This is a genomic window from Adhaeribacter sp. (assembly GCF_057359045.1).
This window is the reverse complement of record NZ_JBMQUD010000113.1, coordinates 1-57,671: the sequence shown is the minus strand read 5'-3', so window position 1 is coordinate 57,671 and position 57,671 is coordinate 1. Positions and strand designations below refer to the sequence as shown.

The window sequence follows — 57,671 nt, the reverse complement described above, 5'->3', positions numbered from 1 at the left end:
ATTTGCGGGTGGTGTTATTTAGGTTTTGAGTCATTTCGGCAGCCGCTACCGAGGTTTTTTCCAGTTGGGCCATAGAAGAACGCAATTGGGCAAAAACGGCAGTATCGGTTAAAAGCTGGTTAGCCAGGCCCTCCTGGTTGTTTAATTTAGACGTAAACTGGGCCAGGGCGCGGGTGGCTTGCACCGTTGTTGCCGATGCCTGCTGTAAACTACGTACAATAGACCGGAAATTATCGGCCATGGTAGAATCGGTCATGACGGCACCCAAAGTGCCTTGGCCTTGCACTAACCGGTGGCTCATGGTTTTAAAATCCTGGGTTATGCTCAACAGGTTTTTATTGTTTTCCTGCAGGGTTTCCATCATTACATCGGTATCCAGGGCTTCTTCCGAGGCCAGTAAATCGTTGTTTTCTACAGTGGCGGCCTGGCGGCTACCACCATATATTTCAATTATTTTATTCCCGATTAAGCTTTCGGAACCCAGGCGGGCTTTGGCATCCTTGCGAATATATCGCTGCGATTCTTCTTCAATATTCATGGTAATTTGCACCTGCGATTCGCCGTAGAATTTAATATCTTTTACGGTGCCAATTTTAACCCCCGAAAACCAGACGTTATTGCCGGTTTTTAAACCAGCTACATCGTTAAACACGGCTTTTACCTTAATGCTTTTTACAAATCTTTTTTGCTGACCGCCTAGGGTAAAAATGCCCAAAATTAAAATTGCCAGGCCCAGTAAAATAAAGATGCCTACTATAACTATACGTCTACTTTCTGCTGCTTTCATTTAGTCTATAAAATTGTAATCGTAAAAAGATTTAACCCGCGCATCGTCTGTGGCAAATACTTCTTCAAAAGAGCCTTGTCTTTGAAACTGGCCATCCAGGAGCATTACAATGCGGTCGCCGGTGGCCCGGGCACAGGTCAGGTCGTGGGTAATAATTATAGAAGAAGTATTAAATCTTTTTTGTACCTGGTTTATCAGGTTATTAATTTCTTCGCTGGTAATCGGGTCGAGGCCGGCTGTTGGCTCATCGTACAACATGATTTCGGGTCTGAGGATAAGGGTACGGGCAATGCCAATCCGCTTGCGCTGCCCACCCGATAACTCCGAGGGCATTTGATTTATGGTTTGCGCTAAGCCTACCGCCTCTAATACGGTTTCAATCAGATTATCTATTTCGGTTTGGCTTAGCTCGCGCGAATGCCGGAGCAACGGAAATTCCAGGTTTTCCCGCACGGTCATACTGTCGTAAAGGGCGCTGTTCTGGAAAGAAAAACCAATTTTAAGCCGCAGCTGATCCAGTTGTTTGGGACTTAACGTATTTAAATCGTTGCCCAACACATTTATGTATCCTTTATCGGCTTTTAATAAACCCGAAATAATTTTAATAAGCACCGATTTACCGGTACCCGAGCGGCCCAGTACCACCAGGTTTTCGCCCTGGTATAGGTCCAGGTCTACGCCCCGCAGCACTTTGTAGTCTTCAAAGGCTTTTTTTAGTCCCTGAATGGTAATTACTTTATTGTTGTAGTTGATGTTAGGATTTACTTTTTTCATTACCTGTTTAATTACATAGCCCGGAATGCATTAATTACCTGCAGGGCCAGCAACTCCTCGATAAATATGAGAAACATGGCCGTTACCACCGAGGAGTTGGCCGCTTTGCCCACGCCTTCGGTACCTTTTGATGAATGATAACCTTTGTAACAACCTACCATACCAATGGTAAAACCAAACAAAAACGATTTTATTAAAGATGAGAATACGTCCAGGAAGGTAATGGCATCGAATACATCTACAATAAAGGTGGCAAAACTGGTTTGCTCGTGCTGGTGCACATTTACATAAGCGCCCATTAAAGCCACAAAGATAGTGTACATCATTAAAACCGGAACCATAAATGTAGTGGCCAGTACCCGCGAGACCACTAAAAATTTATAAGGGTTGGTGGCCGATACTTCCATGGCATCTATTTGTTCGGTTACTTTCATGGAGCCCAATTCGGCGCCAATGCTGGAACCTACCCGGCCGGCGGCAATAATGGCTGTTACCAAAGGGGCCAAAGCTCTTACAATGGCAATGGCAATTAAGGCTGGTAACCACGACGAAGCCCCAAATTCAGCGAGGGAAGGCCGCGACTGGTTCGTAAATACAATACCAATAATAAAACCGGTAAGTGAGATAAGAGGCAACGACCGCACCCCCACTTCATAAAATTGCTTAATTATTTCTTTAAACTCGTACGGCGGCAGAAATACTTCTTTAAAAAACCGCATTATAAAAACATGAATGTCGTAGAGGTTAATAAATATCCGGTCTAGTTTTCTGGAAAGAAAATATTTGCGTTTAACCGGTTTATTTAATGGTTCGTTGTCGTTCATTCGGTTTTGATGTTCCTGATAGTTGGTGATTTTTCAGGCTGTGTTGCTCTAAAAAGAATTTTACTTTTCTGTTACTGGTATTCCAGCCTATTCTGGCGTTTTCCGGAAAAGGAATTGCAAAGGTTTAAAAGTACTCAGATAAATGGGAACCAAAGCTAAGTCCTAAATTATTACTTTTGCAAATTGGGCCGCTAAAATCTGGTAATGTTACAAACCTATACTACTTCCGGTAAAAATCAGTTTAACCTTTAACGAAATATTTAAAATATTGGCGAAAGCTATCTGAAAAACATTACCCATGTTTTCTGACCCCAAAGGTATAAAAAAAGAAGCGGCTGTTCCATATCTGAAACAGCCGCTTCTTTTTAATATTTAAAGGCTAATAATTAAACCGCAAAGTGGTTAATTATTCTTCTTCACGTTTTTCGTAACGTTTACGGTCGTTCTCATCAAGGTAGATTTTGCGCATCCGGATGCTCTTAGGCGTAACTTCCAGTAATTCATCTTTTTGGATGTATTCCATGGCTTCTTCTAACGAAAACTGCTTTTTAGGGACAATTTTTACGTTGTTATCAGAACCAGAAGCCCGCATGTTGGTTAACTGCTTGCCTTTCTGGATGTTTACGGTAATATCGTTGCCGCGGCTGTGCTCGCCAATTACCATACCAGCGTACACTTCTTCACCCGGATCTACGAAAAACACCCCACGATCCTGCAGTTTATCAATAGAATAAGCGGTGCCCGGACCCGTTTCTAACGAAATAAGTGAACCATTAATCCGGCCCGGAATCGGACCTTTGTGTGGCTCGTAGCTTATAAACCGGTGGTTCATGATGGCCTCGCCAGCTGTAGCGGTTAAAACGTTGTTACGCAAACCAATTAGGCCCCGTGCCGGAATGTTAAACTCTATGTGTTGCAAATCGCCTTTAGGTTCCATAATGGTTAACTCGCCTTTGCGGGCAGTTACCAGTTCTATTACCTTACCGGCACTTTCTTCGGGCACATCAACCACCAAATGCTCAATGGGCTCGTGGCGCTGGCCATCAATATCTTTAAATATTACTTGCGGCTGACCAACTTGTAATTCATAGCCTTCGCGGCGCATGGTTTCAATTAGTACTGATAAGTGTAGAATGCCCCGGCCATATACCAAAAAGGTATCTTCTTTGTCGGTTTCTTCTACGCGTAGAGCCAGGTTTTTCTCAATTTCTTTGTACAGACGGTCGCGTAAGTGGCGTGAGGTTACAAATTTACCTTCGCGGCCGTAAAACGGCGAGTTGTTGATGGTAAACATCATGTTCATGGTTGGCTCGTCTATAGAAATACGGGCCAAAGCTTCGGGCATTTCGGCATCGGCAATGGTATCGCCAATATCAAAGCCTTCTATACCGGTAAGGGCACAAATTTCGCCAGACGATACGCTGGGAACTCTGCTTTTTCCTAAACCTTCGAATACCTGAATTTCTTTAATGCGCATTTTTTTAATAGTACCGTCGCGCTTACAAAGGCTAATTAGTTCACCTTCGGTTAAAGTACCACGGTGTACCCGGCCAATGGCAATCCGGCCCACAAAAGAAGAGTAATCAAGGGAGGTAATTTGCATTTGCGGCGTACCTTCTAAAACCGGAGCGGCCGGAATTACTTCTACAATGGCATCCAGCAAAGGAGTAATATCTTCGGTTTTTTGTTTCCAGTCGGTGCTCATCCAGCCTTGCTTGCTGGAACCGTACAAGGTTACAAAGTCTAACTGGTCTTCGGTAGCGCCCAGGTTAAACATTAAATCAAATACTTGTTCGTGTACTTCGTCGGGGCGGCAGTTTTCTTTATCAACTTTGTTTATAACCACAATTGGTTTTAAACCCAGAGAGATGGCTTTGCTTAGTACAAAACGGGTTTGGGGCATAGCGCCTTCAAAAGCATCAACCAACAATAAAACACCGTCGGCCATTTTTAATACCCGTTCTACTTCTCCGCCAAAGTCGGCGTGGCCCGGAGTATCAATAATATTAATTTTTACATCTTTATAACGAACCGAAACATTTTTGGAAACAATGGTAATACCTCGTTCCCGCTCCAGGTCGTTGTTATCCAGGATGAGGTCGTCAAAGTGCTGGTGCTCGGCAAAAATTTTAGAAGCGTGTATAATTTTATCTACCAAGGTAGTTTTACCGTGGTCGACGTGAGCGATAATCGCAATGTTTCGAATATTCTGATTCATTTATTATTTTATTTCAGGCCGCAAAGGTACAAAATGTTACGCAGAATAAGAACACTTGCTAACTGTTTGGCTTATAGTTTATATTAAGGATTTTAGGGCTTAAAAAGTTTCGGGGACATAAATTCTTTTAAAAGGCCTTAAAAAACTGCTTTGGGTTATTTTAGCGTAAGTTAAATGGGGTAAGCAAATTTAAGGTAATAAGTCAGTTTTAAGGAGGTTTAAGGCTGTTTCTTGTATTTATTATAGCGTAATGAATCACAAACGCATCTTTCAAAAATATTTATGAATCGTACTAACCAGAATTACCCCTGCCTAAAAAATTTAAATACATTTTTTTTAAACCTTAATCAATTACTACAATGAAAACACTATTTAATGTTCTGTTGGCGTGTATAATGGCCTTAACCGCTTGTGCCCAGCAGAAAAAAAATAAAGAAGGAACTGCGGCAACGGGTCAGGCGCCATTGCCTAACCAGGCGGTAAATAAACTTAATGCTAACCAGGCGGGCTTTACGGTAAATAAAACTGATGCCGAATGGCGTCAGCAGCTTACCCCCGAACAGTACTATGTTACCCGCCAAAAAGGCACTGAGCCGCCTTTTAAAAATAAGTACAACAGCAACAAAGCCAAGGGTATTTACAAATGCATTGGTTGCAGCCAAGAATTATTTAGTTCGGTTACCAAATTCGATTCGGGTACCGGCTGGCCCAGTTTTTATAAACCCCTGAACAGCCAGGCTGTAAAAGAAGTACAAGACCTAAGCGATGGCATGGTACGTACCGAAGTTGTATGCGGCCGCTGTGGTAATCACTTGGGCCATGTGTTCGATGATGGGCCAAAACCCACCGGACTACGGTACTGCCTAAATTCGGTTGCACTTAACTTCGAAAAGAAATAATACAATTTTTAAATCTTTTGCCGGCAAACCACCGTACTAGGGAAGGAAATGAATAAACAAAGCGAAAATATGGATCTGAGTTCAACGAGCAATGTTATACAAAACACCGCTCAACTGATTATGGACGCTTTCCGGCAGTTTAATGTACAGGCCGACGAGGTTTTATCCTATGACCAGTTGTACAGTTACCTGGATGAGCACAGCGAGCACCAGCATTATAAAGATGCCATGGTAGAAGCCGAGTATCATTTAAGTAAAGAAGCTTACGCCACACCAGACCCCAGCGGATTAAGACTAAGCCAGGTGGGCTATAAAGCTTTGCAAAACCATGAACCAGCATAAAAAATTGTAAAATATTTTTATATAAATGGTAAACTCATTAGAAAGCACAAGAGCGAAGGAAAAAGATGGTAGGAAAACGAAAGCAGGCCTGGACGATAATGGCAGGAGTTGGTATGTTGCTGATGGCCTGTACTTCGGCGAGGGAAACTAATGAGTACAATGCGGCGGTCCCCGGCACCATAAAAAGTGATGCGGACCGTCGCGCCATTTATAATAATGCGGCGAGTACAAATCCTATTTCCCGGCCACCAAATTTAAACGACCGCGCCAGCGAAATTAACCGCCGTAAAAATATTGAAGACCGCCACGAAAACGACCCGAATAACAAACCACCGGAGGTCAGAACCATGCAGTTAAACCGTACCTTACCCGATACGACTCAATAATATATTTTAGGATTTTACCCGAAAATATCATTTCTCATTCCGCATACGTATTCTTTTACTTTTAATACCTGTGAATTTATTTGCCAGGTAAATTTGCGAGCCACTTTTTCCTTTTCTATAATATCTATAAGTAAAGAGTAGCCTACCCATCGGCAGGCTACTAAACCAAAATCTAAATTCTTTTTCTTTAAAGCAATTAGGTATTAAATATCGGTTGTTGCAATTTCTTCAGTAGTTGTTTCAGCAGGAGTAGCAACTGGTGTTTTGTGGGCCCGCGCCGCCGGTTTTGGTTTGCTTGTATTGGTGTTTTCCGGTGTTGTTGTCTTTTTCTTCGTCGATTTTAGAACCGGTATCGGGTTTTCTGTTTCGGTAAATTCTGTCGTATTTTCTTTTGCTAAGTCTGTGGCCGGTTCCTCGGCTTTATCAGATCCTTTTTTGCTTTTCTTCTTTTTATCTTTTTTACTAGTGTCTCCGGTTGGTTCATTTTCTTCCGAATCGCCGATGGGTATTAGGTTCTCAAATTGAGCTTTGGCCGATTGTAGCACATCCTGCAGCACAAATTCCTGGCCATCGGCTATTTTTTGCTTGGCTTCTCTAAGCACCTTTTTTATGGTTTTTTGGGTATCTTTCTGAATCTCCCGCACCATTTCTTTAAGTTTTTTATTAAACTCCCGTTGCAGTTGCTTGGTAGCTAATTTTAAAGAAACATCTTTAGTCGATTTTTTTTTCGACGAGGCTTTTTTACCTTTTTTGTCTTTGGTATCTTTTTTCTTCTCCGTATTTTTCATAATCAGTCGGGGTTTAAATGAGCGATATTACCTGTACGCTTTATTAAAATGCAACGTAAATAAATGGTATTAAGGTTATTTAAACTTATTAATTTATTCTTTATACCGGGTTAATATAGTAAAAGCTGGTTTTAGAATCTTTAAATTTTACTGCGACCAATTGCGTATATTTGCGACCTTAAATTTGCATGATGACAGAAGCATATAAACGTTATACCATTACGGCGGCTTTGCCGTATGCCAATGGTCCGGTACATATTGGGCACCTGGCAGGAGTATATTTACCAGCCGATATTTACGTACGATATTTGCGTTTGCAAGGCCGCGATGTAAAATTTATTTGCGGTTCCGATGAGCACGGCGTACCCATTACCATCCGGGCTCAGAAAGAAGGCAGCACCCCACAGCAGGTAGTTGATAAATACCACCAGATAATAAAAGAATCGTTCCGGGAGTTTAATATTTCGTTCGATATTTATTCCCGCACCTCAAATAAAACCCACGCCGAAACCGCTTCAGGCTTTTTTACCAATCTTTACGAAAAAGGCATTTTTGAAGAGAAAACCTCGCAGCAATATTACGACGAGAAAAACCAGCAGTTTCTGGCCGACCGCTACATTGTGGGTACCTGCCCCCGGTGCGGCAACGAAAATGCTTACGGCGACCAATGTGAAAACTGCGGAACCAGCCTGAACGCTACGGATCTGATTAATCCCAAGAGCATGCTCAGCGGCGAAAAGCCCGTGATGAAAGAAACCAAGCACTGGTACTTGCCGCTGGATAAATACGAAAACTGGCTACGCGAATGGATTATAGAAGGCCACCAGGAATGGAAAGCCAACGTATACGGCCAGTGTAAATCCTGGATAGATGGTGGTTTACAACCCCGCGCCGTAACCCGCGATTTAGATTGGGGGGTGCCCGTGCCTTTAGACGAGGCCAAAGGCAAAGTGCTGTACGTTTGGTTCGATGCCCCCATTGGCTATATATCGGCTACCAAAGATTTAACCCCCGATTGGCAAACGTACTGGCAAGACAAAGAAACCAAACTGGTACATTTTATCGGCAAGGATAATATTGTTTTCCATTGCATTATTTTCCCGGTAATGCTAAAAGCCCACGGCGATTATATTTTACCCGATAACGTACCGGCCAATGAGTTCTTAAACCTGGAAGGTGATAAAATATCTACCTCGCGCAACTGGGCCGTTTGGCTGCACGAATATTTAGCTGATTTTCCGGGTAAAGCCGATGTGCTACGCTACGTATTGTGCGCCAACGCGCCGGAAACCAAAGACAATGATTTTACCTGGAAAGATTACCAGGCCCGCAACAACAACGAGTTACTGGCTGTTTTCGGTAACTTTATAAACCGGGCGGTGGTGCTTACCCATAAATATTTTGATGGGAAAATACCGGCCAAAACCGAGTTGCAAACCGTTGACGTAATGGTACTGGACGAATTAAAAACGTACCCCGGCATTATTGGCGATTTAATTGAACGTTACCGTTTTCGGGAAGCCTTAAGTGAACTCATGAACCTGGCCCGCCTGGGCAATAAATACCTGGCTGATACCGAACCCTGGAAAATAATTAAAACCGACGAAGACAGGGTAAAAACCATTTTAAATATTGCCCTGCAAATTGCCGCCAGTTTAAGTATTTTGTCGGAGCCTTTTTTACCCGAAACCGCCGAAAAGCTAAAGCGCATGTTGCAGATACAGCCTGATAATTGGGCTGGAGCCGGCGCGCCGGATTACCTGATACCGGACCACCAGTTGGGCGAAGCCGCTTTGCTGTTCCAGAAGGTTGAAGACGAAACCGTACAAGCGCAGGTACAAAAGTTACTTGATACCAAAAAAGCAAATCAGATGGCCAATGCGGCGGTAACGCCGGCCAAAGAAAATATTACCTTCGATGAGTTTTCCCGCATGGATATTCGGGTAGGTACTATTCTGGAAGCTGAGAAAGTAGCTAAAACCAAAAAACTGCTTAAACTGAAAATAGATACCGGCCTGGACCAGCGCACCATTGTAAGCGGTATTGCCGAATATTTTCAGCCGCAGGATATTATCGGGCAGCAGGTATCAGTGCTGGTAAACCTGGCACCCCGCGAAATAAAAGGCATTCAGAGCCAGGGTATGATTTTGATGGCCGAAAATGCCGATGGTAGCCTGGCTTTTGTGCAACCCGGCCAGCCTGTTAAAAACGGCAGCGGTATTTCTTAATACAACTTTCTGTGTGCAAAAAAAGCTGCTACGGGCGCATTGCCCATAGCAGCTTTTTTTTCACTTTATTAAATCAAATCTAACGGTAATAATTTAGAGGAGGATTAAATAATTAAAAGTTAATTTAAGTTGCTACCGGCCTTGATTTTAGCTGGGGAATAATTAAAATAAAACCAATGGCTGTAAAAACCGAAAAAATGCCCAATATCCACCACAAGGTATTAAAACCATAATTTGAAATAATGGTGGTACCCAGGTAAGGGCCAAAAATATGCGCGGCAGAGTAGGAGAGTGAGTATAAACCCATGTAAGCTCCCCGGTTATGTTCGGCAGACCGGTTTACGGTTATGGTTGCCATAAAGGGCATGGCTAAAATTTCGGCCAGGCTTAAAAATAACATAGCTACCATTAAAATCCCGTAACCAAAAGCCAGATTTAGTAAAACAAAAGAAAATCCGTTTAGCAATACCCCGCCTGCAATTAATCGGGTATAAGAAATGCGTTGGCCCACCAGGTAAACAAATAACATCTCGCACAGAAAAACAATAAATCCATTCAGGGCTAGTAACAACCCAATACTTGCTTCCGGTAAATGGTAAACCTGCCGGTAATACAAAGGCAACGTGGAGAGAAACTGGAAAAACACCACGGCAAAACAACTACACAAAAAAGCAAATACCAGGAAAGGCCAGTCGTGGTACGCCGATACAACAGGTTGCTTCGGGGCTATTACAAGTTTGGTCTGAGGCGTATTTCCTTTGCGAGCCCTAAAATAAAAATAGAAAAAAGCCCCGGCTAAAAGGCAGGTAAACCCATCGGCCATAAACAGCCACCGGTAAGAAAGCGAAGCCAGCAAACCACCCAAAGCCGGACCAATAGAAAACCCCAGGTTTAAAGCCATTCGGTTCAGCGAAAAAGCCCGGGTTAAATTTTCGGGGTTGGCGTAAAAAGCCACCGAAGAAGAGTTGGCCGGGCGCAGGCATTCGGTTACCAGGCTTATAGTAAATAAGCAGCTCGTAAATAGCAAAAAAGTTTTAAGCTGGAGTAAAACAAAAAACAAACTGCCGCCAATAATTAAGCTGTAAAACTGTACCCGGAAATGACCTATACGATCGGTGAGCCAGCCGCCTAAAAAAGAGCCACACATAGACCCCAGACCAAAAGCACTTAGCGCCAAACCAACTTGTTTTAAGCTAAACCCTAAGGACTCGGTTAAGTAAACGCTCATAAAAGGTACCACCATGGCGCCGCTCCGGTTAATAAACATAACCAAAGCCAGCATCCAGGCAGCTTGCGAAAGACCGCCGTAGGCATTCCGGTAAAGGGCAATTATACGGTTCATGGGGCAGTTACACCGCTAAAATAAACAGATGCGCAAAGTTAAAGTAATAACTTTTACCCAGGTTAGTTTTAAGCAAAGAGGCTGGTCAGAATTTTAATTGAAAGGAAACTGCGGCTTAGCTGATCTTGATAGTTTAGTTGTGGAGGTGCTGCCTGGCATTTGGCCAGTATAATTGTTTTAATTCCTGTAAATATTGAATAAAATTTGCCATCAAACGACTCCTTTAGGTACTTAAGGTTATTCAGAAAGTTTTACTAAGTAACTATTGCCTGCTTAACTAAAATTAGGATATTACCGAAGTAGAATTAATACCTGTTTAACACGTAAAATATAAAATCTAGCGCTTACAGTAAACAGCACTTTGTTAATGTAAAGCAAACTAAATGGGTTGTTAAGCCTTGGTTAGCCATAGCTTAACCATTTTGTTCCTACTATTGCGGTAGAGCCGTTTTACCCCTACCGTGAAGTAATGCCTGAGAAGTACGACCTTTTAAAAGACTTTTTGCAAACTAGTAAAACCTAACCGCCACTTATGAAAAAAAATATTATTTCTTTAGCCTTTCTCTTTTTTGTAGTTGCAATATCTGGTTTTGCTCAAACAAATCCGGTTATCAATATTTTTCCTCAGGGAACTATATTGCACAGCAACGTGGCTTACAACAACGATAATCTTCAAAAACACTTATTAGATATTTATTTACCAGCTAAAGCCAAGGGTAATTTGCCTTTGGTAATTCTTATACATGGTGGTGGTTGGTTAAGTAATGATAAATACGCCGATATAGGTTACATGAAAAAAACAGTGGCCGACATGGTGAGCCGCGGATTTGCCATAGCTTCAATAGATTATCGGTTTAGCACCCAGGCCAAATTTCCGGCCCAAATACAAGACTGCAATCGGGCCGTTTCTTTTCTGTATGAGAACGCTGATAAATATGGTTTCGATAAAAAGCGCTTTGCTGTTATGGGCTTTTCGGCCGGGGGGCATTTGGCCGCTCTACTGGGCCTGGCTAAAAATAATAACGTAAGTGCATTTTTTATGCCCGGTACAAATAAGTCTTTTAGCATTAAAGCAGTTGTTGATTTTTATGGACCCGCTGAATTGCTATTATTTCCCGGAAACAATGACGAAAAATCACCGGAAAGCATTTTAATTGGTGCAACCCCGCTGGCCCGCCCTGATTTGGCCAAAGCTGCCAGCCCCGTTACGTATGTAGATAAAAATGATCCGCCCTTTTTAATTATTCATGGTGAAAAAGATGACCTGGTCTCTGTTAAGCAATCCCAATTACTAAGTGCATGGTTAAGACTGGCTGGGGTACAGCATGAATTGGTTATTGTAAAAGACGCGCCGCATTTTGGGGTGATGTTCGATACGGATGAAGTTAGAAATAAAGTTTTGAATTTTCTTGACAATCAATTGAATTGAGAAGTTAAGGGTATGTTTAAATTTAGAAAATCAATCCAGTCCCGTCATTGCGAAAGAATTTTACTGGCAGGTAATCGGTTAGATTCTTTCAGAATAGCCATTATTAAGGGAAGAAAATAGCTCTTTTATTTCTCTTTTTAATCATTTTATAAAATTTAAACATGTTCTAAAACCAAATAGCGAGAAACAATCCTTTTCAGTTTTCTATTGCTTGTTTTAAAAATCAGGAGAAGTTGTTACGTATTTGATAAATGAGAATATGACTAAACGGGATAAACGCCGCCTGTAATTTTGAATCACCTGAGTCCATGCTTTTCCAGAGAGATGATTATGAAAGTGACTTTTGAACTCACCAACAATGGAATTAATGTTACTTGTTTTTTCTAAAGCCAAAGAAGTTAAACCTAAAGCCAAAACGGCCTTCCGGTGTCCATTGGTGGTGTTACACCGCCAATCTTTTAGCTTCTATCCGACTACTTGCCGGTAAAACACCTGGCAAAAGCAATAAAGCGGCTTTAGCTATTTTCAGAAGCTCCGGTAAACTTTAAAAGGCGCTCGTAAACCTTGTGAACCGGTAAACCCATTACGTTAAAGTAAGAACCTTCAATCCAGTTAATGGCAATCATACCCATCCACTCCTGGGCACCGTAGGCACCGGCTTTGTCGTAGGGTTTATATTTGGCTACATAATAACTTATTTCTGCCGGCGTCAGTTCTTTAAAACATACCCGGGTAATATCATGAAATACATCTTTTTTTTCGCGGCTTAATAAACAAACACCCGTTATTACTTCGTGTACATTCCCCGATAACATTTCTAACATCCGGTGGGCTTCGGCGATATTGGTGGGTTTGTTTAATACCTGTCCGTTCAGGAGCACAATAGTATCGGCGGTTAAAATAATTTCGTCCTGCAGTTCTGCGCGGTAAGCCTCAGCTTTGTGGTTGGCTAAATATTCTGCTACCTGTTCGCGCTGCAGGGTAGGCGGGTAATCTTCGGGTACTTCTTTAACCTTTACTTCAAAAGCTACATCTAGCTTGCCCAACAATTCTTTGCGACGGGGCGAGTTAGAAGATAGAATCAATTTCTGATTTAAATTCATTTTCGTTTATAGAGCTAAATACAAAGCCGGTAATTACTTTCGGATAAAAAAAGGTAGATTTGGGGGGCATCATGGCACCGCTGTAACAAACCTGTTTTACTTCGTGCATGGTTACTTCGTTCGTGAAAAGTGCCAGCCGGGCTTGCCCCGAATCTACCAGCGACAAACACTGCGCAAAATTCCGGACATATAGTAAATCGCCGAAGGTACGTACCTGATCGCGCCGGATGCCAATTATTTTCTCGAAGACAAAAAAATGCAATACAGTTAAATCCAGCTCTTTTATAATGGCTGGCATGTTCCAGTCTATTTGCTCGTGTACTTCGGGTTTTAAGCGTAACTTATAGGCTTGCCCATCCAGGTACAACCCATAGGCCCATTTTTTACCCGCAATTACTTCGTTTAGTTCGTACGGGTCTTCTTTGGGCGTAACTACAAAATATTGCGTCAACTGGTTTAAGAATTCCTCATCCGATAAACCCATGGTCCGGAGCACCCGGTGGGTTGGTAAAATCCTTAAATCGTCGCTTTCGGAATTGGTGAGGTACATAAAATGAAAATTGTACGCTTCCTGACCAGTATGCGCCGGGTTCTGCTGCGTCATCTTTTGGCGGTAAGCCAACGAACTGGCGTAGCGGTGGTGCCCATCGGCAAGTAATATTTGCTTTTGGCTTAATACCCGGATAAATAATTTAATAACGTTTAAATCCTGAATAACCGATAGCACATCGCGGGCACCCTGGTAATCTTCGGTTTCGTACAACGGCGATTGCATACTTTCGTCGAGGTAGGGCTCAAGCAAAAATTCCGGATCGGGGTATAAACCATGGGTGGGGCTGGTCTGGAATTGCGTTTTCTCCAGCAATTCTAACCGGTCGTTTACCGAGTTGGGCAAAGTATTTTCGTGTCGCAGCACCACCTTTTCGGCCCAGTCATAAGCTTTTATGTGGCACAAAAAACCTTTACGTACATACTCGCGCTCGCTACCCGGTAACCTGAAATATTGGTAGTAACCATAAATGGCCGGTAAAACATCTTGCTGTACTATTTCTTTATTTTTCCATTCTGCAAGCAAGGCCGCCGCCCGGTCGGCGGGAGCCGGTCCCGTGGGTACCGATAAATGAATGCTGTTATATTCGTTCTTATACAAAGCCTCGCGCTGCTTTGCCGACACCACATCAAATAAAGGAGACGTAAGATCGGCTAGTTGGGCAGCCAGGCCGGCATTGTAGCGCCAACCTTTAAATGGTCTGATTTCTGCCATTAATTAATTTTTAGCCTTTAGCCTTTAGCCATTAGCTTTAAGCTGTTAGATTTTATTTTAAAAGGTTATTTAATCTTTAATATTATAGACGCTAAAAGCAAATCCCTAATCACGCTTTACGGTGCCAATCGGTTTAAAGTCCAGTCAAGGGCGCCCGCTGGTCGGGAAAAAGCCAACCTATCGTGCAGCCGGTTGGGGCGGCCTTGCCAAAACTCAAGATAATCGGGGGTAACACCATAACCGCCCCAGTGCGGCGGGCGCGGAATTGGAGTATTATCGCCAAACTTTTGCAGATAATCTGCCGTAGCTGTTTCCAGGGTTTGCCGGCTTGGTATTACCTGGCTTTGCGGAGAAGCCCAGGCGCCCACCTGGCTGCCGCGCGGGCGTACCGCAAAATAAGCATTAGAATTATCTGCAGTTACGGGCATTACGGTTCCTTCTACACGAACCTGGCGTTCTAAAGCCGGCCAGAAAAAAGTAAGTGCTACCTGCCCGGTACTGGTAATTTCCTGGCCTTTGCGGCTGTTATAATTAGTATAGAACACAAACTTTCCGTTTTCTAAGCCTTTTAGTAATACTACCCGGGCCGCGGGTCGGCCCGCCGCGTTCACGGTAGACAGTACCATAGCCGTTGGTTCTTCGGCCTGCGCCTGAATGGCTTCGTGCAGCCATTTACTAAACTGGTCTAAGGGGTTGGGCAAAATGGCCTCTTCGGTTAAATCCTGTAAGGCATAATTTTTCCGGATATCGGCTAAATTTATTTTTTCAGACATGGTTTTGAATTTCCGGTGTACGAATTAAAAAGTTTATCAAAGTAAGAACGCCCCTTTTTATTTAATATTTAAGCTGGCCTTACGGCAAAAAAAATAGCTTTAACTAGTTTTTAAAAGCCGAAGTTCAGGAATATTTAAACAAAAAAAGCGGTGGCTCAAATCTAAAACAATACTACTCATAAATAGGTAAATTGCCTAAAAGCGACATAACAGAACGTACTTTTTAAAATTTAGCACCCAAAAACTAAACTTATAAGTATACTAATCATATAATAAAATGCGTAATGAAGAAAAGTAATGTTAGAAAATGAAGAGTTTTTAAACCGAACGTTTTACCCCGGAACAGATTTTAATTACCCAAGTTTATAATACAACCTTTTGATCTGAGAAAAGGCTGATGAGCCGCGGCTGGTGTACTGGATACCTGGTAAACAAAAACACTTCGGGGTAAAAATTGTTTTCTAAAAATTACTGCTGAAAAAGTAATTACATGTAAATTATAGCTTTCCTGAAAATGAAAAAGATACGCAGTGGCAGTATATTGATATCCGAACCCTTCTTGGGCGACCCTAATTTTGAGCGAACAGTGGTTTTAATATGCCGGCACGATGAGGAGGGGACTTTTGGCTTAGTTTTAAACCGGAAATCTAACCTGAAACTTTCGGATGTATTAGATATTGAGCAATATAATTCTGATATGGATCTGAATATTGGCGGGCCCATGCAATACAATACCTTGCACTATATTCACCAACTAGCCGAGTTAGATGAGTCCATTGCATTGGGTAATTCCGTATATTGGGGAGGCGATTACGAAAAACTAAAATATTTATTATCAATAGGTTCTGTTTCGGCCGATGAAATCCGGTTTTTTTTAGGATATTCTGGCTGGTCTGCCGGGCAGTTAGAGGCCGAAATAGAAAATAATGTTTGGATAGTAAACAATAAAGACACAAATAATTTATTTAATTTGAACCAGGATACGCTTTGGCGCGAAATCCTGAAACAAATGGGCGGTAAATACAAGGTACTTGCCAATTACCCCATCGATCCCAGCTTAAATTAAGTAAGCTGGATAATACAACCGACTAAAAACTTAACATATGGTGGACACTACAAATAATACAGCGGGTAATGACGAGGAGCAAATCAATCCGCAAAGTATTTTGGAAAAAAGACTGGCCGAAATAAATGCCCGGAAAAATGAAGATCAGCCCCAGTCTGCAGAAGAGGCAAACACGACTGATAACGTAATAAGTGGGGCTGTAGCCATGCACGAGGTTATACTGCCCGACCCCATTGTGCCCATTACCGGCGAGTTTACTACCGAGCCCGCTGCTGAACCGGACCAGGCCGAAGCTACTGAAAGCAATGCTAATGAGACAGTTCAACCGCAAGCCGCTGTTTCTGTCCCCGATAGCACCGGAAACGTTACCGCCGAAACAACCATTGTTTCTGAAAATAATACCGGTGAATCAGCAACGTCCACTTCTGAGGCAGTTACTTCGCCGGATGCCATGAGTACGGCCGGGGTAATAACCGATCCGCTGGGCATGAATACCGAAGAAGTGACCACCAGCAATCCGGAAGCAGCCACCAGTGTGGTACCAGTACCAGCTACCTCAATACCCGAGGAAAATTCTGCTGCTTTGGCCAAAGATATTCCTTTAGAAGATGAACACCACGAGGAACTACTGCCCGAAACGGATTATAGTACTTTATCTACCGAAGAACTGCGCCACCAGCTACGCCAGGTGCTTAAAAATGCATCACGGCAACAAAGCCGCGAAATATTCGAGCTTTATCGTACCTACGAAACCAAGCTGGCCGAAGACCGGCACGAAGCCTTAAACCGGTTTGTAGGCGAGGGCGGTGCCGCCGATGATTTTGAGTACCGGCCAGGTGCTGAACACGCAGAAGTTGAAAGAGCTTTTCAGCAGTTTCGGGAATTAAGAAGCCGCGAACAGCGCCAGGACGAAGAACAAAAAGTAAAAAATGCCCAGCGCAAGCAAGAATTATTAGACCAGTTGCGCGAGTTGGTAGAATCGCCGGAAACCAAAAGCAGCGGCGACAAAATAAAACAAATTCAATCAGAGTGGAAGGCCCTTGGCCCGGTCCCGGCCGCCGAGTCAAAGCAATTGTGGAATTCGTACCACGCGTTGCTGGATATTTTTTACAATAACCGCAGCATTTTTTACGAGTTAAAAGAACTGGATCGCCGGCGCAATTTGCAGCATAAGTTACAACTCTGCGAGCGGGCCGAAAGCTTAATAGAACAACCATCTATAAACCAGGCACTGCAGGAACTCCGGAATTTACACGAAGAATGGAAACACGTAGGTCCGGTACCCAACGAACACCGAGACAGCATTTGGGAGCGCTTTATTCAAGCTTCGGAAAAAATACACGCGCGAAAAAAAGAATTTATTTCGGCGCGCAAATCGGTAGAGCAGGAGAACCTGGTAAAAAAATCGGAATTGCTTTTCCGGATGGAGCCTTACCAGAGTTTTCAGACCGACCGCATAAACGATTGGCGCGATAAAACCGACGAAATTCAGAAACTGAAAGAAGAGTGGGATGCCATTGGTTTAGTGCCCAAAGAACGGGCCGACGAAATAAACAAGCGTTTCTGGAGCAGTTACAAAGCTTTTTTTAACCATAAAAATGCTTTCTTTAAAAACCTGGACGAGCAGAAAATGCAAAACCTGCGGCTTAAAACCGAGTTATGCGAGCAAGCGGAGAGTTTAAAGGATAGCACAGATTGGGACGAAACAAAAGAAAAGTTAATTCAGCTGCAGAAAAAATGGAAAACTATTGGCCGGGTGCCCGATAAATATTCCGAAAAATTATGGCAAAGATTCCGGGCGGCTTGTAACGAATTTTTCGACCGGAAACAAAACCAGGTTACCCAACGGGAAGCCGAGTTAAACCAGGCCTCTAATGTTAAAAATAACTATTACGAGCAACTGGCCACCCGGATGACCACCATTAACACCGATCCCGGTACTGTAGCCGAGTTTGAACAATTACGGGATAATTATCTGGCTTTGCCAGTAACCAAATTTTCGGGAAAAACCGATGACCGTTACTTTGATTTACTCCAGAAGTACGTGGCCTCAATTACCGATTTATCAACCGATGAAAAAGATAATTTGGCCGCCCAACTGCAGGTTACCCGCCTGAAAAATGGTCCGGATGCTCATAACCGTATTCACCAGAAAGAACAGGCCATTAAGCGTGATATCGGGCAATTGGAAAATGATATCCGGACGCTGAAAACAAATATTGAGTTTTTTGGCCGTTCTAAAAATGCCGAAAAATTGCGCGAAGAATATAATTCCCGCATAGCCGAAGCCGACCACCGGATTCAGCAATTGCAGCGGCAGTTATATTTAATCCGGAATGCCTGATTTTTTATTTTTGATAATCAAGTAATTAAAGAAAATATTCAAATTAGGTTAGTATGAGGTTTGCAAAATTAAAACTAAGTACTAATTTTGCTACCGCTTTAGAAATAAAGCACACCAGGTTCGCCTCCATAGCTCAGCTGGTAGAGCAACTGACTTGTAATCAGTAGGTCGCTGGTTCGATCCCGGCTGGGGGCTCTCTTAAAAAACCACTTATAGCGTAAAAGCTGTAAGTGGTTTTTTTATTTGATAAACATTGTGCTATACATTTTAGCTTGAGCCGTAATTTGTTCTGCAATTACGTTTGTTATATTAGCAGTTTGCCTGATTACACAAGATTGGTGAACGAATCAAAAATCAGCCGGAAAGTTTAACAAAGACTAGGAATATGGTGTTATACTGTTTTTTCTGAGCTTTTTATAAGTGCTTGCCCGGGATTGTTATTTATGCAAATGGGTACTGGTGCTATTATTATAGTAACTTTATGCAGTGTTGGGGCCGTAACTTGGGTGTTTTTTTGAAAAATTGCTTTATTAATTTAAATTTAATTAGGCGAAGATTAGTTTTAAATTATATATGCTCTACTGTAAGCATTATTTAAACTAAAAATAACAGATTAGCGGGGATACAAGTAAACCGGCCCGTTTAAGTTAATTAAGCTATTAAATGAATAAAATCATTCAAATATTCGGGCGCGTGCCCGGCTGGCTGCTGATACTAATTGTATTTGCCGGATTGTACCTTACCGGGTTGCACACCGAAGTTATAGGGCAGGTCCAAAGAATAATACTGGCTACCGGTTTAATAAAACCAGAGGTAGAACCTCTGGCCGAAAATACAAGCTCAGCAGAAGAACGGACAGCTGTAAATCTAAACTTGGCCGATTATAATTTTAGTTTACGTTCTTTAACCGGCGAAGAAGTTTCGATGGAGTCGTTGCGGGGCAAAGTGGTTTTTTTAAATTTCTGGGCAACCTGGTGCCCGCCGTGTATTGCCGAAATGCCGAACATCCAAAGCCTCTACGAAAAAGTAAAATCTAATAATATTGCTTTTGTTATGGTTTCGTTGGATAAGGAGCCAACTAAAGCGCAAAAATTTATTCAGAAAAAGGCATTTACATTTCCGGTTTATACCCCCAATGGCCCGGTACCACCAGTTTACGAAAGCACCGTTATTCCTACTACTTTGGTTATCTCCCCGGCAGGAGAAATAATGACCCGCCAGGAAGGTATGGCCAATTACGATAACCAGGAGTTCCGCGACCTTTTACAAAACCTGGCGCAACGAGATAAAAGTTCATCCCAAAACCAAGTGGTAAGTCTGCAGTCTGTGAACAGCCGCGAAGCTAAAGCCTTGTTGCAGCAACAGCCCAATACCTTAATTTTGGATGTACGTACCCTACAAGAGTATGCCGGCGGACATTTAGCAGCAGCAATGAACCTGGATTTTAACGGCGCCAATTTTGCGGATAAACTTGCCCGCTTAGATAAGAATAAAACTTACCTGGTGTATTGTGCGGTAGGAGGGCGGAGTAGCAAAGCCTCCAAGCTGATGCAGCAAATGGGATTTAAAAAAATAATTAATGTAAACGAAGGTTTTCCGGCTCTGGAAAAACAAGGTATACCGGTTAGCCGGTAAAAAATGCGGTTGGCTAATGGAAAAGTACCTGGAGCTTTTTATTAACTCTTTTACTGGTTATGGTAATTACCTGTTGCAGGAAATATTACAACCTAGTTGGGGCAATTACTTTTATTGGCTGTTGGGCATTTCCTTGTTTTTTTGGTCGCTGGAAATAATTTTGCCCTGGCGGCAACATCAAGCTAAAATCCGGCAAGATTTCTGGCTCGATGGCTTTTACATGTTCTTCAATTTTTTTCTGTTTTCTTTAATAGGCTTTAATGCCATTTCCAATATTGGGGTGCAGGCTTTTAACGATTTATTAGGATTATTTGGCCTGAAAAATATTGTAGCTTTCGAGATTCAGTCCTGGCCGGTGTGGGCGCAGTTGCTTACTTTATTTATCTTACGGGATTTTATTCAATGGAATGTACACCGGCTCCTGCACCGCGTAAATTTTTTGTGGGAGTTTCATAAAGTGCACCACTCGGTGCAGCAAATGGGCTTTGCCGCGCACCTGCGTTTTCATTGGATGGAAACCGTTGTGTACCGCACGTTAGAATATATTCCGCTGGCCATGATTGGTTTTGGTATTCAGGATTTTTTTATTGTCCATATTTTTGCCACGGCCATTGGGCATTTTAACCATTCTAATCTGCGGTTGCCCCTGGGCCCATTCCGGTATTTATTTAACAATCCACAAATGCATATCTGGCACCACGCCAAACAAATGCCGCACCGTTACGGCGCCAATTACGGCATAAGCCTGAGTATCTGGGATTATTTATTCCGGACGGCTTACGTGCCCACCGATGGCCGCGACATTGCCTTAGGTTTTGAAGATGTAGAGCAGTACCCGGATTCTTTTCTGGCGCAGCAAACGCACCCATTTAAACAGAAAAAGTAAATCTAAATTTTACTACCAGCGATAAATATACATCTCACGGCTAAGCTGCGGAAGCGCGAAAATATTCTGATTTTGGTTGAGCTTAAAATTGGAGGGTGGGCTTGTACAATTTGGCGTACATTTGTTTACATGCGTTGGCAATAATTTAGATCAGGTTTAAATTTTATGAGCATATTAACAAGGAGGTATAAAATAGCTATTTAATTCTCTTAACCACCGTCATTCCGCAGGAATCTAACTGGTTGCTCTTAAGTAAGATTCTTTTAGAATAACGGGGGGACACTGATTTTTACTGAATTTAAACAGGCTCTAAAAGGATAATGAACTGATAAATATTCTTTATTTTATTTAAAGCTATTTATACCAGATAGTAAAATGAACTCTCCCTAACAGATAAGCCCGGCAGGTTTTTTAAACCTGCCGGGCTTATCTGTTTTTTACTTAATTTTCATTGTGGTAGGGAAACCTCCCAATACTATTTGTATTATCTTTAGTACCTATTTCTGATATAAATAGATATAAAACGAGCAAAGTATAATTAAGGCCTAAGTCGTTCGCCTTGTTAGCATTTAGTTATATTATTCTATAGCTAGCGGCTATTAGGTGATGTTTTCTCCTGGCCTTCACGATTAGTTACCTCTATAAGTAGAATACCCAAACGCAGAAAGTGTTATAGGTACATGGTAATGACTATTGTCTTTAATTTGGAATACTACTTCAATAAAAGGATAAAAACTTTCTGTATTGCTTTTTTTGAAATAACTGCTGGTATAATACGTTAATTTATAGATACCCAGATTAGATTTTTCCGAATTTAAGAAATCTGTAATCCTACCGTTTTTATCCGTGGTTTTTTCATCAATAAAAGTCCACCCTTTCGACTGTTCATTGTATTTCTCCAGTTTGATGTTAACCCCACTCGCTGGTGTGCCTTTTGCAACATCCAGAATATGACTTGATAGCTGATAGCTTGCTTTTTGAGCCATACCGCTCAATGATAAAACTGTGAACAGGATTGCGAAAATTAGCTTTTTCATTTTATATAAGTTTGATTATTTTGTAGTGGTAATGCCAAGTTCAGCTATAGCTGCCGATTTAGCTATTAAATCATCTTTTTCGGGACTGCCGCCACCGGCAACGCCTACGCTGCCAATTATTTCGTTTTTGAACCAAACCGGAACCCCACCGCTCAGTAACAACAACTCCGGAAGGGTATTTAAGTTTTTTGTATCTGAGTTTGCTTCTGCATTTCTGAGTAATAACAGGGTAGGTGTTTTTGTAGATAAAGCTGTATAAGCTTTCCTTCTTGCGGCTTCCGTATTATGTGGCCCAACACCATCTCCCCGAACCATTAAAATAGTAGTTCCGGAGGCATCTAAAACAGCTATGGAAACCGTTTTGTTTAATGATGAGGCCGCTTTCGTAACCCGCTTAGTCAGCTCTAATGCCGCTTCTAAGGTTAAACTATTAACAGGCCTAACGTAATTACCAATTGGCAAAGGCGCGTTTTCAATTTTAATATTGGTCTGACCAAAACATATTGTTGAACTGAGCAGAAAAAATAAGGATAGGAGTTTCATACCGTACTTGTTTCGGCAAAGTTAAGTATTGTATAAACCAAGAATGTTGCCCTAGATCAACGTTTTTACAACTTCGATTTTATCCTGCTTAACGTAGAGGGAGAAATACCCAGATAAGAAGCCACCATTTTATTGGATACCCGCCGCAACAGTTGTGGTTGATGTTTAACTATCCATTTTACTTTAGTTAAGGCATCAAAACCCTGAAAGCCATAAATTCTTTTTTGAGCTATTATAAAACCAAGCTCTAAAATTTCGGTGTAAATCCTGGCAAATTGCGGTATTGTTTTGGTTAAATTATAAAAATCAGTTCGGGTAATATAAAGTAATTCGGATTTTTCTATTGTTTGCATATACTCCTCGGCCGGTTGCTGGTCAATAAAGCTGGGTAAAGCAGTTACAAAATTGCCCTCAAAAGCAAAATAGCGTGAATTTTCGTGGCCGTCTATGTTGGTAGTAAATAAACGAATACAACCTTTATTTATGAAATAGTAATGCTTGCAAACTTGGTCATAGTTTAACAGTATTTCGTTTCTTTTAGTTTTTAGTAATCTAAAGCAGCATAAGATTTCCTTAAGTGTTTTGTCATCAACATCCGTTTTATTTTTTATAAATTCTTTAAGAATGGAATACACGTTTTCTGAGGTTCTTTACTGAGAATATAGCCTGACATTTTAGTATAAGTGTAATACGGGATTTAGTCCGAAAGAACTTCCATTGGTATTAACGTTTTTGAAAGCGGAAGTTCTTCCTTAACGTGATTACCCCGCATTACACTTATATTGGGTGGGCACAGCCTTTGCTATAAGTCTATACTAAAATACCCTTTTTTCTGAAGTTGAAAGTTATGGAACAAACCATTCTCCACCACGCCCATTCCTTTGGGGAGGGTCTCGTGGTTTACCTGGAACGCCTTCAGTGAAAAACCACAGGCTAGTACTTTTACGCCAGCTTTCTCGGCCAGGGCCATCAATGGTTCACTTGTATCTTTCTGCGCGAGGTCAGTCACCGTTTTCCCGCAGACAATGACCTGGAAATCGCCAAAGAGATTCCCGTCTTCTTGGGCCAACAGGTGGGCTGCCTCTACTATGGGTTTAAGTTGAGCAAGATTGCTGGTGATGACCACATAATTTCTCTTTCCAGGCGTCTTTGTGGTCTGGGAGAACGACTTTGTGGCACAAGCCACCAGCAGAAGAAGAGCCGCTATTTTAATATATGCTTTCATTTTCTTAAGTTTTTGGTTACTCATTCGTTCGTTAGGCTACTAGTCCATTGGGCACCGCTAATATCGATTAGGGTCAACGTGTACTTTCCGCCTGGCAGGTTGGCCAGTGGGGCTTGCTTCATCGTTAGGGTTGCTTTCGCTCCCAGGGGAATAATGAGACTATGCGCACCGGGTTTCACCTTGGCTACATAAACGTTCTTTATGTCGGTAGCCGGGAAGTTTGCCAGGTCTTCTCCTTTTAGTTCCAATACAGATGTGCCTGCTTCGTTGTCCAGTCGGACACCAATCAGAAAGGAACCGTACACATCAGCTCCCTCTATCCTGTACACCTCAAATGAAAGTTGGCCGTTGGTTAGCGTTGCCTGGGAAATTTTAATTTGGGGTTTAACAGATTTGTTGTGCAGCGTACCCCAAACGCCCCCGTGGAAGTACTGGTTGGTAAACAGCGTCAGAAACAAGATACCCAATGAGCCCGCCAGCACCACCTTGGGCAGTAGCTTGGAAGAGAGGGGCAATACGCCCGATGCCGTCCACCTGAACCATCTACCGTGGGTGATTCTGGCGTTTCTATTGGCTAGCCAATGGTCAAGGGAATACGTGCCGCTGCCTGAAAAATAAATAGTGAAACCGGCGGCAATGCCCAGCACCCCTATCTGCCATTCGTCAAGGCAAGTGGTGCCCAGCCAGCCGGCACCCAGTAAAATACCCATAGCCAGGCCAAAAACCCCTATGCTCATAAGCCTGGTCAAAAAACCGAGCATAAACAGGAGCCCCACCACGCCCTCTATAATGGTAAAAATTGCCATGGCCATCCAGAGGCTGTCAGGGTTGGTAACCAAGTATTCAATCATGGGTTTTATACCCAAGGCATTCGGAAGGAAATGGTTGAATTTTTCGCCGATATAACCCGCCGCTTCCGGGTCTAATTTATTCTCAAGGATTAACCTTCGCCAAAAGGCGGAAAAGTATGTCCAACCTACTACAAACCGTAGGGCAAGGGTGAACAGGCCAGCCAGGTAGTAGGGCTGTATGTCAGCATTAACTATATCGTTTTTCATTTTTTTATACGCAAACGGAAAGCCTATTAATTAGTAAAAAGCTGTTGAAAGATGGGACTAGGAGAGAACTTGTTTGGTATTCCCGGAAATGCTAGCACAACGGGATGCTGGCGCACAGCAGGGGAAGGCGCTTCTTGTATTACTGTAGTAGGCTTGTTTTATTAAAAACAGCTTTAAAAAAAGCGCATAACAATGCCTGCGCCAGATAAGCGCCGTGTGCCTAAAAGAAAATACCAAAGGGATTCTAAAAATAGAAATAAATCTATCCTACACCCAGAGCTTCATGTTTTTGTATAAAATGTAGAGAGGAACTTTATCTGAAACACCCCGGCTCATGCCAATAAAAGCGCTCTGCTGCGCTATTATGCCTGCAGTGAAAAGATAAAGGGGCAATAAGGGCGTTAAAAAACTAATTGGGGGTTCAAAACCAGTCTTCTTTGTTTGATTAAAGAGCAGGTCGTTAACTGCATCGGTACAAAGCTGCTCAGCGGTTAAGGTTGTTTTAGAAGGACTGAGTTGCTTGGTAATAGGAATTTCCAGCCGGGCCTGAATGGATTTTCTTACCGAACATGACGATAATAAAGTCAGCAGGGACAATATTACCAGAACTGGTAAATTGCTTTTCACTTTGTACTGACCCTTACTGTTCATTTTTTGTAAACGATTTTTTAGGATGGTTATTGCGGTTATGCCCAATGGTCCCGTGTAAACGTCAGCATCGGCCGCCGTTTACATGGGACCCTTGGGCTTAGGTTTTTTTATTCTAATTAGCATTTCCCCAAATTAACAGCCTGTCAATAGTCTGGGTTTCTAACTTTTCTTCTTGGTTTATTTTCTGGAGTCGTTTGCCAAACTCCAACAACTCAGCTTTCGTCTTTTCTACAGCGTTCCCTAATTCCTGCAAATCAATTGTTAATCTCGCTTCAGGAGGAGTCGGCTGAATCGGCTCGTCAAACTCCTCAACGGAGAAATCCAGTGTTACCATATTTTGGGCAAATTCTATCTGCGGTGCTGGGTGTCCCTCATAGTAAGATTGGTTGCCTTTGGATATCCTTTCCCAATAATCAATGTCAGCCAAATCTCCGCAGCATTGAGGGAAGAACTTCTCTTGTCCGTTAATTTTTAAAACATAACCGCCAAATAATGCGCTGGCTTGCGACCTGTCATACTTGCCTTCCCTAAGGTCCTGGGTATGGTCTTTAACTAGCTTGGTTAAATTGCTGTCAGAAACATCGCAAATTCTATATAGAGAAGAGCCGGGCAAGTAAGGGATTAATCTATCTTTGAAACCAGCTTTTAGATAAGATTCTTCATGGTACTTGTCCCAGATCTCTGAATTTTCCCAATACGGATACTTTTCAGGTGCAACAACGCCCTGATTATTATACCCAATCTCTATTACAGGGATCAATTCGACCTTCATATTTTAACTTAAGCCTAACGGTCTCGTGTAAACAACGTGCTAGGCCGTCGGCCGTGGCATGGCTTATGCACCTTATTAGGTTACGTTATTTTTCTATTTTTCCTGCAGAAAGATTAACGGTCTTAGTACTCTGCTTCTTTTCATACCGCCCATGAAAGCCAATTGCAACTATTCCATCAAAGCACTCTTCTCTGAAGCCACTTTTCATTAACCTTATATTCATTAAAGTGTCGCCTGTTGGAGTAATGCTTCCAATATATTGTCTTTTATAGGGAAAACCATATTTCTTTCCCTTTTCCTGGAGAATTTTTCGGCGCTATTTATTTGACTGAATGTTGGTGTGTATCTTCCTTGTCCAATCTCAAATATAGGGTCATAATCCATTGGGAAAATGAACCCTTCATATTTTCGGTTGCTGAAGTAATAAGATGTATCTGCGGAAATTTTATTTAAATCAGCACACTTAATAAGCGGTCTTTTATTGGCGCAACCAAGAATGGCTACCGAACTTATCAGGAAGACAAGATATTTTACCATTCCTTTTTCTATTAATGTAGCCTAACAGTTCGGGTATTGCCGAAGACGGGGATTTTTAGCACTAAAGCTCAATCAGAAGAACGAATGTTGAACCTTGTACAAATGCCCAATCGAAGTCGTTCAGCTCCACTTTTGGCAATACCATGTTAGCTGTAGGCTTCTCTTTCAAATTATTGCTTATTTCAATATAGTTGGGGGTAAGCTACTTGCTTGCAGATGATGCCATATTGGACTATCATTTGCAGAGACCTTTTTTATTTTGTATAAATTTTCAAAAAATTCGATTTCTAAAGTGTCTGACAAGTTATCATTCCAGTGAATAACAGTTTTTGATTTATTATTAATCACGTTTAAATTTGTTTTTAACAGTAATAGGTATAATCCGCTATTTGGTTGTTTTATTATTTTGGCATCTGCGTCTAATATATTCCCATTGTTCCGTATCTGTTCAAAAGAAATATTTTCTTCCGAAAAATGCACTCTATTATTGGGATTTAGTAAGTCAATACTGTTAGCATCTTTAACTGACAAAGGGATTTGTGTTAGCGGTGTTCCTTCTGAAAGTACAGTTTCATTATCATCTTTTGAACAAGATATAAAGTTCAAACAAATTGTACTTAAATATATTATAATGGTAGTTGATTTTTTCATAATAAATATTTTCAAATTAACAGTTTTGTAATTAGGTTTTCTTGCAGCTTACAGCTAACGGGCCGCTGTAGGGCACGTTTTAATGTGCTTTAGGTAGGGTTTGGAGGTTTTGTCGTCTCTATCCAATATATTTGGATAATGAAAAATTATTCATTCCATACTACTCTGATTAGGGTTGCATTTGTATTGAAGTCTATGCCATCTATTTTTGTATTACCAGTAAATCCTCCTAAATAACCTATATTATTACAATCTGAATCAATAACTTGTGACCCACTATCAGATTTACAATTGTTTTCATTTAGGACATATACTGTTCTGTTTTGAAATTTATATTCTTCTACAGAAGCTTTAACCGTTGGTTCTCTATCTTCACATTTACTTTGTTTATTTAAATTTTGATTTTCTTCTTTAAACAGTTTGGAACCCCAGGAGCAATGTCTAATTTTTCACAGCCTGTTAAGGTAATAAGGGCAATAAGCGGACCTAATAATAGTCTTTTCATAAGATTTTTGTAGCATGAACACATTTAAATATTTCTATGTTTTTATGACCCTTAATTTAGCCCAAACGTTGCATGTTCTAAATAATACCTCCTAACGTACTTGGCTAAGGCACGTTTTAATGTGCTTTAGGTGTGGTTGGCTTAAGTTATTCTTTCTTTACTAAGTGGCATTTCGAGTCAAATTCAAATTTGCTGAGTTTGAATTTTTCAAGAATTTTTACTTTTCTATCTGTTCCATCTGCAAAGTTTGTATCTAAATCGTCTGCAAGGTAAATATCTTCCTTTTCAAAAATTAAATTATAGAATGGGTCTTGCGGATTAGTAGGTAATATGAAAGGAACTAAGATTCTACAATCTAAATCGTTGGCAAATCTTTGGGCAATTACTAAAGACCTTTCCTCACTATTTTCTAAAGGGGTTCTATAAAAGTTAACGCAAAAGCCAAACTCAATTTTATCTTCTACCAATGAAGTATTGAAAATTATATGATTGGAATTATTCTCATCATATCCTTCTGGCTCCTTAGCAATAAAATCCCATTTAAAGAGCTTCAATTCAGGAAACAACGAAGTAAATGAATTGGTAATGAGTTTATCTGCAATTTTCTTGTCTGAGTAAATTGTTTCCATTTTAATTTATGCCAACTATTATGTATACGTAATAATTACGTTTATATCACCTATAACTCTAAGTGTACTTATCTGTATAAATGGCTGATTATGTGTATTTTATTTTTTTAGCCAAAGCTTTAATTGCTTGGCCAGTTACGTATATATAAATTCAGGATATGCTCCATCATTATTGTATCAGGATAAATATTTGTCTATTACAACTTTGGTGGAAGCCGCTATAGCGTTAACAATATATTAGATTAACCAACAACTGCCAATTAAAAAAGAATATAAATATTAAAGTAAAGGCCCGGCTGCTTTACCGGAATAATGACCTTATAAAGGCAGGGTTTTCTTTGCTATCCGGCAGTACACAAACGCACCTGTTTTAGCCAATATATTGCATCAAACACTAAAGCTCTACTGTTCTGCCAGAAGCTGTTTTAAACAGATAAATACTTAAAAGTTTTTTTGGGTGTAATTCAAAGATGGGTTTCAACTCTGCCGGATATGCAGGTATTTTCGTATTTATTGGGGAGCCGGAAAATAATATTTGCCCCAGTTGGGCTTACGTTTTGTTTGTCTCTGAGTTATACAAGGACAAGGCCAGCAAGAATTTGCAAGGGTAAATAGTTTTTACTTATATATTTTAACCCATTGGAGCTATAAGGAATTCTTATTTAGACATTCTAAAACAACCTATTCAATCACTTTATATTAGAAATATACTTTTATCTGTTATAAAATATAGCTGAATTCTCCGGCTTAATAACGGTTACCCGGCTATTCTGATAAAACCGATACAAAACAACTACGGCAATCAAACCTAAACCCATCCAGGCGGTGGTAATAATATTGGCGCTTTCGGGTAAGTTTAAATCCTGGTGTTTTAAAATAATGCCGTAAAAAGCCCATATACCCACCAAACCAATAAACGGGTTACGCCGGTTAAGTACCAGGAAGATATTGAGTAAAGTAGCCACACATAACATTATTACTGTCCAGGTGCAGCCGCTTATGCCAAAGCCATCCCACCCCAAACCATTGAGCGCTGAACTAATATTAGCAACTGTGGCAATGCAAATCCAGCCGAAATAGATACTCAGCGGAAATTGGGTAAACCATTTAGCGGCCGTAGACCGCTCCGGCGCAAAAATCCGCAGCCGCACATGCATTAAGATTAAGGTTATTAACTGAAGCAATATTAAAACCACGGAGAGAATTAACTGTTCATAAACCCAGGCGAACGTCCAGGCGCCGGTGGCCAAATTATTCAAAATAAATAAAAAGCCGAGTTTTTCTAAATCCTGGTTAGCCGGGTGCGTGGCATCCGCTTTGTAAGCTTTTACCAAGTGGTAAATGCAAAAGGCGGTAAGCGCCAGGTAAATAAGGCCCCAGATAGAAAATGTAAGCCCGGTAGGCGTAAACAAAGCCGGGTATTTATTTGATACATTGCCTATGGTTTGGTTATTCAGTAACTTAAACTGCGTTAACTGCGACGGCACCAGGTGCACCAGGAAAAATATAAAATTCAGAATAGCTAAAGTCTTAATATTTTTCATCTTCCTTTCTTTTTGAGTATTCTTTTAATTGGCTTTTTTTTCTCCACGTCCTCTTTATCCAGGTTTGTGCCCTCACAGACCTGAAGAATAATGTTAATCACCGACTTTCTTTCGCTTTGTAAGGGCACTAACCGAGGATAAGATTGCCAGTTTAAATACTTTTTCCCAATCCACATTGTTAAGGATAAAAAGTCTCAGTGCCATGGCGCAAGCGTCTTCGCTCGTGTCTATTATCACGCTGGCCTCTGGCCAGTATAAAATAATGTAAGTACAGATATAAATTATTAGCGGCCAGAGGCCGGAAAATAGCTTTCACGAGCGAGGACGCTCGCGAAAGACCTATAATTTGCGCCAGCTAGCCAATGCAGGCTTAAATATTACTTCTCGAACATCCAAATACTAACTACCCAATACACTCTAAAACTCCACAATAAAACCCAGCGTGGGCACAATATTACCGTCGTCGTTATTCAGGATTAAAGGAATGGCGTTGCTGCCGTCTTCGCGTAAAAGGCCGCCATCGGTGGTGGCGAAGCCGGTGTTATCGGCGTTGCGCTGGAAGGTGTAGCGTTCGTAGCCGGGCGTTTTACTCGCGAGTACGTTGGCCATATCCAGGAATAAATCTAAGGTTACACGGTTAAAATTCCATTTTTTATCGATGCGTACGTCCAGTTGGTTAAAAGACCGTAGCCGGTCGGAGTTTAAACGCGCATAATCCAGGATACCTACGCCTAACGTGCCGTAATTGCGTTGCGAAGCCGCTAAATCAAATGGCGTAGTGGGAGCGCCGCCGGCGTATCGGTATTTCAGGCCAAACTCCCAATTCTTCGGCAATTTTTTACCCAGCAAACCCGAAACTAAATGACGGTAATCCCAGGAACTGGAAATATATTGCCCGTTGGTGCCGGCAAATTCGCTTACTACATAAGTATAAGAAAGTACCGAAAATACCGTTTTGGTTAATTTTTTCTGTAAATAAAACTCCAGACCGTAAGCCCGGCCAAGGCCATTGGTAACCACCGCTTCGTTGCCGATAGAACCAAAATCGCCGCCCTGGTTGGCCAGCGAAATACCATCACGTATAGATACCGGGTAATTATTATATTTTTTGTAAAAGCCTTCGAGGGTAAAGCGTAAATCGGTGCGCGGTAAAAACTCGGTACCCAACACGTAATGCGTAGATTTAATATAATCGGCAGACTTGTTTAAATATTGGCCGTTTTCCTGGTAGCCCAGCACGGTATAGGTCGGCAATTTATAATAAATACCCGACGAAGCATTTAACGTCCATTTATCGGATAATACGTACGAAATAGCACCGCGCGGCGAAAGCGTTTTAAGTGGGTTGCGGCCATCCTGGGTAAACGAGTTCATATCGGAACGAATACCAAAAGAAAGGCCCAGTTTATTATTTAAGATTGATTTAGAAACCTGCCCGAACGCGCCGTACCGAAAAAAATCCAGGTCAGTGTTGTAATTTACGGTAATACCGGGTTGCGAAATATTACCCTGGGCATCGCGCAGCTCCGGCCGGATTACGTTAAATACATCGTTCGTAAATTGTACCTGCTGCCCCGAAACGCCGTAAGCAAACTTATAGCCGTTAATAAATTTATTTACATCCAGTCGCAGTTTATTCTCGGTTTCGCGCGAGTTAGATTTTAACGTGCGCAAGCCTTCGTTGGTATTCTGGGCATCGGCAAATTTTTGTAAATCGATATTAAATTCGTTCCGGCTTAAAGCCAGGTTTATGTAGCCGTCGTTAATTAAGCGTTTTACAGCCAGGCCGGTGGTGTAATTCCATTGGTTGTTTAGCGGAATGGAGCGTAAAATATATTCGTTTTCGGGTGTACTGTTGCGCGGCACGCCAAACGAAAACTCATCTATGGCGCCTACACCCAAAAAAGTAAGCGAGGTTTTATCGTTTATTTTATGGTCTATTTTATACTGAAAATCCCAATAATTAGGCCGGATAGGTAAATCTAACAACTTAAATAAAAATTGTAGATACGAGCGCCTCGCCGAAACCAGGTAAGTAGTTTTAGCAGAAAGCGGGCCTTCAAAAGTAGTCGCAAATTCGGAACCGCTCAAACGCACATTACCCGAAAAACGCTCGGGGTTGCCGTAGCGCTGCCGGAACTGAAACACCGAAGCCAAAGCATTATCGTAACGGGCATCAAACGCCGACGAACTCACTTTTACATCCTCGATAAACGACACGTTTAAAATACCGGTAGCGCCGCCCGCACTGCCCTGCGTGGTAAAATGGTTGATTAAGGGAATTTCAATACCATCGAGGTAATACACGTTTTCGCTGGGAGCCCCGCCCCGGATAATTAAATCGTTGCGGCTGCCGCTGCCGGCCCCGTTAGAAGCCACGCCCGGCAACACTTGCACCACCTTCGAAATATCGAAATTACCACCCGGGTTACTCCTAATTTCTTCGGTACTTAAACTTTGCACCGAAAGCGGCGTTACCAAATCGGCTACGGCGGCGCTTTGTTTCCGGTCAGCGGTAATCTCAACGGTTTGTAATTGGCTGGCGGCCGGTGCCAGTTCAAAGTTTAAAATTTGCGCATTACCCGAAGTAACGTTAATATTAAATTTACTTTGCGGCTGGTAACCTAAATAAGAACTTTGCACCGTATAGCTGCCCAACGGAATATTTTCGAGGCGATACCGGCCGTTCTCGTTGCTAACGGTGCCCAGCTGCGTGTTGCTTAACTGCACCGTTACGCCCACCAAAGGCTCCTGGGTATTTACATCGCGTACCGTACCGGTAATAACCCCGGTTTGCGCCAGCACCAGGCCGGGTACTAAAAAGCAGAGTAAAAGTAAGAATTTCATTATATGATATAATAGTAAAACAGTATTAGAACATAATACCTAAAAAATTGTTTTTAGTCTGAGATTTAATTAAAAATGTTTATCTCTAATACTTCTTTCTCCGGATTAAAAATATTCAGGATTAAATGAGCGGCGGTATGGCAACATCGAAGTACAAAATATTGCAGGAACTCTTACCCTGGCTCGAAAAGTACGAACAGGAACAAGGCGCAACAGAAGGGCATTTACCGGATTTTCAGAAATGGCTGGGCGAACGCTTAACCCAGGCCCAACATGCGATGCCGGTTGCTGAACCCGACGAAGCCTTAGAAGGACAAATTGCGCGACACCTGACAATGTTAAATCGCTACGCCAAGTTTTATATAAAAAAAGCCCTGCACCAAACAGATTTTGTTTCTTTAGACGACTTTGGTTATTTAATGCATTTACTCGATGGCGGCAGCATGACTAAAACCACGTTAATCCAACGCAATATTCACGATATACCATCGGGCACCGAAATTATTAAACGGCTGCTGCGGCAAGGCTGGGTTACCGAAACCCGCGACGAACTGGACAAACGCAAACGCTATTTAACCATTAACGAAGCTGGTAAAGGGGCATTGTTTGCCTCGTTGGGAAGTTTGCGCCGCGTTTCTAAAATTGTAAGCGGCCACTTAACGTTAGAAGAAAAACAGCAACTACTCCGCATTCTAAAAAAGCTCGATGCGTTTCATCAGCAGCAATATTGGCCCAATAAAGAAAAATCGATTGAGGAGATAGTTTAATCCGTTGGGTTAAATTTGCTTTACAAGGTTAATATTTTAGTACAATTTGCAGAGGTAATTATTTTTTGAATAGATAATTGATACTGGTTTACTTAACTTTAATTTAATATAGCAATTTGGAGTGGGTATAATATCATTGGAGATTATGGTCCTCTTTCTTTATGTTTATTTCCAACGCTTTGTAGGCAGCTCTTGCTGCTGATGTGCGTGGTTAAATAATATTAATTAATAATATTGGTAAATACTTAGCAAAACAAGTATTTATCCTGGCTGGGGCTAATCAGAATCAGAGACTTCAGACGTAGGTAACCATCGTTTTGTAATTGGCAATTAATTTATTCTTCTTTTGGTAGGTAGGTAGGTAGGTAGGTAGGTAGGAGTTTGTAATATTTTTCGATTTTTTAACGAAAACAAATTTCTGGGGAACAGGAGGAAGGCCCACAAAGCCGAACAGAAATTCTTCTCCTTTGTAAGAAACATAACAAGATTTACCCGGCGGGGGCGCAAACTCACTTAAGGCTTCTTTTATTTTTTCAATCTCCTCTTCTATTACTGAAATTTCTTGTAGGCAATGGAATAACTGGTCTTTATAGTATTGCAATGCCACCAACAATTCAGTTTGGTGTTGCTTTTCGGGTTGTGCATTAACGTAGGGCCTTAGCTTATATAGGTCTTTTAATTTTAGTTGCTGTTGCTGGTGTTTATCTCTGCAAATTATATACTGCTCAACCAACTCATAGAGCTGCGTACTTTCAGTAGGATGTATGTTGGATGTGTCGCCTGATAACTCCATGGGTATTTTTACGGAATTTCAGAAAAAAAGATAACATCTGCGGTTTAATCTGGTTTAGCAAGCGCAACAGAAAATGGGGGAATAGCATGCTTATTTCTAATAAAATAAGTGAGCTTCAAAACGTTTTTTCTGTTGAGTTTCTGAAAGGCGTTATTGCTGTTTTATAATCTTCCGAATAGGAATTACGCTGGTCGCAATATTACGCCAATTATATAGGCATTTTATTTAAATATTAAATATATAGTATGGTTATAAAACAAAAAAGCCTTCCCAAAATGCGGAAGGCTTTTAACTAAATCAAATATTCAATTATCTGTCCAGCGGAATTTCGATGTCAATATTCACAAAGTGAATTTTATCATCAATCAGCATGGCTTCTACCACCGCATCTTTCCGGATTTTACCCGCCAGAATTTCTTTCGATAACTCGTTCAGGATTTTGGTTTGCAGTACGCGTTTCAGCGGACGGGCACCAAATTGCGGGTCGTAACCCAGCTCGCCCAGGTAGTCCAGTACTTCGTCGGTCGCTTCCAAACGGATACCAGCTTCCTGTAAACGGTCTTGGATGTGCTTGAACTGGATGGTAACAATCTTACGCAATTCGTGCTGCGCCAACGGACGGAACATAATCAGTTCATCGATGCGGTTCAGGAACTCAGGGCGTACGGTTTGTTTCAACAATTCAAACACCTCGTCTTTGGTGCGCTCAATAATTTGCTCCCGGTTGTAATCTTCCATTTCGGCAAAATTACTTTGGATAATATGCGCACCTATGTTCGAAGTCATGATGATGATGGTATTTTTAAAGTTGGCTACCCGGCCTTTATTGTCGGTTAAGCGGCCATCATCCAGCACTTGCAATAAAATATTAAATACATCGGGGTGCGCTTTTTCAATCTCGTCCAGCAATATTACACTATATGGTTTCCGGCGCACGGCTTCGGTTAACTGGCCCCCTTCGTCGTAACCCACGTAGCCCGGAGGTGCACCAATTAAACGGCTCACGGCGTGGCGTTCCTGGTACTCACTCATGTCAATCCGCACCATCGCGTTCTCGTCGTTAAACAAGAAATCGGCTAAGGCTTTGGCTAACTCAGTTTTACCTACCCCGGTAGTGCCCAGGAAGATGAACGAACCAATCGGCCGTTTGGGGTCTTGCAGACCTGCGCGGCTGCGGCGCACGGCATCCGAAATAGCCGAGATGGCTTCTTCCTGACCGGCTACGCGTTTACCCAATTCTTCTTCCAGATGCAACAGTTTTTCGCGGTCAGATTGCAGCATTTTGCTTACCGGAATACCGGTCCATTTGGCTACCACTTCGGCAATATCTTCGGAAGTAACTTCTTCTTTCAGCATGGCATCGCCGTTTTGCAACTCATCTACCTGCTTTTGCAATTCCAGCAGCTTGCGCTCACTTTCCTGAATTTTACCGTAACGCAGCTCGGCTACCCGGCCGTAATCGCCACTTCGTTCGGCTTGTTCGGCTTCTACTTTATAGCGTTCAATATTTTCTTTTTCGGTCCGGATATTGGTAATAATTTCCTTCTCGTTTTGCCACTTGGCTTTCAGTTCGTCGCGCTGACCGCTTAAGTCGGCAATTTCTTTCGATAATTGCGATTCTTTATCTTTATCGTTTTCCCTGCGGATGGCTTCGCGCTCAATTTCCAGCTGCATAATGCGACGTTGCACTTCGTCCAGTTCTACCGGCAACGAGTCGATTTCAATCCGCAGTTTGGCAGCGGCTTCGTCCATTAAATCAATGGCTTTATCGGGTAAAAAACGGTCGGAAATATACCGGCTCGATAACTCCACGGAAGCAATAATGGCATCGTCTTTAATGCGCACGCCGTGGTGCACTTCGTATTTGTCTTTAATACCCCGTAATATCGAAATCGCATCCGGAATGGTGGGCTCGTCTACGGTAACGGCCTGGAACCGGCGCTCCAACGCTTTGTCTTTTTCAATATATTTCTGGTATTCTTTTAGGGTAGTCGCGCCAATGGCGTGTAGTTCACCGCGAGCCAAAGCGGGTTTAAGTAAGTTAGCCGCATCCATCGCGCTTTCGCCCCCGCCGCCGGCCCCAATTAAGGTGTGCATCTCATCAATAAAGAGCACAATTTCGCCTTCGGCATCAATAACTTCTTTTATAACGGCTTTTAAACGTTCTTCAAACTCACCTTTGTATTTGGCACCGGCAACCAATAAACCCATATCCAAACTCATCAGGGTTTTGGTTTTCAGGTTTTCGGGCACATCGCCAGATACAATGCGTTGAGCCAGGCCTTCTACAATCGCGGTTTTACCTACCCCGGGTTCACCTAATAAAACCGGGTTGTTTTTAGTCCGGCGCGATAATATTTGCAGCACGCGGCGGATTTCTTCGTCGCGGCCAATAACCGGGTCTATTTTGCCGGCACGGGCCAGTTCGTTTAAGTCTTTGGCGTATTTTTTTAATGAGTTGTATTTGGCTTCGGCATTTTGGTCGGTTACGCGGTTGCCGCCGCGCAATTCTTTAATGGCGGCTTTTAATTGCTTTTCGGCAAAACCGGTTTCTTTTAGTAAAGAAGCAACCTGGTCGCGGCCACTCAAAATACCCAATAAAATATGCTCGATGGCTACAAATTCGTCGCCGAATTCTTTTAAGTAGGTAGTGGCTTTTTGTAAAGCCGCGGCGGCATCGTTACCTAAATACGGACTGCCACCGCTAACTTTCGGATAGCCGTTAATAATGCTTTCCAGGCGCGTGTTCAGTTGGTTCTGGTTCACGCCTAATTTCTTCACCAAAAACGAGAACACACTCTCGTCGGTCTGTTGAATTCCTTTCAGAATATGCCCGGTTTCAATCGCTTGCTGCTGATTGATGCCGGCAATCTCAGTGGCCTTCTGAATGGCCTCCTGAGATTTGATGGTATAATTGTTAAAGTTCATAGCCTTATTATTTATCTCCTGTTTTCTGTGAACTGTAATATCAAATTACCCGCCAAGGCTATTTTTAGTTGTTTTCCGGTAATATTGTCTGGTGTATTCTAGTATAACATGGCTTTTTAAGACTTTTTGTCGGATGCTTGGGGTGTTGCTGGTTGTTGCTGGTAAAGATTTGCTCTTGAAAACGTGATTCGCGCTAAAATTATTTAAAGATGATAAGCCAGCTGTATAAAGGCTCAGGCGTATTTAGGGGTGGGGTCTTAAAATAATTATTTATGGTTGTTCTGTTCTCAGGAGAATAACCAGGTCAGGAAAATATAGACGATTTTATACAGCTTAAATTTCTTTTTAATCAGCCGGATAGCTTTGTTTAAGTGATTTTCGATGTTACTGTTACTGGTATTTAATTGCCGGGCAATTTCGGTATTACTGTAGCCCTCCAGGCGGCTTAAGGTAAATACTCTTTGCCGGACCGGAGGTAAGTCCTGGCAAAAGTCCTGAATAATCTCATTCAACTCGCGGTAGCTCAATTCGTTTTCCGTGTTGTTTTCGGTGAGCGGCTGACCGGTTAAATAATGCTGATAAGCAAATTCGTATGCCCGGCGTTTGGCTTTGTTGTAAACTAAGTTCCGGGCAATGGTAAATAAATAATTATCAAAATTCAGTTCGGGATTTAGCAGGTGCTTTTTTTCCCAAACCTTTATAAAAATTTCTTGCACAACATCTTCCGCTTCGTCCGGATCGTACATCAGTTTATAAGCAAAGGCATATAGTTTAGGCCCTAATCTTTTATACAGCCTAATATACGCTTCCTGGTTACCCTCTGCTAAAGCCTGTACATCTTCCCTAAAATCATTAACCACCTGTAAGCTTTCGGACATGAGTAGGTGCTGTTTTAATTTCTATAAATATTATCTGAAAAGGATAGTTGTTTTAAAAAATAATGCGGAATCAATTGAAAATGTTTAAATATTCAAATATCAAATATGATAAAAGTAGAATAAAAATCTAAAACTCCCAACCAGAGTAAAAATATTTAACATAGCAGGTGGTGCAGTACACAGGTTAATGGTACTACTTAAAACCCGGAGTAGCCAAGGCTTATGGATAGCAAATTACTAGAGAAATTTTATAAAGGAGAATGTTCGGCGCAAGAGGTAAAGGAAGTGTTGCAATGGTTTAAAAATAATAACCTGCCGGATTATGAAAGGTTGTGGGAAGAAGCAGAAAATGAAGGTACTGCTGAATTTAAAGCAACTGACGTTTTACAGCAGCTTAAAACGGCTATTAGCTACCCGGGGCAGGAATTAACGCAAATTCCAGCCAATCCGGAAAACTTGCCAGAGCCCAAAGTTGTGCAGATGAAATCAAATACCTGGCAGGTATTATCTAAAGTGGCGGCGGTACTGTTGCTTCCGCTTTGTTTCCTGGTATTTTTTGCGAAGGATAAAATTAGCCGGAAAAATATTACGTACCAGTTGGTATTGGTACAAACCGGCTCCGGCGAAAAAAAGACGATAAGGCTAGCCGACGGCTCAGTGGTTACTTTAAACAGCCGGAGTAAAATCTGGTTTCACCGTCCGTTCCGGCCTAATACCCGCGAAATAAATCTTGCCGGTGAAGCTTTTTTTAAAGTTGCGCCCGATTCGCTTCGACCATTTATAGTAAAAAGCGGCATAATTACCACCCAGGCGTTGGGTACCTCCTTTAACATAAACCACAGAGCCCCTCAAAATGAAACAGTAGTGGCCTTGGTTACCGGTTCGGTAAAAGTTAACCAGCAGCAAAACGATAAAGGTTATTACTTAACCAAGTTACAACCCGGCGAGCATTTGGTATATCAGTATAATAATAACCGCTTTCGGGTAAGCGCTTTTAACACCAAAGATATTCTGGGTTGGCAGCAAGACATCCTTTACTTTAAAAAAGCTTCTTTAAACCAGGTTATTACCAAGTTGGAAAATTGGTATGGCGTGCACATAAAGCTGGCGGGCAATATTCCGGAAAATGCTACCAACTGGCATTACACCGGCGAATACAAAAACCAGAGCCTGGCTAATGTTTTAAGCGGCATTGGCTTTGTAAAAGACTTTGCCTTCCGGATCGATAAAAATAAGGTTCTAATAAATTTTAAATAAAGAATGAGAAAAAAATTACCTCCCTAACTTAATTATCGACTCGTCACGAATGGCCGCTGGTAAGCACCTATTGAATAGCAATTGCTTTTTAAGCTTCCGGGCACGCTTTACAATTACCTAAAATATCAATCATTATCCATCCTTAATTTTAAAATATGTCTACACATTTTTTACGTCCGAATTGGCGGACCGCCCAAAAAGTACTATGGGGTTTACTTTTCCTGGTAGTAACTTTTGCTGGAATGGCGGCTGTACCCAACCCCAATAAGCAGCAAAGCTTAAAACAAACCAAAATTTCGTTGCACCTCTCTAACGTTACCATAGCGGAGTTTATCCGGGTAGTAGAGGCCCAAACCGCTTTTAAATTTACTTTAGACGAAGAAGAGGTACGGCAGTCCGGGCAAATTTCAGTGTCGGTAAATAACCAAACGCTGGATAAAGTTCTGGAAAAAGTTGCCCTGACGAATAATTTAGAATTTAAACAAGTACAGAATAATATTCATTTAAGGCTGCGTAAAGCCAAAGTACCGGAAAATATACCCACCAGCAGCGCTGTTAACCCAGCGGTAACCATAACCGGTAAAGTAACCGACGAAGCGGGGGACGGATTACCCGGCGTTACGGTTCTGGAAAAAGGCACGGCCAATGGCACGGCTACCGACGCTATGGGCGCTTATTCTATAAATGTGGCTAGTGGCAGTGCGGTACTGGTTGTTTCTTTTATTGGGTACCAAACCCAGGAAGTAGCGCTAAACAACCGCACCACCGTAAATGTTGTGCTAAGACCCGATGCCAAAGCTTTAGAAGAAGTAGTAGTGGTGGGTTATGGTACCCAGAAACGTCAGGATGTTACGGCCGCCATTGCTTCGGTGCCATTAAAAGAGGTGCAGGATATGCCCGTTTCTAACATTGCTACCGCTATTCAGGGTAAAATTCCGGGCGTAGTTATTCAGCAGAGTAGTGGCTCGCCGGGTAGTACACCAGCCATTAAGGTTAGAGGCTTCGGTTCTATTAGTGCCGGCAACAGCCCCCTGATTGTGGTAGACGGTAATATTGTAAGCCCAACGGTTTTTAGTTTGTTAAACAGCACCGAAATTGAAAGCATTGATGTTTTAAAAGATGCTTCTTCTACAGCTATTTATGGATCGCGGGGCGCTAACGGCGTATTAATTGTAACCACCAAAAGAGGCAAATCGGGCCGCAACAATGTAAACCTCGATGTGTATTCCGGATTTCAGGAAGTATCAAAAAAAATAGATTTATTAAACTCACAGCAATTTGCCGAATTTTCTAAAGAAGCCGCCAACAATGCATATTTAGATAATGTGCCCGGGGCCAGCATAACCGCTCCCAATAATGTGCGGCCAAGCGATTATTTGCGTTACCGGTATCCGCGCGGCGAATCTTTTGAATGGTTAAACTTCGATGATCCGGCTAAAATTGCCGCACTGCCTTACTACGATTTTCAGGATATGATTTTCCGGAAAGCCCAAATGAGCAACTACCAGTTATCGGCCACAGGCGGCACCGATAAAGTGCAATACGCCATTAGTGGCGGATATTTAAAGCAAGACGGCATTATCGAAAAATCTACGCTCGACCGGTATTCTTTACGGGCTAATGTAGATGTTAATGTAAATTCAAAAGTTAAAATTGGTATAAACCTTAATCCCACTTACAAAATTCAGCAGGACGTAAACAGCAACGGGCACTGGGCCGATAATGGCATTATTAACGCGGCCTTGGCTGCCGTGCCCATGGCCCCCATCTATGCGGCCGATGGCGTAACTTACTCGTCTCAAACCGCTTTGGCGGCACCTTACAACTGGCCGGGCGTTACCAATCCTATTGCCAATATCCGGGAAAATAATATCGAGAACATAAGCACCAATATTTTAGGTAATGCTTATGCCGAATACAGCATTCTGGATTACCTCAAATACCGGGTGTCGGGTAACGTAAACCTGGGCAGTAACCGGCGCAATTCGTATCGATCGTCGCGTATTCCTTTAAACCAATTATTACCACCCAATATAGCTACTGCTTCTGCCTATTCTGAACAAGGTTTAAGCTGGGTGTTAAACCAAACCCTCAATTTTACCAAAACCATAAACGAGGATCATAATTTTGATGTATTGGTGGGTAGCGAAGTATATAAATACCAGTTCGAAACAAATAATGCCACCGGTACTACTTTTGCCAACGATATTGTACAAACGCTAAATGCAGCCGGTTTACCTACCGGGGTAAATTCCAGCAAAATAGAAAATGCCACTACCTCTTACTTTGGCCGCGTTGGTTATAATTATAAAGGTAAATATTTGCTGAATGCCTCTATCCGGCGCGATGGTTCTTCGGTATTTGGTCCGGAGAACCGCTGGGGAACGTTCCCGGCTGGTTCTATTGGCTGGCGTTTATCCGACGAAACCTTTATGCAGCGGTTTGCTTTTCTTTCCGAAGCCAAATTACGGCTTAGTTATGGCTTAGCCGGTAATAATGCTTTTAGTAATTTTTATCCTTATGTAGCTTCGGTTGGCGGCGATAACTACAGCTTTAACAATACCTTGGTTACCGGGTTAGCACCTACCTCGCTTGGGAATACCAAATTAAGTTGGGAAAAAAGCCAACAATTAGATGCCGGTATTGATTTGGGCTTTTTTAACCACCGTATTTACTTCAGCGTCGATTATTACAAACGGACTACCCAAGATTTATTATTGTCGGTAAATGTGCCTACTGTAACCGGGTTTGGCTCGGCGTTTAAAAACATAGGCAAAATGGAGAATAAAGGCTGGGAGTTTGCTTTAAATACCCGTAACCTAACGGGTGCCTTTACCTGGGATACTAATTTAAACCTGTCTTTTAACCGCAATAAAGTACTGGCGCTGGGGCCCACCGGCGACCCGATAAAGAGTGCCAGTGGGGTAGGCGAAACCAATATTACCCAAATTGGGTCGCCGATTGGTAGTTTTTACGGCTACAAACAAATTGGTATTTTCCAGGATCAGAACGAAATTGATAATTACCCCCACGACCCAACGGCCCGGCCCGGCGACGTTAAATACGAAGATGTAACCAAGGACGGTAAAATAACCGCCGATGACCGCACCATTATCGGGAACAACCAACCAGATTTTATTTACGGCATTAATAACTCCTTAAGCTTTAAAGGGTTTGATTTAAATGTATCGTTGCAAGGTGTACAAGGTGGCGAAATATTAAACCTAAGCCGGCGCTTTTTTGAAAACCTGGAAGGTGCCCAAAACCAGCTAACCACGGTTTTAAGCCGCTGGCAGTCGCCCAGTAATCCGGGCGATGGCAAAACGCCCCGCGCCAATGGCCGGCCTACCGGTAATAACAATGCTATTTCTACGCGTTGGGTAGAAGATGGCTCTTACCTGCGCATCCAGAACATAAGCCTGGGTTACCGGTTACCAAAAGCTTTGGTAGAAAAAGCCCGTTTGCAGCAAGCCCGCATTTATGTATCGGCTCAGAATTTACATACCTGGACCGATTATTTAAACTACAACCCGGAGGTGAGTAATTACGAAGGGGCACTTACCGGTGGTGTTGATTACGGTGCTTACCCTTTGCCCAGAACTTTTACCCTGGGCTTAAACCTTGGCTTTTAAAAAAACGGGTAATTATTTAATTAAAATAAAAGCAAAATGAAACTACAAAACACATATATATTACTGCTGTGCGGCGCACTTTTAAGTTCCTGCGGCGATAAATTCCTGGATTTAAAACCCATTTCATCGGCCACTACCGATAATTTTTACAACAATGCCGATGATATAAAAAATGCCGTTAACGGGGCCTACGCCTCTTTACAAGCCGGGGGAATCTCTACCAATAACTATGTTTTCGGCGAAATTCGCTCCGATAATACCGTACCCGTAGCTTCGGGTTCTGTTACGGATCAAGACGAGTTCGACCGTTTTTATATCAGAACCACCAATCCATTCATTAACGATCGCTGGAGCAATTGTTACCGGGCTATTGCGCGGTGCAATGCTATTCTGGATAGAATTGGCGGCATTACCATGGACGAAAACCTGAAAAACCGCTATACCGCCGAAGTTAAATTTATCCGGGGGTACGTGTATTTTGAATTGGTCCGGACCTACGGCGATGTGCCATTGGTATTGAAGGAAATCAGGAACCCCGACGAAGGATATATTTACGGCCGTAACCCCAAAACCGAAGTCTATAGCCAGATAGAAAAAGACCTGACCGAAGCCGAAGCCGCTTTGCCGGTTTCGTACACCGGAGCCGATTTGGGCCGGGTAACCAAAGGCGCTGCCAAGGCTTTACTGGGCAAAGTTTATCTGACGCAAAGAAATTTTCCGCAGGCGGCCGCTAAACTTAAAGAAGTGATAGATTTAGGCGTGTACGGTTTGCTGAATAATTATGCCGATGTTTTTAGTGTTACAAATGAATACAACCGCGAAATCGTGTTTGACATTCAGTTTAAAGCCGGCGGGGTAGGCGAAGGAAATTCCTGGCCTAATGCTTTTTCGCCGGAGAACTCGGGTAACGCGGTTATTCCGTTTGGCGGTGGCGGGAATAATCAGCCCTCTACCGACCTGATAAACAGCTACGAGCCCAATGATAAGCGCAAGGATTTTTCGTTAGCAACTTCGTATGTAAATGCCAGCGGCGTAACCATCCCGTATAATTTTGTGCGTAAATACCGCGATGTACCGGCTACCAACAACGACAACAACAATAATATTCCGGTAATACGCTACGCCGATGTTATTTTAATGTATGCCGAAGCATTAAACGAGAATGGCTATCAGGCCACCGGCGATGCTTTTAACTACCTGAACCAGGTACGCAACCGGGCCGGCTTAGGTAGCCTAACTTCCACCGAAATACCTAACCAGGAGGCTTTCCGGCTAGCCATGGAGCGGGAGCGCCGGGTAGAGTTTGCTTTTGAAAGTCATCGTTGGTTCGATTTGGTACGTACGGGCCGGGCCATAGCGGTCATGAACAGCAAAAAAGATCAGTTTCGGTTGGTTAAAACCTTAACCGAAAACGAAATGGTTTTTCCTATCCCGCAAAGCCAAATCGATATTAACAAAGATAAAATAGCGCAAAACCCCGGTTATTAATTTAATAAGCCGGTAATTGGTTGAAGGGTAAATATTTAGGTTATATAATTTGCTTTTTAGCCATTTACCAACTGTGCGGTTATTCTGGTTTTAGTTAATTTAATCTTTTCAGTTTACCAGTTACTTTTATGAATATTCTGGACCAAAATTATTTTGGTCCAGAATATTTTACTTTTATCAGCAATCAATATTTAATCCGCGTCTGGTTGCCGCTACTTCTCCCGCATTATATTTAAATCCTGCTTTATCCATGAAGAATATTATACAAAGGTACCTTCCGGTTTTGTTTATTTTGTTTAACCTGCCAGCACTGGGGCAAGGGCAAACAAAAGTCAATTTTAAGCAGTTAACCAATACGCACGATATTCCCCAATTGTCGGCCTGGGGGCCTTACGCTAAGAAATACGCTGGTATTTCGCATATATCGGCGTTAAAAACCGGGTTAAAGTTCGATTTTTCAGTAATGCCGGGTTATTACCGCAACAAAGTACTTATTCCCAATGTCCGGTTCGAATCGGGTTATTTTCCGTGGCAGGTAAGCCCCGACCTAACAACCGTTACGTACCGGTACGAACTAGAGTGGAAAGATCAGGTATTTGTAGATGTTACTTACCAGACTCTGGATAGCAGCCAGGTGTTGGTAAAGCTGAGGTGCGTAAACCAAACCACTTTACCCCAAAACTTGGCTTTGCACCTGATGGCCTATTTGGCTTACCCCGATGTTTACCCGGAGACCAGAATTAAACCTGCCAGTGGCGCTACCTGGCATAATGCCATTACCTACCAAAACCTCACGTTTGCTCAGCCCCGTCCTTCCGATGATTTAGTCTATGATGGCTGGATGCGGGGCGAAGCCCGGAAAGATAATTATGTAGATGGGAGCGCACTTGGGCAAAACTTTGGCCGCGACAAAGGCGATAAAGTAACCTATGCCATTACGGTTCCTAAGCAAAATGAAAAAGGCGAGATACATTTCCGGTACCGGCTGCCGGCCGGGCAAAAAGTTAGCTTTACCCTAAATGGTTTAATAAACCAGGCGGTAGAACTATCCGGTACTGGCAATTTTGCGTGGCTTAAAGTGCCTTACGCTGCTAATAAAGCTGGTAACCATACCCTTACTTTAACTTCGGCAGGAGGCAGCGCGGTAGAGTTAAACGGGTATTTTGTAGCGGAAACCGGGTTTTTACCGGAACAAGCCTTGGAGCCGCAACCTAAATTATTCACGCCCCAGATTTCTACGGGCAGCTCGCCGTCAGAATTAATTTTAAAATATCCCGACCTAACTAATTATTACGGTTTAACCTGGGATTTTTCGCCGTTTCAGGTAAGAGAATTGCTAAACGACGAACTGGATATATTTTTTAAAGAACACGTGCACAATCACGTAAGTGCCAAAATAAACGGCAACGACAATGGCCACTACATCAATGCTTTTTTACGACCCGTAGAAATAGCGCCGCAGAGCGAAAAAGTTATTTCGGCTTTCATTTGTACCGGTACCCAGGAACAGGTTAAAAAACTACTCTCGAGTTTCAAAACCACTCTTGCGGCCAGAACAGCTGCAAATCTGGCTAAACCCAACATATTACCCGAAGGAGAGCCTTACCAGTTTAGTCTGGGGTTAATGCAGGCGGCCACCCTGACCAATGTGGTATACCCGGTATATACCCAGCAGAGTTATATCCGGCATTTTACCCCCGGTAAATGGTGGAACAGCCTCTATACCTGGGATTCGGGCTTTCTGGGTTTAGGCTTAAGCACCATTGATGTTGCCAAAGCCATCAGTAATTTAAACGCTTATACCACCCCGGTGGGCAGTCAGTCTGCTTTTATTCACCATGGTTCGCCGGTGCCTGTGCAAATGTACCTGTTTTACGAACTCTGGAATAAAACCCAATCTACGGAGCTGCTAACCTATTTTTATCCCCGACTGAAGCAATATTACAACTTTCTGGCCGGTAAAGCCGGCAGTTCTACTACCCGCAATTTAAAATCTAACCTCATCCGGACCTGGGATTATTTCTATAACTCGGGTGGTTGGGACGATTACCCACCCCAGGCGGGGGTACATGCCCAAAAATTAACCCAATCGGTAACACCCGTGGTAAGTACCGCCCATTGTTTGCGGTCGGCTAAAATTTTACGCCTGGCGGCTATGGCTTTAGGTTTAAAAAATGATGTAAAAATATTTGATAAAGATATAGCTGATTTTACGCAGGCTTTGCAGCAACATGCCTGGGACCCGGAATCGGGTTATTTTAGTTATGTAGCGCATGATGCCGCGGGTAAGCCCAGCGGTTTCTTCAAGCATCCGTCCAGCGGTTTAAATTTTAACATGGGCCTGGATGGGGCTTACCCTTTGTTTTCGGGCATTTGCACGCCTGCCCAGCAGCAGGGTTTATTAGAAAAAATGTTCTCGCCTAAACACCTCTGGACTCCGGCCGGCATGGGCGTTGTTGATCAGTCGGCGCCTTATTACCGCATAGATGGTTACTGGAATGGCTCGGTTTGGATGCCGCACCAATGGTTTATGTGGAAAGCCATGCTGGATATTGGCCGTACCGACTTGGCATTAAAAATCGCCCAAAAGGGGCTGGAGGTCTGGAAAAAAGAAACTGATGCCTCTTATTATACCTTTGAGCATTTTCTGGCCCAGTCGGGCCGCGGTGCCGGGTGGCACCAGTTTTCGGGTTTATCTACGCCGGTACTTGCGTGGTTCGAGGCTTATTACAAGCCAGGTTCTGTTACCACCGGCCACGAAATCTGGCTAAAGAAAAAAGCTTTTAACACCAACCAAACCACCTTTAATGCTTCTTTAGAGTTCGATACGGCTACGCCTGCTCACAACCGATCCTTATTGGTTTGCATGAACCCCATCGAAGCTTACCAGGTAACTTTTGAGGGTAAAAATATTACGAGTACCTCGCCTTATAAAGGGCTTTTGCAAATAGATTTACCGGCCACTAACCGCCCGGGGCAGCTTAGCATTAAACCTATTAAGCAGTAAAATTGATATTCAGATTTTTAAATAAATTTGATTTTAGATAGCCCAATATTTTGGTATTTAATGGATTACCATGATAGCAGGTGAAAATTAATCTTCCGAATAGTTAGTTCTTGTTTACCACCAAAAAGCAGCCAGCGCGCCAGGGGAGAGATAGCCGTACCCTGGCGCGCTGGTTAATTTAGCTTCCTTAAATAGGAATATTTTTGAAGCAATTTGCTTTAGTTCATAGGTTCTATAATTAGTTCCTGAATTCGTTCGCCGTTATCGTTGGCATGGCCTGTATTAACTATAATTTTTCTTTTGTAAGATATAGCAAGTGGCCAACTGCTTTGCTCATCGTATGTATAGGTAGTGTAATCTTTTATATCCATTTTCATGGCGGCAAACTGCTTTTGGATTTCGGCTATTTTCTGGCTTTTTTCCGCTTCGCTTTTATAGCTTATATTGGCCGAAGATTTGGTAATTACTTCTTGTGAAGCCCGTAAGGCATCTTTTTCATCCAGCACCAATTCGTTAACCATGGTGTTGGTTTTAGTTGCCGCATTAAAGGTGTAATAAATTGTACCATTGGCTTTTAAGGGTGCACCGCCCATTAAATTGGGTAACAATTCCTCGTAAGTGAGGGTATCGTGTACATTAAACAGCCCCCCATACGGGCTGTGGAAATAAATTAATTCCGGTAAAACAAGTTTTTCAATTCCCTCTTTCGAACTATAGGCTTGTACCAAAGGCTCCAATGCTTTTTTTAAGTTTTCTTTTTTATCTGCCGGGGTGGCTTTAATAATCTGATTAAAAATATCTTTGGTAAGATCGCTTACTTCTTTCCAGTTTTGGATGCCCTTAAACGCACCCATTTCATCGGTAGAATATTTTATTTTCTGTAAATTATGCTTTGCAGTTACGGCTTTTGTTTCAACATCCATTTGGGGTGCATTGCTAAAAAGCTGGTTTTCGTACTGGTACTCTATATCATAAGCTTTCTTTTTAACATCCTTAATCTCAAACTTAGCAATGTAGGTGGTTGTTTCATCTTTATGCAGCTTGCCGTTCCGGTATTCAATTTTCTTCTTGGTAACCAGGTATTTTTTAGAATCGCCTTTTTGCCAATTTGCCACATAAGCAATAGTAGAATCTGTGGTTTGACCAAAGAGTACCGTATGAGTGAAAAGGGAAAAAATAAAAAATGGGTAGAAAATTTTTCTCATACTTAAATGTAAATAAACTATTAGGGTAAATTATTTAGAAAGATAACTGGTAAGAAAAGTATGCAGTAGGAAATGGGTTATTATAATTGGTAAATATATTAAATTTTATATATTTAAGTAAAATAAAAAGCCGATAGATATTCAACTACCGGCTTTCTAAATTTAAAGTAGGTAATATTAAGCTTGCTTTTTGCGGCCGCTGGCTTTTACCGGAGTTGCGCCAGGCTCGGTGGGGGTAGTTTTGGTACTACTTTTTTTCCGGGTGCCGGTACTGGTTGCTGGTTCGGTGGCCGCTGGCGTGGCCGGCACAATGGTACTTTTGGGAGTAGCGGCTTTTTTAGTAGTTGCTTTTTTGGGTTTAACTTCTTCTGATTGTTTGTGCATAACAGTAGCTAAAACCGAATCGGGTAAAATATTGCTTTGGGCAACGGTTAGTTTGGCTTTTAAAGTGGGCACGGCTCGGGCATTGCCTTTTAGCAGGGCTTCGTAACCGCCCTGGGCTACTTCTTCTGCCGAGGCTAAATCGCCCTGGGCTATTTTGCTGTCCTGGGCACCAGCTACTCTAAAAAAATTGGTATCGGTGGCCGGTGGGCAAAGCACTGTAACGGTTACGCCAGAATCTTTTAACTCTTCCTGTAAAGCTTCACTGAAAGACAGAATAAAAGCTTTGGTAGCCCCGTAAACGGCTTGCAGGGGAGCCGGCAGAAAAGAAGCTACCGAACCTAGCTGCAATATTTTGCCGGATTGCCGGGAGAGCATGGCCGGTAAAAACAACTTGGTTAATTGCACCAGGGCAATTACGTTTGTATGGATCATGGCGGTTTCTTTTTCCAGGTCCGTATCACGGAACATACCGTATTCGCCAAAGCCGGCATTATTGACGAGGGCTTCTATTTCCCAACCGCGGCGTTGTACTTCGGCGTAAATTTTGGCAGCAGCCCCATGTTGGCTTAAATCTGCCGGAATCGTATCGATGGGTACATTTGGGAATTCCTGTTGTAATTGGTTAACTGCGGCGTGCAGTTTATTTTCGTAATGCGCTACTAAAACCAGGTGGTATTGGTCGCGGGCAAAACATCGGGCCAACTCGTAGCCTATGCCGCTGGAAGCACCGGTAATAAGTACTGTTTTACCTGTTTTGTTTTCCATAATTTTATTTATCGTTTAATTACAAATCTTTCATTGCTGCCGGCCGGAAGCATGAAGAATTCTGGCCAGCCATAAAGCAAAATTTATGTAAATAAAAAAGCTCCCGGTAGCGCCAGGAGCTTTTTTATTTATTTTTTAACGTCTTCCAGTTGCTTGTGCACAATGGCTGCATTTATCGAGTCGGGGAGGGTGATGCCTTGGGCCGCGTACATTTTGGCTACAAACGTTGGCAATACGCGGGCATCGCCCTTCATTAAACCTTTGTAACCGGCTTTGGCTACTTCGTCGGCTTCCTGCACTTGCGAGGAGTTGGCAATTTTGCTGTTTTCCATATTAGCTACTTCAAAGAAATTGGTAGCCGTTGGGGGTGGACAAAGCACCGTTATGGTTACGCCTTTATGGTCTTTAATCTCGTCCTGTAAAGATTCGGAAAACTGCCGTACAAACGATTTGGATGCCGCATAAACGGATAGCAGCGGGTGCGGTAAAAACGAAGCGACCGAACTGACCTGCATTATTTTACCCGAGCCCCGGTTTACCATTTCTCTTAAATAGCGTTTGGTAAGGGTAACCAGGGTAATAATATTTAAGTGGATAAGCGAAATTTCTTTATCTAAATCGGTGTCCAGAAACTGGCCTCTTTCGCCAAAACCGGCGTCGTTTACTAAATATTCAATTTGCAGCCCTTTGTCTTGTACCGCCGAGTATAGGTTATCAGCAGCGCCATCTTTACTTAAATCAAAAGAAAGCGCTTCTACCTGAATTAAAGGAAACTCGGTTCTGATTTGCTGGGCCGCTTGCTGCAGTTTATCTTCCTGGTTGGCTACCATTACTACATTATGTCCGTCCTGGGCAAAACAGCGGGTAAGCTCGTAACCAATACCGCTGGAGGCACCGGTAATTAAAGCAGTTTTTCCTGATGTATTTTCCATATTTATTTCTTTATGAAGTTGTTCTCTCCTTTTTACCCGCATTGGGGTGTAAAAGGTTTATTTTTTTTCCGGAAAACGAACAAGCTTACTTAGTGGTGCCGAATTTTCGTAAGCTTTACTACTGAGCCGGTTACCATTTGCCTGAATACCCGGTAAAGTTCAAAAAAGAAGCTTACGGGTTTAAATATTTAAAAGGCTTTAAATTATTGTACTTCAGATTTTAAAGCCTTGGAATAATAATCGGCCAGGCGGGTAGGTTCCGGTAATTTGTGTTTACGGGTAGTAGCCAAGGCAATAGCGGTAGCAAATTCCAGATCCAGCAAGTGCCCCGCCGATACAAAAACCGGTAAAACATTGTCTTTAGTGCGTACCGTATGGGCAATTAATTCCTGGCGGTGGTAAACCGGGGTAATACTGCCTTTGGCAGAAGCCGGTAAATCGTATTTGCCAACCAATATTTTTTTAGCTACGCCCAGCGTGGGTTTATTTATTAAAACGCCCAGATGACTGGCAATACCCAGGCGGCGCGGGTGCGAAATACCGTGGCCGTCTACCATAATCAGGTCGGGTTTGGTTTGCAGTTTTTCGTAGGCCAACAGCAGGTTAGGCGCTTCCCGGAAAGCCAGAAAACCCGGTACGTACGGCAAATCTACGGGCGCATAATGCCATTGCTTTTCTAGTATTTCCAAATCGGGGTAGCGCAGCACCACAAACACCGACAAAATATTCTCGCCAATAAAAGCCGAGTCGCAGCCCGCAATGGTTTGCAAAGGAAAGTCGGGTTTCTGAATAATTACCTGTTGGCTCAATTCTTTTTGTCGCTCGGTTAAATTTTTAATTAAAACCGGGTCGGGCGGCGGTTGCGGGGCGTAATACATGCGCTAAAATTTAAAGGTAAACCCGGCAGTTTAATAAAGAACCGAGGGTAAAAGCTAACACGTAACCACTACGTCTAATGTTGCTCCCATAGTTAATTTTACCGGTTAAATACCTTTTACCATCTTTTAGGCACCGGCTTTTTAAACCGGTACTTTCCGCAAGGGCAAAAATAATTTAAAAATTATAGTCGGCTTGCAACCTTCTGGTTTAGAGAGGTATCCTGTAAATAAACCTGCACCTTAATCTCCTCCACTATGAAAACCGCCTTTAAAATTTCACAATTTGTATTTGCCTGTTTGGCAATTGGTTTATTTTCCGCTTGCGAGGATGAACCAGAAAACAATCCGGATACTACCACTCCCAACTGCTTTATTACCAAAGCCACCTTTGCCGGCACCGATGTTATGCAGTATCAGTACAATAACGAAAACCAGCTGCAACAGGTAGACTACACCGGCAATATTCTGCAGCAGGAAAATTATACCAAAATTTACGAGTACGATAACGCTGGCAGGGTAAGTAAAGAAATATTTAAAAACACCGGTGGCCAGGAATATTCTTACTTTACTTTTACTTACAACAACAAAAATTTAGTAAGCGCTATAGCTTTTTATACCCGCATTCCCGGCAATGGCAACTATAAACACGAGTACACGAAAGATATTATTTATACCGCCGGTAACCATATTGCGCAGGTAAATACCACGTATCCGCAAAACACGCAAGCGCACCGTTACGATATTTACATGTACGATGCCCAGGAAAATATTATTAAAATAATAGAAAACGCGGTAAATAATGGCGTAGCTATAAACGATGTAACCACCCAATATACCTACGATAATAAAAAGAATCCTTACCTGGCGGCTACATTTTTAGGCATTGGCCCAACTACTTTCTCCAAAAACAATGTACTGAGCGAGAAAACCACTTTTCATCTATCCGGCCAAATCCGGCAGTATACTTTTACCTACCAGTACAATGAAAAAGGTTTTCCGGTAAAACAAACCCAGCATTTAGGCAATAATATTTTAGAAGTAGTTAACGAATATAACTGCCCGGAGTAATGTAAGCAGCCCATATTTAGCGCATTTTAGCCAACCCGTTTTAGCTGTTTTATCAAGTCCCGATAACCAAAATATGTATTTAAATTTCCCCAAATTTTTAAAAGCAAAATGGCTGCTAACGGGCAAAAAATAAATTTTAGTTTTTCGGGTAAATGCGTGCAACCTTTTGGGTAATTCCCTAATCTTAAGACTGATTCCGCTTCTTTTACCGGCTTTTACCTGTACTTTATGAAATATATTTTCCGGTTTTGCTTACTCACATTTTTATGGCCTTTGCTCACGGCTTGTCCGGGCCCTATTGAACCTGTAGATTCGGCGTACCAACCTATCTTAATGAGTCGCAGCCAACTCGAATCATCGGTTACGTCTAAGCCGCCCATGGCTTTGGTAAACCCGGGTAAGTTGTACCGCTACGGTAATTATTTACTTATAAACGAGCAGTACAAAGGCGTTCACATTATCGATAACCAAGACCCCCAGGCGCCGGTAAAGCTTGCTTTTATTCAGGTGCCCGGCAATATAGATTTTGCTGTGAAAGATAATATCATGTACGTAGATAACGCCGTGGATTTAGTGGCCCTGGATCTGCAAAATTTAAACAATATTCAGGTAAAGCAGCGCATCCGCAATGCCTTTCCGGCTTTACTGCCGCCCGATAATAATCAGGGCCGGTTTTACCTGGGCGATGCCCCGCAGAATACCGTGATTGTGGGCTGGGAACTCGCTAAAACCAAATAACTATGAGAAGTTTATTTAACTATATTTTACTCGTTTTACTGCCGGCCATTGTTATTATTGCCTGTACCAAAAGCGATAGTGTGGCACCCGGTAATCAATCGGCAGGCGGTACCGGGCAGGGTGGGTCTACAGCGCGGTTTGCCATTACTGGTAATTACCTCTATACTGTAGGGAGTAATCATTTAAGTTTGTTCGATATCAGCCAACCGACACAGCTTCAGAAAAAACAAGACATACCGCTGGCCTGGGGCGTAGAAACTATTTTCCCGTACGCCGATAAATTATTTATTGGCACCCAAACCGGGATGCACATTTTTAGCATCGAAAACCCGGAAAACCCCAAGCATGTATCGCAGTACCGGCACGTTGTAAGCTGCGACCCGGTTGTAACCGACGGCCGCTACGCCTACATAACCTTAAGCACCGGTACTAACTGCCGCCAGGCCATTAACCAGTTGCAGATAGTAGATTTACAAAATATTACCAATCCAGAGTTGGTGGCCCGCTACGACATGACCAATCCGAAAGGTTTGGGAATTGACCAGCATACTTTATTTGTATGCGACAACGGTTTAAAAATGTACGATGCCCGCGACGTAAACAACCTGGTTTTAAAACAACAATTTCCAATAGATGCCCACGATGTAATTCCCAACAACGGCCACCTGCTGGTAATTGGCAGCGACGGGTTTTACCAGTACCGCTATACCCCCGATGCCCTGCAATTATTAAGCAAAATTCCGGTGCAGCCGGAGAAATAATGGAGTTGGGAGATAGGTATGTTTTTAAAAAAGATTTGGTGGCTGGTGGTATTTAGCTTAGGTATTAGTCCGGTTATGGGCCAGGAAAAAGTTAACGCAATTACCGTTACATTTAGTCCGCAGCATTTAATGGTCGATGGCCTGCACCTGACTTTTGAAAAACCCAATGCCCGCCACAGCCGCCGCAGCCTGTTATTTTCGCCACACTTTTACTTAGGTAAAACCCGCACCCTCGATTACTTATCGTGGCACCACGACGATTACCCTGAAAATGCCGCAGTAAAAGGTTTAGGTCTGGATGTGCAGCAAAGATGGTATTTTTCTGAAAACACTAATATTCGGAAAGAAAGAACGTACCTCGCGTACGGGTTAAACCTGCACCATTTTGCCGTGGGGTACAAAAAAGAAGCCTGGGCCGAAACCACCGAAGCCGATGGCTTAACGTATTACCACCTCCGGATGCAGCCTGTGCAAACAAAAATAAACCGCTTAGGAGCAGTGGTCCTGTTTGGTGCCCAAAATCCCTTTATTGGATCGCGTACGGTTTGGGATATTTTTGTGGGTTTAGGTTATAACCACAGCTTTAGAACCGCTGAAGTAAGCCGTTTCCGGTACAATCGTAATTTTCTCGATTACGGTTATACAGGTTTGTATTTCCTGGCCGGTCTGAAAGTGGGCGTGGTGCTATAAAATCGAATAGTTATTCCCTGCATACTCGTTTGCTTATCTGCAGTATCGCAATGTTTGCCGGCTTTCACCTGCTTTGTTTCTGGCCTTTTCCCCCGTTGGCCAGGTACAGTATTTTAAGCTGAGTTATATGCTGAATTTATCTCTTCTGCGCAATTTATTTAGTTTAAGGATTTTAAAACTGTAGGCAGCGGTAAATTCTTCAGTTAATAAATATTCATTTCATCTTTTAAATTATCCCAAATAGGATTTAGAAAAGATGAAGTTCTGTTCCTGTTTAAATCTGATGGCAAAGCCAAGTCTTTAGCGAAAGACTTATACAAGCTAGTTTGCATTTAACTTATTTGGGTTTTAACCACCGGCTTTTGTGGCATGTTTGGGAGAGTTATCGGGCTTCCTTTTATTTTAATCTAAAATTTAAAGATTTTATGTAGATTAATTCTGAAAGATTAAATAATTTAGCTTTCACGAGAGGAAAATACTAAATATTTGCCGGATGTACTGCATTTTTTTAATTCAGAACGGTCCGGCTGTTAGCGGGCTTTCGGGCTATCACTATCCTGCATGTTCAATAAAAAAAGTTTTCGCAGTACGCTTATCCTGGCTATACTATTACTAAGCCAAGTAACCAGTAGCCAAGGGCAGGTTTTTACCATGAACGAGGCTTTGCAAACCGCACTGGCCAATTATGGTACCGTTAAAGCCAAAGCCAATTACGTGCAGGCTTCGCGGGCTGCCGTCAGGCAAACCCAAAAAGAATATTTACCTAATTTTAGTGTGTCGGGCCAGCATGATTATGGCACCATTAACGGCCAGAACGGTGCCTTCTACGGTTTCCGGGGCTTAAACTCTTCTTCTTCGGGGCCGGCAATGGAAACCCAGAACTGGAACGCCGCTTTTGGTTCTTTGTATTTGGCTAACCTGAGCTGGGACTTTTTTTCTTTTGGACAGGCGCGCGAAAGAATACAGGTAGCCAAAGCTGCCCAATCGCAAGACGAAGCCGATTTTATACAGGAACAGTTTCAGCACCAGGTGCGGGTAGCCGGCGCTTACCTGAACTTGCAGGCGGCCCAACGCCTGACCCGGTCGCAGGAACGCAACCTGGAACGGGCATTGGCCCTGAAAAACGTAGTAGTAGTCCGCGCCAAAAATGGCCTTAACCCCGGCGTTGATTCTTCTTTGGCCAATGCCGAAGTTTCGAGTGCGAAAATTGCGCTTACCCGCGCCCTGGATACCGAGCAGGAACAAGCCAACCAACTGGCGCAGTTATTAGGGGTTCCGCCCCAGAAATTCACGCTCGATACTTTGTTTGTCACGCGCGTACCCGTTGCTTTTGCCGCGCCTGCCGCCGCTCCCCCCGATAATCACCCGGTGCTTTCTTTTTACCGGAACCGGATAGACCTGAGCCGCCAACGCGAAAAATTTATTCAAACGTTTAAGTATCCGACTTTTTCTTTGTTTAGCGTGCTGCAGGGGCGGGGTTCTGGTTTTAGCCACGAATACAATATAAATCCGGAGGCTTTTACCCGGAACTACCGCGAGGGCATTACGCCCACCCGCGGCAATTATTTATTTGGGGTGGGCATGGTCTGGAATTTAACCGGCTTGTTACGCATACAACAACAGGTGCAATCGCAGGCGTTTACCTCGGCCGCATTAAAAAACGAATACGATTTGGTAAACCAGCGCTTAACGGCACAAGTAACCCTGGCCGAAACAAAAATCCAGAATGCCTTGAGTAATTACCGCGAAGCCCCGATTCAGATTCAGGCCGCTACCAGTGCCTACGGCCAAAAAAATGTGTTGTACCGCAATGGGCTGGCCACCATTGTAGAAATTACCCAGGCGCTTTACACCTTAAACCGGGCCGAAATAGACCGGGATATTGCCCACAGCAATGTATGGCAGGCGTTGTTGTATAAAGCAGCCGCCAGCGGCGATTTTTCACTTTTTACTAATGAGTTTTAGCGCCAAAGACGCTAAACTTAATTATCATATAAAAACAAAAGTTATTAAGAAGGTTAGGGGAGAACAAAAGTTAAACCGACCCTAAAAAACTAACTACTAATAACTAAAAATTAATTACTTTTTAAATGGATTTAATTAAAGGTGCGCTGCGCAAACCTATAACCATCATGGTGCTGGTGGCCGGGCTTTTTTTCTTCGGGATTAATGCTATCCGGAATATTAAGATAGATATTTTCCCAGACCTGAACCTGCCGGTCATCTATATTTCGCACCCTTATGGCGGGTACGCACCCGAACAAATGGAGGCTTATTTTGGCAAGCAATACGTAAACCTGATGTTGTACGTAGCCGGGGTTAAAAGTATTGAAACGCGCAATATTCAGGGGCTAACACTCATGAAACTTACCTTTTACGAAGGTACCAACATGGCCCAGGCCGCCGCCGAAGT

The 57,671-nt window shown here is 42.6% G+C and carries 48 protein-coding genes and 1 tRNA gene (1 of these 49 running past the window's edge); 21 read left to right on the top strand and 28 right to left on the bottom strand.

Features of this window, described 5'->3' with window-relative positions; genetic code table 11:
• The 4 genes from ACO1R6_RS17235 to typA all read right to left on the bottom strand — a co-directional run.
• Positions 1-787, bottom strand: the 5' portion of a protein-coding gene (locus ACO1R6_RS17235) for an MlaD family protein (protein WP_486266248.1). The gene continues 245 nt to the left of window position 1, outside the view; only the first 787 of its 1,032 coding nucleotides appear in the window; its start codon is at positions 785-787; its stop codon lies beyond the left edge, outside the window.
• The gene (locus ACO1R6_RS17230) at positions 788-1,561 is read right to left on the bottom strand and encodes an ABC transporter ATP-binding protein (protein WP_486266247.1); all 774 of its coding nucleotides are present in this window, start codon (positions 1,559-1,561) and stop codon (positions 788-790) included. It abuts the gene before it with no gap.
• Between the two features lie 11 nt (positions 1,562-1,572).
• Complete coding sequence (locus ACO1R6_RS17225) at positions 1,573-2,385, bottom strand: MlaE family ABC transporter permease (RefSeq protein ID WP_486266246.1); 813 nt, start codon at positions 2,383-2,385, stop codon at positions 1,573-1,575.
• Positions 2,386-2,791: 406 nt separating this feature from the next.
• Positions 2,792-4,603, bottom strand: coding sequence for a translational GTPase TypA (typA, locus tag ACO1R6_RS17220; protein ID WP_486266245.1), 1,812 nt, complete (start codon positions 4,601-4,603; stop codon positions 2,792-2,794).
• Positions 4,604-4,962: 359 nt separating this feature from the next.
• On the opposite strand from typA, the gene msrB reads away from it, so the two are divergent.
• The 3 genes from msrB to ACO1R6_RS17205 all read left to right on the top strand — a co-directional run bounded on the left by msrB (position 4,963) and on the right by ACO1R6_RS17205 (position 6,230).
• The gene (msrB, locus tag ACO1R6_RS17215; protein ID WP_486266244.1) at positions 4,963-5,502 is read left to right on the top strand and encodes a peptide-methionine (R)-S-oxide reductase MsrB; all 540 of its coding nucleotides are present in this window, start codon (positions 4,963-4,965) and stop codon (positions 5,500-5,502) included.
• Between the two features lie 69 nt (positions 5,503-5,571).
• Entirely contained in the window at positions 5,572-5,844 is a 273-nt protein-coding gene (locus ACO1R6_RS17210; protein ID WP_486266243.1) for a hypothetical protein, read from the top strand.
• Between the two features lie 65 nt (positions 5,845-5,909).
• Positions 5,910-6,230 (top strand): hypothetical protein, encoded by a 321-nt coding sequence (locus tag ACO1R6_RS17205; RefSeq protein ID WP_486266242.1) that lies wholly within the window; start codon positions 5,910-5,912, stop codon positions 6,228-6,230.
• Positions 6,231-6,433: 203 nt separating this feature from the next.
• On the opposite strand, the gene ACO1R6_RS17200 is transcribed toward ACO1R6_RS17205, so the two are convergent.
• Positions 6,434-7,018, bottom strand: a complete 585-nt coding sequence (locus tag ACO1R6_RS17200; protein ID WP_486266241.1) for a hypothetical protein — start codon at positions 7,016-7,018, stop codon at positions 6,434-6,436.
• A gap of 191 nt (positions 7,019-7,209) precedes the next feature.
• Here ACO1R6_RS17200 and metG point away from each other — a divergent pair, with 191 nt between their 5' ends.
• Complete coding sequence (gene metG, locus ACO1R6_RS17195; RefSeq protein WP_486266262.1) at positions 7,210-9,246, top strand: methionine--tRNA ligase; 2,037 nt, start codon at positions 7,210-7,212, stop codon at positions 9,244-9,246.
• A gap of 124 nt (positions 9,247-9,370) precedes the next feature.
• Here metG and ACO1R6_RS17190 read toward each other — a convergent pair whose 3' ends face one another.
• Positions 9,371-10,588 carry an MFS transporter gene (locus tag ACO1R6_RS17190; RefSeq protein ID WP_486266240.1) on the bottom strand — a complete coding sequence of 406 codons (1,218 nt, stop codon included), beginning with the start codon at positions 10,586-10,588 and terminating at the stop codon, positions 9,371-9,373.
• A gap of 532 nt (positions 10,589-11,120) precedes the next feature.
• Between ACO1R6_RS17190 and ACO1R6_RS17185 the strand changes: the two genes are divergently transcribed.
• Positions 11,121-12,017 carry an alpha/beta hydrolase fold domain-containing protein gene (locus tag ACO1R6_RS17185; protein WP_486266239.1) on the top strand — a complete coding sequence of 299 codons (897 nt, stop codon included), beginning with the start codon at positions 11,121-11,123 and terminating at the stop codon, positions 12,015-12,017.
• Positions 12,018-12,532: 515 nt separating this feature from the next.
• On the opposite strand, the gene ACO1R6_RS17180 is transcribed toward ACO1R6_RS17185, so the two are convergent.
• The 3 genes from ACO1R6_RS17180 to pdxH all read right to left on the bottom strand — a co-directional run bounded on the left by ACO1R6_RS17180 (position 12,533) and on the right by pdxH (position 15,157).
• The gene (locus tag ACO1R6_RS17180; protein WP_486266238.1) at positions 12,533-13,120 is read right to left on the bottom strand and encodes a Maf family nucleotide pyrophosphatase; all 588 of its coding nucleotides are present in this window, start codon (positions 13,118-13,120) and stop codon (positions 12,533-12,535) included.
• Positions 13,086-14,384 (bottom strand): DUF1015 domain-containing protein, encoded by a 1,299-nt coding sequence (locus tag ACO1R6_RS17175; protein ID WP_486266237.1) that lies wholly within the window; start codon positions 14,382-14,384, stop codon positions 13,086-13,088. Before ACO1R6_RS17175 ends, ACO1R6_RS17180 begins: the two co-directional genes overlap by 35 nt.
• A gap of 116 nt (positions 14,385-14,500) precedes the next feature.
• Positions 14,501-15,157, bottom strand: coding sequence for a pyridoxamine 5'-phosphate oxidase (gene pdxH / locus ACO1R6_RS17170; protein WP_486266236.1), 657 nt, complete (start codon positions 15,155-15,157; stop codon positions 14,501-14,503).
• Between the two features lie 514 nt (positions 15,158-15,671).
• Here pdxH and ACO1R6_RS17165 point away from each other — a divergent pair.
• The 5 genes from ACO1R6_RS17165 to ACO1R6_RS17145 all read left to right on the top strand — a co-directional run bounded on the left by ACO1R6_RS17165 (position 15,672) and on the right by ACO1R6_RS17145 (position 21,088).
• Positions 15,672-16,223 carry a YqgE/AlgH family protein gene (locus tag ACO1R6_RS17165; protein WP_486266235.1) on the top strand — a complete coding sequence of 184 codons (552 nt, stop codon included), beginning with the start codon at positions 15,672-15,674 and terminating at the stop codon, positions 16,221-16,223.
• 37 nt (positions 16,224-16,260) lie between these two features.
• Positions 16,261-18,567 (top strand): DUF349 domain-containing protein, encoded by a 2,307-nt coding sequence (locus ACO1R6_RS17160; RefSeq protein ID WP_486266234.1) that lies wholly within the window; start codon positions 16,261-16,263, stop codon positions 18,565-18,567.
• A gap of 122 nt (positions 18,568-18,689) precedes the next feature.
• Positions 18,690-18,762: transfer RNA gene (locus ACO1R6_RS17155), tRNA-Thr, on the top strand.
• Positions 18,763-19,230: 468 nt separating this feature from the next.
• Entirely contained in the window at positions 19,231-20,202 is a 972-nt protein-coding gene (locus ACO1R6_RS17150; protein ID WP_486266233.1) for a redoxin domain-containing protein, read from the top strand.
• Positions 20,203-20,218: 16 nt separating this feature from the next.
• Positions 20,219-21,088: a sterol desaturase family protein gene (locus tag ACO1R6_RS17145; RefSeq protein ID WP_486266232.1), complete on the top strand. Its 870-nt coding sequence runs from the start codon at positions 20,219-20,221 to the stop codon at positions 21,086-21,088.
• 629 nt (positions 21,089-21,717) lie between these two features.
• Here the strand turns inward: ACO1R6_RS17145 and uraH are convergent.
• The 12 genes from uraH to ACO1R6_RS17085 all read right to left on the bottom strand — a co-directional run bounded on the left by uraH (position 21,718) and on the right by ACO1R6_RS17085 (position 33,087).
• Positions 21,718-22,125: a hydroxyisourate hydrolase gene (gene uraH / locus ACO1R6_RS17140; RefSeq protein WP_486266231.1), complete on the bottom strand. Its 408-nt coding sequence runs from the start codon at positions 22,123-22,125 to the stop codon at positions 21,718-21,720.
• A 15-nt stretch (positions 22,126-22,140) separates the two neighbouring features.
• The gene (locus ACO1R6_RS17135) at positions 22,141-22,668 is read right to left on the bottom strand and encodes a heme-binding protein (protein WP_486266230.1); all 528 of its coding nucleotides are present in this window, start codon (positions 22,666-22,668) and stop codon (positions 22,141-22,143) included.
• Between the two features lie 65 nt (positions 22,669-22,733).
• Positions 22,734-23,303 carry a Crp/Fnr family transcriptional regulator gene (locus tag ACO1R6_RS17130; protein WP_486266228.1) on the bottom strand — a complete coding sequence of 190 codons (570 nt, stop codon included), beginning with the start codon at positions 23,301-23,303 and terminating at the stop codon, positions 22,734-22,736.
• 167 nt (positions 23,304-23,470) lie between these two features.
• Complete coding sequence (locus ACO1R6_RS17125; protein WP_486266227.1) at positions 23,471-23,893, bottom strand: sulfur reduction protein DsrE; 423 nt, start codon at positions 23,891-23,893, stop codon at positions 23,471-23,473.
• 20 nt (positions 23,894-23,913) lie between these two features.
• A complete protein-coding gene (locus tag ACO1R6_RS17120; RefSeq protein ID WP_486266226.1) occupies positions 23,914-24,951 on the bottom strand; it encodes a TQO small subunit DoxD in 1,038 nt (345 codons plus the stop codon).
• Between the two features lie 267 nt (positions 24,952-25,218).
• Positions 25,219-25,647 carry a hypothetical protein gene (locus ACO1R6_RS17115; protein ID WP_486266225.1) on the bottom strand — a complete coding sequence of 143 codons (429 nt, stop codon included), beginning with the start codon at positions 25,645-25,647 and terminating at the stop codon, positions 25,219-25,221.
• 67 nt (positions 25,648-25,714) lie between these two features.
• Positions 25,715-26,374, bottom strand: a complete 660-nt coding sequence (locus ACO1R6_RS17110) for a hypothetical protein (protein ID WP_486266224.1) — start codon at positions 26,372-26,374, stop codon at positions 25,715-25,717.
• A 714-nt stretch (positions 26,375-27,088) separates the two neighbouring features.
• A complete protein-coding gene (locus tag ACO1R6_RS17105; RefSeq protein ID WP_486266223.1) occupies positions 27,089-27,562 on the bottom strand; it encodes a hypothetical protein in 474 nt (157 codons plus the stop codon).
• Positions 27,563-27,708: 146 nt separating this feature from the next.
• Positions 27,709-27,981, bottom strand: a complete 273-nt coding sequence (locus ACO1R6_RS17100) for a DUF6970 domain-containing protein (RefSeq protein ID WP_486266260.1) — start codon at positions 27,979-27,981, stop codon at positions 27,709-27,711.
• Between the two features lie 232 nt (positions 27,982-28,213).
• Positions 28,214-28,696, bottom strand: coding sequence for a hypothetical protein (locus ACO1R6_RS17095; protein ID WP_486266222.1), 483 nt, complete (start codon positions 28,694-28,696; stop codon positions 28,214-28,216).
• Positions 28,697-29,409: 713 nt separating this feature from the next.
• Positions 29,410-30,240, bottom strand: coding sequence for a hypothetical protein (locus ACO1R6_RS17090; RefSeq protein WP_486266221.1), 831 nt, complete (start codon positions 30,238-30,240; stop codon positions 29,410-29,412).
• A gap of 417 nt (positions 30,241-30,657) precedes the next feature.
• Complete coding sequence (locus ACO1R6_RS17085; RefSeq protein ID WP_486266220.1) at positions 30,658-33,087, bottom strand: TonB-dependent receptor; 2,430 nt, start codon at positions 33,085-33,087, stop codon at positions 30,658-30,660.
• A 137-nt stretch (positions 33,088-33,224) separates the two neighbouring features.
• Here ACO1R6_RS17085 and ACO1R6_RS17080 point away from each other — a divergent pair, with 137 nt between their 5' ends.
• Positions 33,225-33,854 (top strand): MarR family winged helix-turn-helix transcriptional regulator, encoded by a 630-nt coding sequence (locus ACO1R6_RS17080; RefSeq protein WP_486266219.1) that lies wholly within the window; start codon positions 33,225-33,227, stop codon positions 33,852-33,854.
• Positions 33,855-34,149: 295 nt separating this feature from the next.
• Here ACO1R6_RS17080 and ACO1R6_RS17075 read toward each other — a convergent pair whose 3' ends face one another.
• From ACO1R6_RS17075 to ACO1R6_RS17065, 3 genes are all read right to left on the bottom strand, one after another.
• Positions 34,150-34,647, bottom strand: a complete 498-nt coding sequence (locus ACO1R6_RS17075) for a hypothetical protein (RefSeq protein WP_486266218.1) — start codon at positions 34,645-34,647, stop codon at positions 34,150-34,152.
• A gap of 309 nt (positions 34,648-34,956) precedes the next feature.
• A complete protein-coding gene (gene clpB, locus ACO1R6_RS17070) occupies positions 34,957-37,575 on the bottom strand; it encodes an ATP-dependent chaperone ClpB (RefSeq protein WP_486266217.1) in 2,619 nt (872 codons plus the stop codon).
• 287 nt (positions 37,576-37,862) lie between these two features.
• Entirely contained in the window at positions 37,863-38,453 is a 591-nt protein-coding gene (locus ACO1R6_RS17065; RefSeq protein WP_486266216.1) for an RNA polymerase sigma factor, read from the bottom strand.
• Positions 38,454-38,675: 222 nt separating this feature from the next.
• Between ACO1R6_RS17065 and ACO1R6_RS17060 the strand changes: the two genes are divergently transcribed.
• The 4 genes from ACO1R6_RS17060 to ACO1R6_RS17045 all read left to right on the top strand — a co-directional run bounded on the left by ACO1R6_RS17060 (position 38,676) and on the right by ACO1R6_RS17045 (position 47,837).
• Positions 38,676-39,710, top strand: coding sequence for a FecR family protein (locus ACO1R6_RS17060; protein WP_486266215.1), 1,035 nt, complete (start codon positions 38,676-38,678; stop codon positions 39,708-39,710).
• Positions 39,711-39,865: 155 nt separating this feature from the next.
• Entirely contained in the window at positions 39,866-43,342 is a 3,477-nt protein-coding gene (locus ACO1R6_RS17055) for a SusC/RagA family TonB-linked outer membrane protein (protein WP_486266214.1), read from the top strand.
• Positions 43,343-43,378: 36 nt separating this feature from the next.
• The gene (locus ACO1R6_RS17050) at positions 43,379-44,830 is read left to right on the top strand and encodes a RagB/SusD family nutrient uptake outer membrane protein (protein WP_486266212.1); all 1,452 of its coding nucleotides are present in this window, start codon (positions 43,379-43,381) and stop codon (positions 44,828-44,830) included.
• Between the two features lie 250 nt (positions 44,831-45,080).
• Positions 45,081-47,837, top strand: a complete 2,757-nt coding sequence (locus ACO1R6_RS17045; RefSeq protein ID WP_486266211.1) for an MGH1-like glycoside hydrolase domain-containing protein — start codon at positions 45,081-45,083, stop codon at positions 47,835-47,837.
• Between the two features lie 218 nt (positions 47,838-48,055).
• Here ACO1R6_RS17045 and ACO1R6_RS17040 read toward each other — a convergent pair whose 3' ends face one another.
• The 4 genes from ACO1R6_RS17040 to nfi all read right to left on the bottom strand — a co-directional run bounded on the left by ACO1R6_RS17040 (position 48,056) and on the right by nfi (position 52,001).
• Positions 48,056-49,042 (bottom strand): hypothetical protein, encoded by a 987-nt coding sequence (locus ACO1R6_RS17040; RefSeq protein WP_486266210.1) that lies wholly within the window; start codon positions 49,040-49,042, stop codon positions 48,056-48,058.
• A gap of 177 nt (positions 49,043-49,219) precedes the next feature.
• Positions 49,220-50,191, bottom strand: coding sequence for an SDR family NAD(P)-dependent oxidoreductase (locus tag ACO1R6_RS17035; RefSeq protein ID WP_486266209.1), 972 nt, complete (start codon positions 50,189-50,191; stop codon positions 49,220-49,222).
• A gap of 128 nt (positions 50,192-50,319) precedes the next feature.
• Positions 50,320-51,123 carry an SDR family NAD(P)-dependent oxidoreductase gene (locus tag ACO1R6_RS17030; protein ID WP_486266207.1) on the bottom strand — a complete coding sequence of 268 codons (804 nt, stop codon included), beginning with the start codon at positions 51,121-51,123 and terminating at the stop codon, positions 50,320-50,322.
• Between the two features lie 203 nt (positions 51,124-51,326).
• Entirely contained in the window at positions 51,327-52,001 is a 675-nt protein-coding gene (gene nfi, locus ACO1R6_RS17025) for a deoxyribonuclease V (protein WP_486266206.1), read from the bottom strand.
• Positions 52,002-52,256: 255 nt separating this feature from the next.
• On the opposite strand from nfi, the gene ACO1R6_RS17020 reads away from it, so the two are divergent.
• The 6 genes from ACO1R6_RS17020 to ACO1R6_RS16995 form a co-directional block, all read left to right on the top strand.
• The gene (locus ACO1R6_RS17020; RefSeq protein ID WP_486266204.1) at positions 52,257-53,069 is read left to right on the top strand and encodes a hypothetical protein; all 813 of its coding nucleotides are present in this window, start codon (positions 52,257-52,259) and stop codon (positions 53,067-53,069) included.
• Between the two features lie 228 nt (positions 53,070-53,297).
• Entirely contained in the window at positions 53,298-53,807 is a 510-nt protein-coding gene (locus tag ACO1R6_RS17015; protein WP_486266203.1) for an LVIVD repeat-containing protein, read from the top strand.
• Positions 53,808-53,809: 2 nt separating this feature from the next.
• Complete coding sequence (locus ACO1R6_RS17010) at positions 53,810-54,568, top strand: LVIVD repeat-containing protein (RefSeq protein ID WP_486266202.1); 759 nt, start codon at positions 53,810-53,812, stop codon at positions 54,566-54,568.
• Positions 54,569-54,586: 18 nt separating this feature from the next.
• The gene (locus ACO1R6_RS17005) at positions 54,587-55,258 is read left to right on the top strand and encodes a hypothetical protein (protein ID WP_486266201.1); all 672 of its coding nucleotides are present in this window, start codon (positions 54,587-54,589) and stop codon (positions 55,256-55,258) included.
• 561 nt (positions 55,259-55,819) lie between these two features.
• Complete coding sequence (locus ACO1R6_RS17000; RefSeq protein WP_486266200.1) at positions 55,820-57,223, top strand: TolC family protein; 1,404 nt, start codon at positions 55,820-55,822, stop codon at positions 57,221-57,223.
• A gap of 125 nt (positions 57,224-57,348) precedes the next feature.
• Positions 57,349-57,671 (top strand): efflux RND transporter permease subunit (locus ACO1R6_RS16995; protein ID WP_486266199.1); only part of this gene is annotated, 323 nt, incomplete at its 3' end.

What these genes read in the sequence shown, in the direction of transcription:
- ACO1R6_RS17230 (WP_486266247.1), bottom strand. Translation starts at nt 1,561, where the DNA reads ATGAAAAAAGTAAATCCTAACATCAACTACAACAATAAAGTAATTACC.
- ACO1R6_RS17225 (WP_486266246.1), bottom strand. Translation starts at nt 2,385, where the DNA reads ATGAACGACAACGAACCATTAAATAAACCGGTTAAACGCAAATATTTT.
- typA (WP_486266245.1), bottom strand. Translation starts at nt 4,603, where the DNA reads ATGAATCAGAATATTCGAAACATTGCGATTATCGCTCACGTCGACCAC.
- msrB (WP_486266244.1), top strand. Translation starts at nt 4,963, where the DNA reads ATGAAAACACTATTTAATGTTCTGTTGGCGTGTATAATGGCCTTAACC.
- ACO1R6_RS17210 (WP_486266243.1), top strand. Translation starts at nt 5,572, where the DNA reads ATGGATCTGAGTTCAACGAGCAATGTTATACAAAACACCGCTCAACTG.
- ACO1R6_RS17205 (WP_486266242.1), top strand. Translation starts at nt 5,910, where the DNA reads ATGGTAGGAAAACGAAAGCAGGCCTGGACGATAATGGCAGGAGTTGGT.
- ACO1R6_RS17200 (WP_486266241.1), bottom strand. Translation starts at nt 7,018, where the DNA reads ATGAAAAATACGGAGAAGAAAAAAGATACCAAAGACAAAAAAGGTAAA.
- metG (WP_486266262.1), top strand. Translation starts at nt 7,210, where the DNA reads ATGACAGAAGCATATAAACGTTATACCATTACGGCGGCTTTGCCGTAT.
- ACO1R6_RS17190 (WP_486266240.1), bottom strand. Translation starts at nt 10,588, where the DNA reads ATGAACCGTATAATTGCCCTTTACCGGAATGCCTACGGCGGTCTTTCG.
- ACO1R6_RS17185 (WP_486266239.1), top strand. Translation starts at nt 11,121, where the DNA reads ATGAAAAAAAATATTATTTCTTTAGCCTTTCTCTTTTTTGTAGTTGCA.
- ACO1R6_RS17180 (WP_486266238.1), bottom strand. Translation starts at nt 13,120, where the DNA reads ATGAATTTAAATCAGAAATTGATTCTATCTTCTAACTCGCCCCGTCGC.
- ACO1R6_RS17175 (WP_486266237.1), bottom strand. Translation starts at nt 14,384, where the DNA reads ATGGCAGAAATCAGACCATTTAAAGGTTGGCGCTACAATGCCGGCCTG.
- pdxH (WP_486266236.1), bottom strand. Translation starts at nt 15,157, where the DNA reads ATGTCTGAAAAAATAAATTTAGCCGATATCCGGAAAAATTATGCCTTA.
- ACO1R6_RS17165 (WP_486266235.1), top strand. Translation starts at nt 15,672, where the DNA reads ATGAAAAAGATACGCAGTGGCAGTATATTGATATCCGAACCCTTCTTG.
- ACO1R6_RS17160 (WP_486266234.1), top strand. Translation starts at nt 16,261, where the DNA reads ATGGTGGACACTACAAATAATACAGCGGGTAATGACGAGGAGCAAATC.
- ACO1R6_RS17150 (WP_486266233.1), top strand. Translation starts at nt 19,231, where the DNA reads ATGAATAAAATCATTCAAATATTCGGGCGCGTGCCCGGCTGGCTGCTG.
- ACO1R6_RS17145 (WP_486266232.1), top strand. Translation starts at nt 20,219, where the DNA reads ATGGAAAAGTACCTGGAGCTTTTTATTAACTCTTTTACTGGTTATGGT.
- uraH (WP_486266231.1), bottom strand. Translation starts at nt 22,125, where the DNA reads ATGAAAAAGCTAATTTTCGCAATCCTGTTCACAGTTTTATCATTGAGC.
- ACO1R6_RS17135 (WP_486266230.1), bottom strand. Translation starts at nt 22,668, where the DNA reads ATGAAACTCCTATCCTTATTTTTTCTGCTCAGTTCAACAATATGTTTT.
- ACO1R6_RS17125 (WP_486266227.1), bottom strand. Translation starts at nt 23,893, where the DNA reads ATGAAAGCATATATTAAAATAGCGGCTCTTCTTCTGCTGGTGGCTTGT.
- ACO1R6_RS17120 (WP_486266226.1), bottom strand. Translation starts at nt 24,951, where the DNA reads ATGAAAAACGATATAGTTAATGCTGACATACAGCCCTACTACCTGGCT.
- ACO1R6_RS17110 (WP_486266224.1), bottom strand. Translation starts at nt 26,374, where the DNA reads ATGAAGGTCGAATTGATCCCTGTAATAGAGATTGGGTATAATAATCAG.
- ACO1R6_RS17105 (WP_486266223.1), bottom strand. Translation starts at nt 27,562, where the DNA reads ATGAAAAAATCAACTACCATTATAATATATTTAAGTACAATTTGTTTG.
- ACO1R6_RS17095 (WP_486266222.1), bottom strand. Translation starts at nt 28,696, where the DNA reads ATGGAAACAATTTACTCAGACAAGAAAATTGCAGATAAACTCATTACC.
- ACO1R6_RS17090 (WP_486266221.1), bottom strand. Translation starts at nt 30,240, where the DNA reads ATGAAAAATATTAAGACTTTAGCTATTCTGAATTTTATATTTTTCCTG.
- ACO1R6_RS17085 (WP_486266220.1), bottom strand. Translation starts at nt 33,087, where the DNA reads ATGAAATTCTTACTTTTACTCTGCTTTTTAGTACCCGGCCTGGTGCTG.
- ACO1R6_RS17080 (WP_486266219.1), top strand. Translation starts at nt 33,225, where the DNA reads ATGGCAACATCGAAGTACAAAATATTGCAGGAACTCTTACCCTGGCTC.
- ACO1R6_RS17075 (WP_486266218.1), bottom strand. Translation starts at nt 34,647, where the DNA reads ATGGAGTTATCAGGCGACACATCCAACATACATCCTACTGAAAGTACG.
- clpB (WP_486266217.1), bottom strand. Translation starts at nt 37,575, where the DNA reads ATGAACTTTAACAATTATACCATCAAATCTCAGGAGGCCATTCAGAAG.
- ACO1R6_RS17065 (WP_486266216.1), bottom strand. Translation starts at nt 38,453, where the DNA reads ATGTCCGAAAGCTTACAGGTGGTTAATGATTTTAGGGAAGATGTACAG.
- ACO1R6_RS17060 (WP_486266215.1), top strand. Translation starts at nt 38,676, where the DNA reads ATGGATAGCAAATTACTAGAGAAATTTTATAAAGGAGAATGTTCGGCG.
- ACO1R6_RS17055 (WP_486266214.1), top strand. Translation starts at nt 39,866, where the DNA reads ATGTCTACACATTTTTTACGTCCGAATTGGCGGACCGCCCAAAAAGTA.
- ACO1R6_RS17050 (WP_486266212.1), top strand. Translation starts at nt 43,379, where the DNA reads ATGAAACTACAAAACACATATATATTACTGCTGTGCGGCGCACTTTTA.
- ACO1R6_RS17045 (WP_486266211.1), top strand. Translation starts at nt 45,081, where the DNA reads ATGAAGAATATTATACAAAGGTACCTTCCGGTTTTGTTTATTTTGTTT.
- ACO1R6_RS17040 (WP_486266210.1), bottom strand. Translation starts at nt 49,042, where the DNA reads ATGAGAAAAATTTTCTACCCATTTTTTATTTTTTCCCTTTTCACTCAT.
- ACO1R6_RS17035 (WP_486266209.1), bottom strand. Translation starts at nt 50,191, where the DNA reads ATGGAAAACAAAACAGGTAAAACAGTACTTATTACCGGTGCTTCCAGC.
- ACO1R6_RS17030 (WP_486266207.1), bottom strand. Translation starts at nt 51,123, where the DNA reads ATGGAAAATACATCAGGAAAAACTGCTTTAATTACCGGTGCCTCCAGC.
- nfi (WP_486266206.1), bottom strand. Translation starts at nt 52,001, where the DNA reads ATGTATTACGCCCCGCAACCGCCGCCCGACCCGGTTTTAATTAAAAAT.
- ACO1R6_RS17020 (WP_486266204.1), top strand. Translation starts at nt 52,257, where the DNA reads ATGAAAACCGCCTTTAAAATTTCACAATTTGTATTTGCCTGTTTGGCA.
- ACO1R6_RS17015 (WP_486266203.1), top strand. Translation starts at nt 53,298, where the DNA reads ATGAAATATATTTTCCGGTTTTGCTTACTCACATTTTTATGGCCTTTG.
- ACO1R6_RS17010 (WP_486266202.1), top strand. Translation starts at nt 53,810, where the DNA reads ATGAGAAGTTTATTTAACTATATTTTACTCGTTTTACTGCCGGCCATT.
- ACO1R6_RS17005 (WP_486266201.1), top strand. Translation starts at nt 54,587, where the DNA reads ATGTTTTTAAAAAAGATTTGGTGGCTGGTGGTATTTAGCTTAGGTATT.
- ACO1R6_RS17000 (WP_486266200.1), top strand. Translation starts at nt 55,820, where the DNA reads ATGTTCAATAAAAAAAGTTTTCGCAGTACGCTTATCCTGGCTATACTA.